Below are 57,671 nucleotides of genomic sequence, written 5' to 3' on the forward strand. Positions count from 1 at the left end.
CGCGCGCCCGGGTTCGGCTTGATCATGGTCTGATCGGACTCAAAGCCTGCAAACGGATCGTCGCTCGTCATGGCGGTCACTGGCGAATCGCCCAGAATTCCAGTTCGATCCCGGGAAACTCACCGGCGATATACATCGCCAGGTTGCCCGTCTGTTCGAGTTCCTTCCACAGATCGCAGCCGCGATCGAGCTCGAAATAGCTGAAGCCCGCGTGAAACGGAATTTGCCGGGGCGCCACTGGCATCGCCCGCAGGCCGATGCCGGGCATCGCGAGATTGACGAGATCGCGAAGACGGTCGGCGGGCGCGAGCTTGGCCTGGGTCGGGAAGCGCACGCGCAGCGCTTCTCCCGGCATCTGCGCGTTGACCGCGAGCACGAAGCCGGCTTTCTTCACGAGTTCGAGATCGTTGATGGTCGCCACGCGCACGCCGGACTTGTGCAGCTGCAACTCGATCGCGATGGCGTCCGGTTCGGGCACCTGCGAAAGAAGCTGCCGCAATTCCCGCATCACCGGCTCGAACGACGCTTCGAGATCGTCATGGCGATACGGCGGGAAAGCGAGCGCGCGGCGGCGTTCGTCGAAGGTGGCGAGGTCGCCCGCGAGCGCGAGGCAGAGCTGATAGGCCCGCTCGGGGTGCAGCAGCGGCACGTTCAGCAGGTGTGCGAACTGCGGTTCGAAGCGGTTCAAGGTTTGCAGCAGCAGGAAGCCGGCGACTTCGGCGACGCCGCCGCGTCCCGGCTTGGACAGACGCGCGGCGAGCCGCTCGGCATGCTGATGCACGAGGCCCGTGAGTTCCTGCACGTAGCCGAGCAGGCGCGGCTGTGCGAGCGCATGGAGCATCGGCGGAATGTAGCGGGCGTCGAGCAGCACGTGATTATCCGCGCGCCGTTCGGCGACGCGGGCGATGCCGATCGTGGCATAGGCATCGGTGGCCTCGTGCGCGAGCATGAGACGCAGATTCGGCATGCCGACGCGCATCTCGGCGACGCGGTCGGTGCTCGTGGTGATGTCGACCGCGGTGGTATCGGCTGCCACATAGCGCAGGCCGTCGGCGGGACCGCCTTCCACGTCGACTTCCTTCGCGCCGTTGCGCGCGAGCGGCAACGCGAGCAGCACCACTTCGTCGCGCGTGCTGGCGGGGATATCGAGCGACGGCGGCGCGGGCGCTTCGTCGGGAAACGAGAACGACGTGCCGTCGGGCAGCACGCCGAACGCCGATGTCAACGCAATTTTGCCGAGACTTAGCGCGACTTCGTCGAGCGCGTAGGCGACCCAGCCCCACGACCACGCTTCGGTCGCCCGGCCATGCGAGCGGACCAGATGTTCGACGAAGCGGTCGTGCTGCTGAAAATGCTGGGGTTCGAGGAACAACCCCTCGGACCAGATCATTCGTTGGTGCCAGGTCATGATGGCTCGTAGTGGCAGGCAACGCCTCGCACGGCGCGCCCATCCTTAAAAACGATTGATCCGCACGAAATTTGCAAGCGCGCGTGCTGCGCGGTCCGCCAGCCGCTGCCCTTGATGGCCCTTGATGGTGCCGCTCGATGGCGCCGCCTGATGGTACTCAAGGCGGCCCGATCACTACGTCAGCGGCGCCGACCTTAACGGCGAACGGCGTCGTCCGGTTCAGCGGCACCACAGCAGTGGCGCGCCAGCGCGTGCGTTCAATGTCGCGATACGCCGCGACGACCCCAATGAATTTCGTGCCTTGCTGGACGGTCAGTTCGACGCTCCGGCTTTCACCGGGGCGCAGCAGGAACTCGTTCCTGGCGTTCAGATCGGCGCCGAGCGTCGCCTGATCCTTGCCGTACAGCGTGAAGAAATCGGCGCTGTCGAATGCGGCAGTCGATTTCAGTTCATAGACTCGCACCAGAACCGGTGACGGACGTCCGCTGCTATCGGGATTCGCGGAGGCATGCACGACGACGCTGATCTTGACGATGGTTGGCGGCGGCGGCGACGGGGACTTGCACGCCACGCTCAGCATGAGCATCAGCATGAGCATCGGCGTCAGCGCGAAGAGGCGCGATGTTCGTGCACGGCGGCCGGCAGTCGAATCAACACTTGGCATGGCGTTTTCCGTCCCGGTCAGATCCGCCAATACGCGGTCGATGTTCAGGGACATTTGGCGGACCTCGAACATCTCAGACACGCAGGGCCACGAGCTTCGAGTCGTTCGTATACGTCGTGACAGGTTTGGCTAGGAGACGAATCGGTGGACGGGATTTTTAAATTTGGCCAACTGATTCGTCTATCGGAACAGCAGCACGGTCGAATCCGGGCGGCTGGGAAATACGGTGTCTCGTGGCCGGGCGGCATGCGCATGTCCGACGGCTGTCGTTCCACTATTTCCGACGGAAATGCTCGTGAGTCCTTTCCAGCTTGTCCGGGTGGCTCGACGCTGTTCCCCTGCCGCCATCCTGCATTCATGCACGTCGACGACGGGGTGCACGATGGTCGCGAGTTTGCGCGTGATCGTCGGCGTGCTTGCTGCGCTCGCCATTGTCCCAGTCGCGTGGTCCCAGGATGTGCCGCTTACGCCCGCTGCAAGAGAGGCGGAAGCCAGGGCGCGCGACGCCGAAACGATCCAGTCACTATCGAAGGAAGGTCGCCTGCTGCTCGAACGAGATCAGGTCAAGCTCGACGGCTACGCCTATTGCAGCATGGCGGTTGCGGCCGCGGAACGCGGCGAATTCAGGGCAAGCATCGAGGCGGCGTCACGTGCATTGCTGGTCGCGCAACGCACCGACAACGTGGATCTGCTCGCACTGTCGAAGCGCGACCTTGCGATCGCCTACAGCTACGCGGGCGATCTCGACGATGCGCAACGCTATGCGAACGAAGCGCTCGCGGTCGGAGTGAACAATCCCGTGCAGGTCCTCGCGCCCGTGCACAAAGTGCTGGGCGACATCGCCGCGCGCAAGTCGGATTCCGCCACGGCGATCAGCGAATATCGCGCCGCGCTCGCCACGGCGTCGCCGCGTTATCGCCCCCTCGTGCTGCTGTCGCTGACCAACGCGCAGATCGAAGCCAACGACCCCGCAGCCGCGCGAGCCACCTTCGAGCAAGCGAACGAGGCGCGCGATTCCGTGCTTGCGCCGTTCTATCGGCGTATCGAGGGCAATCTTCTGCTCGCCGAGGGCAAGCCGCAGGAGGCGCTCGCCGCGTTCGCAGCCGGGCTCACCAAGAGCGAAGGCGGCGACGCGAGCTACGAGAACCTCTGGGCGCACGAGGGCATGGGCCGCGCCTATCTCGCGCTCGGCGAGCGTGCGCAGGCACGCGCGGCCTGGATGCAGGCGCTCGACGACTCCGAGACGATCCGCGCGCGCTTTCGCAGCGACGAGTTCAAGACGGGACTGTTTGCCGATACGCAGACCGTGTTCGAGGAAACCATCGCCCTCGTGGTCGAAGACGGCGATTACGCGACCGCGTGGGCCTTATCCGAACGCAGTCGCGCACGTGCGCTGCTCGACGTGGTGCGCAATCGTCTCGCTGTCGGCGTCGATGCGCAGCAGTTGAACGGTCGTGTGGTATTGCTCGACGAAGTGCGCGCGACGCTGCGGCAGGACGAGGCGATCGTCGAATTCCACATCCTGCCGCGCGAGATGATCGTGTGGGTCGTGCGCGCAGATGGTCTGAAAGGCATGACCCTGCCGATCTCCCGCAACGACATGGCGCTGGCGGTCAGCGATTTCCGCAACGCGATCATTCGCGGACGTCCCCAGGCGCTTACCTACGGAACACGGCTCGACACGCTGCTGATCGAGCCGCTCGGCTTGCGGCCGAACGAGCGGCTCATCATCGTCCCCAACGGGGCGCTGCACTACATGCCGTTTCAGGCATTGCGCAACGACCAGGGTTTCCTGATCGAGCGGCATCCGATTGCGCTTGCGCCTTCCGCGAGCGTGGCCGTGCAACTCGTGCACCGGCAGCAAAGCGTGGCGAGCAATCTCGTCGCGTTCGGCAATCCGCGTATCGCACCCGAGTTCGACCTGCCCGGCGCCGAGGCCGAAGTGCGCAGCATCGCACCGCTGTTCGGCAAGGAAGAGACGTTTTTGCGCAGCGCGGTGACCCGTACCGCTTTCAGCGACAACGCGCCGACCGGCCGCGTCGTGCACGTCGCGACGCATGCGGAAGCCGACACCATCGATCCGCTGCATTCGCGCATTCTGCTGGCGCCCGCGTCACAACCCGCCGACGGTCCCGACTCCCTGCTCGCCGAGGATATCTATAACCTCAAGTTCGACGCCGTCGCACTGGTCACGCTGTCGGCTTGCGAGACGGCGCTCGGGCGGGTCGAACGCGGCGACGAAATCATGGGCTTCACGCGGGCGTTTTTCTATGCGGGCGCATCGGCGCTGATCGTGTCGATGTGGCCGGTATCGGACGAATCGACGGCGCTCACCATGCACACTTTTTATGCGTCGCTGACACGCGGGGACGAAGCGATCGACGCGATGCGCAAAGCGCAGCTTGCCGTGCTCGCCGACAAGAGGTTCTCGCACCCGTTCTACTGGGCCCCCTTCGACCTGATGGGTGGCTGGCGCCTCTCCGTCGCGCACTGAGAACGCTGCCGTGAACCAGCCCCAGCCCCTCAAGCCCCGTTCGATCGGGCGTCGGCGCGTTGCGCGAGGTCGAGCGCTGACGTGCGCGGCACGATGCCTGCCGATTACGCTGGCGACACTGGCCTGCGCGACGGGCACCGCGGCCTGGGCGCAACAGCCGCCCGGCGTCGGCACGCAACAATTCCCGAATGCCGGAACGCTGCTCAATCAGCAGGCGCGACCGGAACCGTCCGCGCCACCGACCGGAGCCGCGGGAGCGCTTCCGGCGCCGCCCGCCGCGGCGCCGCCGATTCCCGACGGCAAGACCTTCGAACTGCATAGCATCCATCTGACGGGCAACGATACGCTGTCATCCGAGATCCTGTTGCCGCTCGTGAGCGGCAAGATCGGCCAGCAAGTTTCGCTCAATGACCTGAACGCGTTGGCGGCGCGTCTCGCGCAGGCCTATCACGAGCGTGGATATGCACTCGCGCAGGTCGTGATTCCGCCGCAGGACGTGACCAGCGGCGACGTGACCTTCACCGTGCTCGAAGGCCGGATCGGCCGCGTAAACCTCGAGATGGCGCCGGGCACGCCGATCCGCGAGGACCTCGTGCGTGCGCGGCTTGCAGCGATCCAACCGGGCAAGCCGCTGCTTCAGCGCGACCTCGAACGCACGATGCTGCTGCTGTCGGACCTGCCCGGCGTGCATGTGACTTCGTCGCTCGAAGCGGGCAGCGTGCCCGGCACTGTCGATCTGACCATCAACCTCTCGCCAGAAAGACGCTGGGAACTCGGCGTCGCGGCGGACAACTATGGCGCTCCGCCAGCCGGCACCGGACGCGTCGGTCTGGTCGGGCGGCTCGCGTCGCCACTGATGCGCGGCGATAACCTTGACGCGAACCTGCTTGCCGCCGAACGCGCCGACACGGTGTACGGCCGCATTGGATATGACATGCCGATCGACAGCAACGGTACCCGCGCGGGCGTTGCGTATTCGCATCTGTACTACTACCTCGGTCAGGAGTTCGCGGCGCTCAATGCGCAAGGCATCGCCGATGTCGTCACCGCGTCGATCTCGCATCCGCTGATCCGCTCGCGCAGCGAGAACCTGCTGCTGCGCGGTGCACTCGAATATCGCTCGCTCAACGACAAGATCGGCATCGCCAGCTTCGAGAATCCGCAGAAGCTTTCGCTCGCGAGTATCGGGCTGTCCTATGAAAGTCGCGATGCGTTTCTCGGCGGGGGCTTCAACAGTGCGGACGTGGAGCTCTCGGTCGCGCATCTGAATATCGATTCGGAACTTGGCCGCGCGCTCGACGAAGGGCCAGGCGGGCGCAACACGCAAGGCAACAGCGTGCGCATGACGATGCTCGCGAACCGGTTGAACGCAGTGACAGAGAAGTCGAGCGTGTTTATCGGCATTTCGGGGCAGTGGGCCAACCGGAATCTCGACAGTTCGTCGCGCATCGCCCTCGGCGGTCCGCATGCGGTGCGCGCTTACTCGCCGTCGGAAGCGATCGTCGACGAAGGATTGATCGGCACGGTGTCGTATCGCTACGCCGTGATTCCCGCGCTCACGCTGTCGATGTTCTTCGATATCGGGGTGGGGCGTCCCAACGCGGACTACATTTCGGGCCAGGGCGCCAAAACCGTCACGCGCAGCGGGCCCGGCCTCGGACTCTACTGGGTCGGACCGGCCGGCGTCACCATCGACGCGAGCCTCGCCTGGCGCACGACGCGACCCGACACGACGGGCGACGACAAGCTGCCACGCCTCTATGTGCAGTTGTCGAAGGCGTTCTGAAGGAGCTGACATGAACGACACCTCCTGCGTCCCGGGCCGGCTTCGTCGCCGGGCCGAGGAACGTGCGCGTCGCAAAGAGGCGCGGCGGGCCCGGCGTGACGGCAGCGCGGCGCGCGAGTCGTTCGTGCGGCCGCTCATGCCACTTGTGCCGCTGATGATCCTGCTGGTCGCGCCCGGGGCGATCGCCCTGCCGGTGGGCGGGCAGGTCGTCAACGGCAGCGTCGCGATCGGCCCGTCGGCCAACAACACGCTGCCGATCACGCAGACCACGGGCCAGGCGATCGTCAACTGGCAATCGTTTTCGATTGGCGGCAACGAGACGGTCAATATCCAGCAACCGAACGCAAGTGCGGTGATGCTTAATCGGGTGATGGGCGTCGGCGGGAGCGACATCGCGGGTCATCTGAACGCAAACGGCAAGGTGTTTCTTGTCAATACGGCGGGCGTGGTGTTTTCGCCGGGGGCATCGGTCAATGTCGGATCGCTGGTGGTGTCCACGCTGAACATTGCTGACGCGGATTTTCTCGCGGGTAACTATCACTTCGTCGGGCAGACGGGCGCGCTGGGGGGCAGTATCGCCAACCAGGGTTCGATTCAGGCGGGGACGGGCGGCATCGTGGCGATGCTGGGCGGACGAGTCGGCAACAGCGGCACGGTCAGCGCGAAACTCGGCACGGTCGCGTTGGGAGCCGGCAGCGATATCACGCTCGATTTCGCTGGCGACGGCCTCACGGTGCTGAAGATCAACAGTCCGGCGGGACGGGCGCTGGTCGAGAACACCGGCACGCTTTCGGCCGACGGCGGGCAGGTGCTGATGTCGGTGCAGAACGCGGGAGATCTCGCGACCACCGTGCTCAACCAGGAAGGGGTGGTGCGGGCGCAGAGTATCGCGGAGCGCAATGGGCGGATCGTGCTGGACGGTGGCTCGACCGGCGTGACGCAGGTGTCGGGCAGCGTGGATGCGACGGGTGGCGCGGGGCTCGCTGGCGGCCAGATCGACGTGACCGGGACAAACGTTGCGCTGCTGAGCGGCGCGCTGCTCGACGCTAGCGGCGCGACGGGCGGCGGCCGGGTGCGCTTCGGTGGCGGCCCGGCAGGCGCGGATGGGGACATTCGCAATGCCCAGGCGATCTGGATGGACCCGTCCGCGCAGATGAGGGCGGATGCGCTCGTGAGCGGGCCGGGCGGACAGCTCGCCGCGTATGGCACGAACACGGCACGGATTTACGGCACGCTCTCGGCGCTGGGCGGCCCGCAGGGCGGCAATGGCGGGACGATCGATACGTCGGGGAATTTCCTCGATGTGACAAACGCGCGGATCAATGCGTCGGCGCCGATGGGGGTGGCGGGGACGTGGAAGGTCGATCCGTTCGACATCCAGATTGTCAACGCCACGGGCCCGATCGATACGTCATCCACTGACATGTTCATTGCGGCGACCGGGCCGACGCAGATCGCGGCCGGCACCATCGACAGCGTGCTCAACCAGGGGGGCAACGTCACGATCTCGACCTTGCAGAGCGTGGCGAGTGGAACCGATGCTGGCAACATAACGCTGAGCGCGCCGATCGAGAAGACGACGGGGAGCGCCCCGGTTACGCTCACGTTGCAGGCGAGCGGATCGATCGTCATGAACTCGACCGCCAATGGGATTCCTTCGATCACGGATCAGCCGATTGGGGCGCAGACGCCCGGTCCGCTGAACATCGTTCTGCAGGCAAGAGGTGATCAAACGCAGCCATCCGCCGGTATCGACCTGACGGGATTCAGCAGCAACCAGCTCCTCGACCTGTGGACCAATGGTGGCAACATCGAAATCGGGACACCGATCAGCGCGGGACAAATCAGTCCCTACGTCGCGCTCACAGGAGTCGAGCTCGATGCGCGTAGGCGCACGCCGGGGCCTGCGACCGGCAATCTCGACGTGCTGCCAATTTCGACCGCCAGCGACACAGCTACGAGCGGCTCCGTGACGATTCAGGGCGTGGCATTGACGAGTCCGAATTCGGATCATTTCGCTATTCGTGACGGAGTCAGTGTTCTCGGCTCCAGGATCAAGACAACGAACGGTGCAATCAGCATCACCGGGTCAGGCCCGGTGGTGAGCGACGCCACAGAGGTGTTAGGCGACGGCGTGCTCGTCGCCAGTACGACGCTCCCCCCAGACCCCACGACCATTAACTCGAGCATCGCCTCGATGACAGGACCGATCACGATCCAGGGCACCTCGGCCACCTCGACCGGGGCCACGGCGCGCCCGACCAATCTGGTGCAGGGCGAGGGCATTGCGATCCTGGATGCGTCGATCACTTCGAGTACGGGCCCGATGAGCCTGCTGGGCACGTCCAGCTCATCGAAGGGCACGTCCACGGTACCTGTGGGGAGCGTCACCGGTGACGCTGTGATCATCGAGCAGGCGACGATCCAGAGCACTTCGGGCGCGATTACGATTCAGGGCTCGGGCGCGACTTCCACGACCCGCGTCCAGACGCTTGATACGAGCGGCGCCCTTATCGACGGGACGACGATAACTTCGGCGGCGGGCCCGATCACCGTCCAAGGCTCCGCTGGGGCAGCGACCGGCGCGGTCGGCCAGTCTTTTTTGGGCGACGGCGTCGACATTGGCGTAGAAAGCCCAGTGTCCATTACCGGCACCCAGGTCAGCATCATGGGCTCCGCACCGTCCGGCAATGCTTTAGGCACAGGGGTGGCGATATTCGGTCCGGTCACCATTGCCGCGACCCAGGGTAGCGCCCAGATCTTTGGCAGCGGCAACGGCTATGAGGGCGTGTCGATTCGTGCGGATTCCCCAGGACAGGTCAGCGTGTCGGCGCACAACGGTATCGTCGACATACGCGGCGTCACGACAGGTGTCGGAGTATCGGGTTCGAGCGCCGATCAGATCCAGTTTTATCCCGGCGTCTTGCTCGACAACGCGCGAATTTCCGCGACCGGTACCCCGAGCGGCGTCTCCATCACGGGCTCGACGCCTTCGACGGCGCCCGGGTTTGAACTGATCGGCACGGCCGTCTCGACGGACCCCGGCGGCACCGTCATCCTGCGGGCGGCGAGCGGCAGCACGAACTCGTCGTCAATTTCGATCGATCCCACCTCGTCGATCAATGCACCGGGCGGCGTGGTGGTCTTCGCACCGGCCTCGGTCGAGACGAACTTCACCGTAACGCCTCAAGACAACGTGCCGATTACGCTATTCGGACCCACCACCACCGCGGGGCTCAATATCGACCCGGCGACCTACGAGACGATCGCTCCGACGCTGAACACGCTCGTGCTCGGCTCTTCGACGCAGACCGGTCACATCACGGTCGAGGGCACCTGTGCCGGCAATGCCGCCACGTGTGCGCAGCCGCAACGCCCGACGGTCCTGAGCAACCTGACGCTCGAGAATCCGGGGGCAGGCAGCCAGGGCGACGCGTTGCCATTCGGTGCCTCGATGCCGGGACACACGTTGACGATCTCGTCGGCCGGCCCTGTGACCGACCCGAACGGCATCGACGCAGCCGGCCTGCTGCTCGCCGGCAATACGAGCTACACGCTGACCGATCCGGGCAACAACGTCGGCAGACTCGCGATAGTCGGTGCGCAGGACGTGACCTTCACGAATCCGGGCAGCTTCGACATCGGCCCCTTGATCGCGCAAACCTACGATTCGGCAACTGGAACCGTGACGACCATCGATGGCACGAACTCGTCACTGAGCGGGAGTCTCCTGGCGAGATCGACGATTGGCGGAATATCGCTCGGCATTCCGGGCACGCCAACGAGCATCAATGCAGGCCGCACGATCGACCTCCTGGCGGAAAACAGCGAGTTCGACAACGCGGGCGGCGGCAAGCTCACCGCGGGCAACGCCTGGCATATCTGGGAAGCAAGCTGGCAGGGCGAGACGCGCGGCGGCCTCGATCCGGGTGGTACGCAGCCGAATTTCTATGGCTGCGTCTTTCCCGGCACCTGTAGCTGGGGCGGCAGCGTCACGCTCGGCAGCAACCATTTCGTTTATGCCGCGCAGCCGACGCTGACGGTCACCATCAGTAACGGTAGCCGCTTCTTTGGCGCCGCGAATCCCCCATTCACGTTTACGGTGACGGGCCTGATCAACGGCGACACGGCGAGCGGGGCCGTCCTGGTCGGTCAGCTCACTACACCGGCCAACGCGACCTCGCCGGTCGGTCAGTATCCGATTACGGGCACGTTCACTTCTCTGGTCGGCTACAAGGTCACGGAAGTGCCCGGCACGCTGACGGTCACACCGCTGCCACTCGACAACGGCCAGGTCTTCGATCGCACCGGCTTGCAGCCGCTCTTTACCGCGCAGGAGCAGAGCTTCGTCTATGAAAGCAATCTGGGCGGCATCCATGTTTGCGTCGGCTCCGACCAACCGATTCTGGCGCTCCAGCAACCCGAAGGCGCCGCCGACAAGCTCGCAGTCGAATGGAAGCGGGTGCGCACGCGGCCGAATCTGAACAGTTGCGTCATCGTCAACGGCCAGCACGGCTGCGACGAATTCTAGCGGCGGAGATGGTCGATGCTCGACGTGGAACCCTTGCTCGCCGAAACCAGGTCGATGCCGCCGTGCGGCGTCGATCTGGAATACGACGCCGAATTCCTCGAACTCGAAGCACTCGCGAGCGACAAGCCGAAGCGGCTGTTCGAGGGGGCGGACGAGGAACCGCCGTGGGGCGACATCATGCAGCGCGCCGCCGCGCTGCTCGACCGGTCGAAAGATCTGCGCATTGCGCTCATCTACACGCGGGCCGCCTCGCGGGTGATCGGACTCGGCGGCTTTCACGCAGGGCTGCGCGTGCTACTCGGCATGCACGAACGCTACTGGGAGAATCTGTATCCGCCACTCGACGCGGAAGATGCCGACCACCCCACCGTCTTGCGTGGGACCGCGCTCGCGGCGCTGGGCGATCCCTTTACACCGTTCGACGATCACTCGACGCTGCTGCACGATCTGCGCGTCGCCGAAGTCTGCCGTGTACCGGGCGAGCGGCTCACGGTACGCGACATTTTGATCGCGACGGGCAAGCTGGACGCACCCGAAGGTGAGTCGAAACTGACGCCTCAGACTGTGCAGAGCGTGCTGGCCAAGGCGGTCAAGGACGAACCGGCGGCGCTCGAGGACGCATTGGCCTTACCCGAAACCGTCGAAAAACTGGCCAACCGGATGAGCGCATGCTTCGGCGCCCAGGACGCACCGAGCATCACCATGATGATGGGTGCGGCGCAGAACATCGCGAGCGCGTGCCGTTCTGTGGCGGCGGAGCACGCCGTGGCGGCGCAACCCGACGCGTTCACGCAGCCCGCCGCGGCCCTTGCCACAGCTAGCGCAGCGGTGGCCCGGGTGGGGCAGCCAGTGGACGCCCAGGGCCCGACCCGGCTTGCGACTCGCGCCGACGCCATCGCGATGCTCGATGCTGTCTGTGCCTTTCTCGAACGCACCGAGCCGACCAATCCGGCGCCCCTGCTGATCCGCCGCGCGCGGACGCTGATGGAGATGGATTTCATCGCGATCATGCAGGATCTTGCGCCGGACAGCCTTGCGCAGATCCAGCAGATTCTCGGCAAGGAGCCCAAATGAGGTGCGCTGAAGAAGGTCCGTGCAGTGTGGTTTTTCAATCGATCGCTGTCCGATCGTCTTAGAAAGAGGTGCGTCTCGAACACGCAGGGAGGGGTTATGGCAACGAGCAGTCAGAAGTTCATCGGCCGCAACCGGGCGCCGCGCGTACAGATCGAATACGACGTCGAGACGTACGGCAGCGAACGCAAGATCCAGCTTCCGTTCGTGATGGCGGTGCTGGCCGATCTATCGGGCAAACCCGCCGACCCGTTGCCGCCGGTCGGCGAGCGAAAATTCCAGGAAATCGACATCGACAATTTCGACAGCCGGATGAAGGCGATGAACCCGCGCGTCGCTTTCCAGGTGCCGAACACGTTGACCGGCGAGGGCAATCTCAGCGTCGACATCACCTTCGAGAACATGGACGATTTTTCGCCCGGCGCCGTCGCCAGAAAGGTCGACGCGCTGAACAAGCTGCTCGAAGCGCGCACGCAGCTCGCCAATCTCGTCACCTATATGGACGGCAAGACGGGAGCGGAAGAGCTGATCGCGCGTGTGCTCGAAGACCCGGCACTGCTCCAGACGCTCGCTAGCACTCCGCAAAAACCGGCAACCGAGGCCGAATGAGCCCCAACTATGCCGGCGGCGTCCCACTAAAGGGAAACGACCATGTCTGACATTCCGAAGTCCACTGAAACGCCGGCTGAGCAGCAGGGCGCGGCACTCGAAAGCAGCGATCTCGCCGCACTCCTGAACAAGGAATTTCGTCCGAAGAGCGATGAGGCGATGAACGCCGTGCAGACGGCGGTGCAGACGCTCGCACAGCAGGCGCTGTCGAAAACCCAGCTCATTTCCGGCGATGCGATCCGCACGATCCAGAGCCTGATTGCGGAAATCGACGCGAAGCTCACGGGACAGGTCAATGAGATCCTGCATCATCCTGATTTCCAGAAACTCGAAGGCTCATGGCGTGGTTTGCACTACCTGATCAACAACACCGAAACGGACGAGATGCTCAAGGTCCGCGTGATGAATATTTCAAAGAAGGATCTGGGCAAGACGCTCAAGCGTTTCAAGGGCGTCGCGTGGGACCAGAGCCCGCTCTTCAAGCGCGTGTACGAAGAGGAATACGGCCAGTTCGGCGGCGAACCGATTGGCGTGATGGTCGGTGACTTTTACTTCAACCAGGGTCCACCGGATGTCGAACTGCTCGGTGAAATGTCCAAGATCGCCGCGGCGGCGCACGCGCCGTTCATTGCCGCTGCCGACCCGAGCCTTCTGCAGATGGACTCATGGCAGGAACTGGCCAATCCGCGCGATCTGACCAAGATCTTCGGCACACCGGAATATGCGAGCTGGCGTTCGCTGCGCGAATCGGAAGACGCGCGCTACCTTGGCCTTGCGATGCCGCGCTTTCTCGCGCGGGTACCCTATGGCGCGCGCACGGCGCCCGTGGATGAATTCGATTTCGAGGAAGAGACCGGTCTGGCCGACCACAGCAAGTACGCGTGGGCCAATTCTGCGTATGCGATGGCGGTCAACATCAACCGCTCGTTCAAACTCTACGGCTGGTGCTCGCGGATTCGCGGGGTGGAGTCGGGCGGTTCGGTCGAAGGGTTGCCGGTGCACACGTTTCCGACCGACGACGGCGGCGTCGACATGAAATGCCCGACCGAGATCGCGATTTCCGACCGTCGCGAGGCCGAGCTTGCGAAGAACGGCTTCATGCCGCTGATTCACCGCAAGAATTCGGATTTCGCGGCCTTTATCGGTGCGCAATCGCTGCAAAAACCCTTCATATACGAAGACCCCGACGCCACGGCGAACGCGGCGCTCGCCGCACGCCTGCCGTATCTGTTCGCCTGCAACCGTTTTGCGCACTACCTGAAGTGCATCGTGCGCGACAAGATCGGGACGTTCAAGGAACGCGACGACATGGAGAACTGGCTGAACCGATGGATCACGCAATACGTCGATGGCGATCCGGCCAACTCGTCCGAGATCACCAAGTCGCAAAAGCCGCTCGCGGCGGCCGAAGTCAAGGTGCAGGAAGTGGAGGGGGCGCCGGGATACTACACGTCGACCTTCTATCTGCGCCCTCACTATCAGCTCGAAGGGCTGACGGTATCGTTGCGGCTCGTGTCGCGATTGCCGTCGGCGAAGGCGGCTGCCTGACGCGCGGCCTCCGTTTGCGTCAGCGACCCGCGGTCCTGCGCCGGCGCGCTAGCGCTTGTGCAGGACCGTCGTCTGTTGCGGTTCGCCGATCCACACCGCCGTTGCGGTGAAGTTGTCCTGTCCTGACCGGGCGTTGTCCCGGACCCGTGCAGCGAGCCGTTCGAGCCATGCCGACGGCGACGCCGCGTGACTGATCGCGTCGATCATCGTCGCTTCGTCCACGTACTCCCAGAAACCGTCCGTGCAAAGAAGGAACGCATCGCCGTCGGCGAGCGGAAAAGGTTCGCCCGACGTCGCGATCGGAAATTCATCGGTGGTACCCAGCGCTGAGAACAGCACGTTGCGGCGCGGGTGATGACGCACGTCCTGGTTCTCCAGCAGATTCGCATCGAGCATGCTTTGCACGAGACTATGGTCCTGCGTCTGGACCAGGGTTGCGCCGTTGCGAAAGCAATAGAGACGGGTATCGCCGCAATGTGCCCAGGCGGCCGATTGCGAGAGTTCATCGATGGCGAGCAGCACCGCCGTCGAACGCATGTGCTCGAGTGTGCCGCCGGCTTCCTGCGCGTCGATGATTGCGTCGTTCGCGCGCAGCAGGATCCGCATCAGGTTCGGTGCACTCAGCGCGATATCCGCGGCGGCCACCCGCTCGAGTTCGGCACGGACCGTGTCGACGACGATGCGCGACGCCGTATCGCCGCCGCCATGCCCGCCTGCGCCATCGGCGACGACGCAGCCGAGCAGGTGAGCCCGCCGCCATTCACCGTAGGCGTCCTCGTTGCGGCTTCGACCACCCACATCGCTCACGCTTGCGGTTTGTAGTTGCACGATGTCCTCCAGCGAGCGCAGTGTTTCTGGATGCGAATCGGGTTCAGGGCGTGCCTTGCTTCAGGCGGTCGATCTGCGCCTCGTATGCCGCCACGAAGGCCTTGCCGAAAAGCGCGTGGAAGTCGTCGGCGGCTTCGCGCGAAAGCTGGTCGTACAGTTCGTTGAACAGATCCCAGCAGCGTGCGCGACGGTTCAACTGCGGCAGCAGCGTGTCGAGCAGCGAGTGCTGCGTGAGGCGCGCTTCGATTTTCGCGGGCTCGAAGCGCTCGAACACGCCGTCGAGTGCGGCGCGCATGCCCGCGACAAAGCCGACCTGATGCGCGCGCAGGTCGGCGTAGGCGTCCGACAAGGCCTCGGTGCCCGGCATGAAGCCTCGGGACGGTGGATTCAGCAGATGGGCTAGCGCGCTTTCAACGTCTGGCGAGAACTTGAGCGGGTTGTTGCCGGTGGCGACGATCAGCGTCGCGTCGGTGCGCATTTCGCGCTTCATCGTCGCACGCGCGCCCAGCAGGTCGAGCGTGCCTTGCGTCGCTTCGCGCAACAGCGCGCCGACCAGTTGCATGACGGGCGGCGTGAGCGCGTCGAGGCGCACACCTGGCGCATCGAGTCCGCGCAGGAAGGCGTCGAGCAGCGCGCGCTCGTCTGCGGGACGTGGCGCGGACGGCGCGACGGTCGCGGGCGGCGCATCAGGCGGCGGACACGGCTCATCCCGCTGTGCTTCCGGCGGCTGCGCTCGCATGCGCGGCAACGGAAACGCGCTGTGCAGTTCGGAGCCCTGATCGGGCTGCGTGGGCGGCGGCGCAACGGGCCGCGCCGGCGAGGTCAGGCTCGCGAACGGATCGCTCGACTGAGCGGTGTTCGGCGCGCTGAGCGGGTCGTCGATCGGCGACTCACCGAAGGGCGGCGAGCGTCGCGGATCGGCACGTTCTCCAGTTGGCAGATCGGCAGCGGGACCTAGGTCGAACAGTTCATCGATCGAGCGGTTCGCAGCGGGATCGTCGAGGCCCAGATCGAAGTCGTCGGGCAAACCGGAGCGCGTCTCGCGGGGCTGGGCGGACGGCTCGCCGCGCGCGCTCGCCGGCCGCAGCAGGTCGTCCAGGCCGCCCGATTCGGGCCCGCCGCGCGGGCCCGGCGACGGCGTGCCGAAGATGTCCGCGAAAGGATCGTTGCCGGGATCCGGCGGCGCGGTGGGCGTGGTGGGTACGGTCGGCGGATCATCGTCCTTGACCGCGCAGCGCAACTGATAGCCGCCGATCTGCACTTCGTCGCCATCCCGGACGATGATTTCCTGACCGGGCTCCAGCGGCATGCCGTTGACGAGCGCCGGATTGCTGCCACGATCGATCAGTCGATAGAGTCCATCGCGCCAGACGATCTGCGCATGCACGCGCGATACCGTGCGCTCCGGGTCTTCGAGCACGAGGTGGTTGGAGTCCGCCCGGCCGATCGTGCCGCCCGACGTATCGAAGGTGGCGCAGGGAGGTTGCGCACGGGGCTGGCCGTTGAAGGTGGTCACGGTGAGCGTCAGCATCGGATGAACTCCCGTCCGGCCCCGTTTCAGTCGAACTGGTAGTGGAAGTCGCCCGCCGTGGTCGACAAACGAATGCGTGCGAGCGTCCGGCCCTCGGTCAGCCTCGTCAGATATTCCGTGGAGATGCGCGGCAGCACCGTGTTGGTGAGCAGCGCGTCGATCACGCGGCCGCCCGATTCGGCTTCGGTGCAGCGCGACACGATAAGCTTGACCGCCTCATCGTCGAACTCGAACGGCACGCCGTGATTGTCCGCGATGCGGCGGCGAATGCGCTCCAGTTGCAGGCGCACGATGTTCGCCATCATGGTGTCGGACAGCGGGTAATAGGGCACGGTGACGACGCGGCCGAGAAGCGCGGCCGGGAACACCTGGAGCAGCGGCTCGCGCAAGGCGGCGGCGAGCGCCGTGGGCTCGGGAGGGCTGGCCGGGTCGCGGCACATGCGCATGATGACTTCCGAGCCGACATTCGACGTGAGCAGGATGATCGTGTTCTTGAAGTCGATATAGCGGCCTTCGCCGTCCTCCATCCAGCCTTTGTCGAAGACCTGAAAGAAGATCTCGTGCACGTCGGGGTGAGCCTTTTCGACCTCATCGAGCAAGACGACGCTATACGGGCGGCGCCGCACGGCCTCGGTCAGCACACCACCTTCTCCGTAACCGACATAGCCCGGCGGCGCTCCCTTGAGGGTCGAGACGGTATGCGCCTCCTGAAACTCGCTCATGTTGATCGTGATGACGTTTTGCTCGCCGCCGTAGAGCGCCTCGGCGAGCGCGAGCGCAGTCTCGGTTTTGCCCACGCCCGATGTGCCGCACAACATGAAGACGCCGATCGGCTTGTCCGGATTGTCGAGGCGTGCACGCGAAGTCTGAATCCGCTTCGCGATCATGTCGAGCGCATGGCGCTGGCCGATCACGCGCCGATCGAGCGCGTCGGCGAGATTCAGGATCGCCGCCATTTCGTTCCTGACCATGCGGCCGACGGGAATGCCGGTCCAGTCGGCGACCACCGAAGCGACGACCGAGGCATCGACGCCTGGCATGATCAGTGGGGCTTCTCCCTGCAAGTCGGCGAGACGGGTTTGCAGCTCGCCGAGTCGGGCAAGGAGTGAGGCGCGGTCGTTGGCGTGCGGGGTAATGGTTTCGGTCGCGTCGGCTTCGATCGTTTCGGCGGCGCGCGCAGTGCTGGTGCTTTCGCTACGCTCGGCGCCCGTGCCGACGGCGCTCGCGGCCGAGTCGACCGGCTCGCCACCCGCGCGCAGCGCGGCGCGCACCGACAGCAAAGCGTCGACCACGGCCTTTTCTTCGTTCCAGCGCGCTTCCAGTCCTGCGAGCGCCTGATGCTCGCGCGCGAGACTGTCGGCGACGTCCGTCGCCCGCGAGCCGGTCTCGATGCCCATGCTCGCTTCGCGCGCGACGATGGCCGCTTCGATGTCGAGCGCGTCGATCCGGCGGCGGCAGTCGTCGAGTTGCGGCGGCGTGGCGTGCTGGCTGACCGCGACGCGTGCGCAAGCGGTATCCAGCAGACTGACGGCCTTATCTGGCAATTGCCGCGCGGGAATGTAGCGGTGCGAGAGCCGTACGGCCGCTTCGATCGCTTCGTCGAGCAATAGCACCCGGTGATGCGATTCCAGAGCGGATGCGACGCCGCGCAGCATGCGCACGGCCTTCGCCTCGTCTGGTTCATGCACTTGCACGACCTGAAAGCGCCGCGTGAGCGCCGGGTCCTTCTCGACGTATTTCTTGTACTCGGCCCAGGTCGTTGCGCCGATCGTGCGCAGGTCGCCGCGTGCGAGCGCTGGCTTGAGCAGATTGGCCGCGTCGCCGGTGCCCGCCGCACCGCCTGCTCCGATCAGCGTGTGAATCTCGTCGATGAACAGGATGATCGGTGAAGCACTGGCCTGCACTTCTTCGACGACCTGCCGCAGCCGCTGTTCGAACTCGCCCTTCATGCTCGCGCCGGCCTGCAACAGGCCGAGATCGAGCGACCACAACGCGACGCCTCGCAGCAAGGGCGGAACGTCGCCGCGCACGAGACGCTGGGCGAAGCCTTCGACCACCGCCGTCTTGCCGACGCCTGCCTCGCCGGTCAGCAGTGGATTGTTTTGCCGACGCCGCATCAGGATATCGACGATCTGGCGGATCTCGTCATCGCGTCCGCTGACCGGGTCGAGCTTGCCGGTGCGCGCACGTTCGGTGAGATCCGTCGCGTACTTACTGAGCGCCTCCTGCTTGCCCAGCGCCGCGGGCGCTGGAGCGTGCGGCGTGCTGGACTGCGGGTCGCCGGCGCTGGTCTGGTCCGGCGCGTTTTCCGCGGAGGACGCGAGGATGCTCGAGAAGTTGTCCGAAAGATCGTCGAGCTTGATGCGCTCGAACTGGCGGGAGATGGCGAGAAGGATGTTGCGCAGCCGGGGTGTCTTGAGGATGCCGACCATCAGGTGGCCGGTGCGAACTTTCGTCGCGCCGAACATCAGCGTGCCGTAGACCCAGCCGCGTTCGATCGCGTCGGTGATGTGCTCGGAGATATCGGAGATCGAGGTTGCGCCGCGCGGTAGACGATCGATCGACGCGGTCATGTCGCGGGCCAGCACGGCAGTATCGATGTGGTAGTGGGCAATCAGCCGTTGCAGGTCGGAGCCGGGCGTCTCCACGATCTGCATCAGCCAGTGTTCCAGCTCAACATACGGATTGCCGCGCAATTTGCACAGCACGGTGGCGCTTTCAACGGACTTGTACCCGAGCGGGTCGAGCTTGCCGAACAAGGCGACACGACTGATTTCCGCCATCGTGAAAGCTCCTTTGAGCAAGGGACGAGCGCTGCCGTGACGCGCCGTCGTCTAATAAGACGGCTTTGCGAGCGGTATTTTTGAAAGCGGGGGTTAATCGCGACTTCAAAGCGGCACGTGCGTATCCGCGTCGAGCGCGAGGTCGGCTGCATCGTGCCGCCGATCGCGCTGCGCGAGCCATGCGCAGTAGCCGAGACGTCCGTAGCGGCCGAGCCTCGATACCGGCACTTCCTCCGCTCGCAGGATCAGTTTTGCGTCCCATGCCAGTTCGCGGTTCAGATGCTGCCGCACGATGGCGACGAGTGGTGCGAGCGCGCCGCCGCCGGGTAGTAGCGCCTCATATTGTGCGAGCGATAGCGGGCCGATAGCGAGACGAAACTTGTGCTGCCGGTCCCAGACCTGTGCGCCGAGCACCGCGCCGCCGCCAAGGCGCGCAATGTTCGAGCGTGCCCGGCTTGGCGCCGCATGCGTGCCGCGCGTCCGTAAGACGGTGCGTTCGGCACGCTCGAGGGTCATCCAGTGTCCGCAAAACGGCTCGACCCGCACCGTCACGCGCAGTACGGCACCGGCGATTGCTTCCAGCGCCTCGAACGGGCGCGTCTGCATGTTGACCAGTCCCGCAAAATGAAGCCTCGCGAAATCTGACGCCGAGTCGCGCCGACGGCTCGCCTCGTCCGCAAAGCCGATCAGGGAGCCGACATAGAACGCGAAGCGGTCGTCAGGACGATCCAGGTTGCTGGCGGGACGCCCCAGCGAAGAGGCGCGGTAGAACAGCAGCAGGAAGCGGTGCAGGAGCATGTCGAGCATGTGCGCGAACGCGGCATCGCCGTGATGCATGATGCGCTCGCGGGCGAAGTCGGTCAGATGCAGCGGCAATGGACCGTTTGGCCCGAGCAGGCCGAAAAAGCGCTGTGACAGTCGTGGCGCGTTGGTTCGACCCCGTTCGTCCGCGCGGGTCAGCGCGGCTAGCGCGGCGGGGGCGAAGGCGAGGGAGACGTCCTGCGCGAGCCGGATGGGTTCTTCGGCGGGGCGTGAAGCTGTGCCAAGGCGCGGCAAATGCGCGGCGAGCGCCTCGATCTGGCGCATCAACTGAAAAAAGTCGTACTGGTGCGGCGCGGCGGCGACTTGCTCGAAAAGCACATCGAGCGCGTGCAGCCGCCCGGCTGTGTCGTCGGCGGCGGCAGGGGAGGAGGGCGGCGCGTCGGCGGCCGCGCTCAAAAGATCGGCCGGATTCCGCATCGCGGGGGCAGGTGCAGGATTTCGCCGCGGGTCGTCGTGCGCAGGACCGTTTGGACGAACGTGTTGATCGAGACATAGCGCGCGAAAAAGCGGTCCAGCACGCAGCCGAGCAGGTAAGCGCTGCCGCCCTGGAACGCCATCTCCTCGACGTCCACTTCGATCTGTAGACCACGCCCGAACGCGATGGGCCCCGGCATCGGCAAGCGCCGTACCACGGGCGTCGCGCGCACCGAGAGAACACCCGCTATCTGCCGATGGCTGGCTTCGTCGTTGCCGCGCACGTGCAGCGTCAACAGCGCGCGCAACGCTGCCGCGCCTGCCTGCGCGTCGCCATCGTAGAGCGACAGGTAGTGCAGCGATAGCTGGTCCACGAGCCGCCAGCCGTGACCGAAATCCAGACCTGGCGCGGCGGGCGGCGAGGGCCGCGTGATACAGCGAACCGACGCTACAGGCGCCGCAATGTCGAGTGCGAAGTCGCTTTGGGTGCCGCCATACGGCATGAACAGCGGCAAGTCGCGGTTCGTGCAAAGGGTGTCGAACGACAGTTGCCGCAGATCGCCACGAAAGGGCGCCTCGCGCGGATCGACGATCGACACGAACACCTCGCTGCCCACGTATTCAGTGCGATAGCCGCTGCGCTTGCGTTCGGCGGGCACGACGCGCGGCTCGCGGCGCGCAGTGAAATAAGCCGCGTCCTCGGGGCGGTCGGCGAGAAAGTCTGCGTAGAACGGATGAAACGCCTGCTCGCGGTCGTCGCCCGCGCTGTAGCCCGACACGGCCGTGACTGTATGCACTTCGTAGTCGAGCGGACGCGTGCGGTCCGGCACCACATGAAACTCCGCGACGCTATCCGACACGAATGCGCGGTCCGCATGTTTCGAAAACAGGTTGATCGCGGGCACGCAGTCGAGCAGGAGATGCTCGCGCGAGACCACGCGTTCGAGCGCCGCGTCGCCGTTCGCGAGCAGGATGGTCAGCTGGATTTCACGCGACGCGAACGAGGGCAGCACGGCGGACAGGCCATCGATGACCGCGAAGCGAAAGCGTTCGGCAAACGCGAAATATTCGTGCAACAGCCGGTATCCCTGGAACGCGTTTGGCGTGACGGGCAGCAGCGCTTCGGCGTCGTCAAAGCCCGCGCTGCCGACAAAGTCACCGGCTAGCGTCTCGACTTGCGAGACGGGCCGCTGCGGAGTCGAGACCACGACCGCGAGTGCGCTGCCGGTGACGAATTCGAAGAGCTTCCACGCGGTATCGTCGCTGCCCGCAAAGTAGAGGCGCAAGCTGTCGAGACTGAGCATGTTGAAGCTCAATCCCTCCGCCACCGATAGGCGCAGGCGCAGCGCGCCCTTCACGCTCCGCGCGAGCGAACGCGTTTCCGGCAGTGTCATGAGCGGCAGATCGGTGACCTGCGCCAGATATCTCGCGTCGGTCAGTTCGAGCGGCCAGAGGGTCAGGTCGGCGCTCGTTCTGAACTGGCACGGCACGGCGTCGCCTGAAGCGTGACTGGCAATCAGCGTCGTGTGGCGCGGCACTGTGAAACCCGTGACGAGATTGGGATTGGCGAGATCGGGTGCGAGCCGCGCGATCAGCATCGACGGTGTCGGACACGCCGATTGTGGCAACACGACCTGGGTCAGATGCTGGGTGAAGCGCGGAAATTCTTCTTCGAGTTTCAGTTGCACGCGGGCAGCCAGAAATGCGCATCCTTCTAGCAGCCGCTCGACATAGGGATCCGCGACCTCGAAGCTGTTCATGCCGAGGCGCGCCGCAATCTTCGGGAACTGCTGCGCGAATTCCGCGCCCATTTCGCGCAGGTGCGTCAGTTCGGTGTTGTAGTGCTTGAGCAGACGGGGGTCCATGGCGGGTGTATGGAGCAATCAGCGGGGCAGTTCGGTCACCGTGATGCCGCCCTCTTCGAGGTCGATCTCGGTTTGCAGCGCGAATTCCAGCGGCGCGGGCTGTGCCCACAGCAGTCCCCGGATCACGAGTGAAATCTGGTTGTGCATGTCGAGCACCGGGCGGTCGAGCACGGGCTCGATTTCGATCGACTCGGGCGCGATGCGTGGCTCGAAGCGCACGATTGCCTCGCGAATCGCCTGTTCGAGCGCGACCGCATCGACCGTCGACGCAAAGCCGCCGGACAGGCTGGGCAAGCCGAAGTTCAGCACGGACGTGTACGCGGCCGGATAGTGTTCGGCCGAAATCTCGTTGGAGAGATTGGTCGTGTTGAACAGCCAGGAGAGGTCCCGCAGAACGCCGGCGCGCAAAGTCCGCCTGGTCAGGAAGCGCGCTTCGTCCACCCCGGCGAGGCTTTGCGGGTTGTCGTCGATCAGCCGGTCGAGCAGCGACGGTTGCAGATGATCAGTGGCTTTCGGTTCGGCCATGAGCGCTCCTCGAATACGCCGCGCCGGGCCCGGTCACGTCACCCGCCGTGCGGCGACGTCGAGCGTGTATTTCACTTCAGCGCCGCGGCTGCCGGTCTTCGTTTGCGGTGCGCAGGTCATGGTCAGCGTGCGGGCCGAGATCTCGAATATTTCGCACGCTCGCATCAGGCGGGGACTCGTGTAGACATGGTAGTTGCGGATATACGCGTCCTCAAGCTTCATCGACAGGAATTCGATCTGCACGCCGTCGTCGGGTCCGCCGGACTTGAAGCACTTGATATGCGCGAGCGCGAGCGACTCGGCCTGCGCGCACAGCTTCGCGATAGCGGGCGAAGCTGCATCGACCACCTTGATCACGGAGAGATCGGTCACGCGCATGTCGTTCGCGTTGAGCGCCTGGCCAGGAGGGCAAGCGTCGTAGCCCTGGGCCCAGCGCCAGCCATGAATCTGCATCGGCGTGTCCCAGTCTCCGCGCGGCGGGGCTTCGCCCTTCAGCGGCGTGTTGCTGCGCTTTGGGATGATCTGGAGAAACATGTCGTCAGACGCGACGAGCGCGAGCGAGTCGAACTGGTGCAGATATTCCAGCGTCAGACGGCTCGCGGCCTGCTTCGGCAAAGCATCGGAGTTCGGCATCGCCAAGGCCCTCGACGTGGGGTGGTCACTTGCGTGGCCGCTCGACCGGTATCGAAGCAAAGACGGTCGAGCGCATACGTTTTTGAATACCTGCCGTTTCAAAAATGCGTCGGACGTTTCGTTTACCTAGCAGCGTCGCCACGGAACCTCAGGTCGTCGGCGTATCACCGGGAGCGAGCCATGCGGACACACGATAGTTTTTTGAAGCTAAAAAACATCAAGGGCCAATCGAAACACAAGAAAGCCGAAGACCAGATCGAACTGGTGGGCTGGCGGTGGGGTGTTCAGAACGCGAGTAGTTCATCGACGGCGGCAGGCCTGTCGGTCGGCAAGGCGGTGCCCGACGAACTGACCTTCGTCCACGACTACGACACGGCGTCAACGGCGCTGATGATGGCGTGCGCAAAAGGAACCCACATTGACGATGGCAAGCTGACGGTCTTCGTAGCCGGCGAGGGGCAACAGGAATACCTCACCGTTACCTTGAAGGGGGTGATGGTGACGTCGGTGAAGCACAGCACGACGGAAGAAGGACTCCTGCAGGAGACCGTGACGCTTGCGTTCCACGACATCGAATTCGAGCACAAGGCGCTGGACGACAAGGGCAAGCCGCAAGCATCGAGCAAGTGTGGCTGGAACGTCAAGAGCACGGAAGTCCGTTGAGCGCGGCACAGGTGCGCCGCCGGAGACACCGATCATGGCCCAGCCTGGGCTCGTCACGATCGACACGCCGCTTGGCGACGATCTGCTGTTCCTGAGCATGCGCGCCACGGCGGAACTGGGGCGCATGTTCAGTTGCGAACTGACGCTGCTGTCGAAGCGCCCGGACATCGATTTCCGGCGCATCCTCGGAAAGCGCGTCACGGTGTCGCTGCATGTGCCGAAGCTCAAGCCGCGGATTTTCCCGGGTTATGTCGTCGCATTCAGGCAGACTGGCATGCGCGGCCGCATGCATGTGTATGAGGCCGCGGTCAGGCCGTGGCTCTGGTTGCTCACGCGGCGCAGTAATTGCCGGATCTTCCAGAACAAGAGCGTCGAGGATATCGTCAAGGCCATTTTCGCGGACCCGGTCTACAAGGGCGTGGACTTCGGCGAGATCAAATGGAAGGCGAACTCGCGCAAGCATCCCGCGCGCGAGTATTGCGTGCAGTATCGCGAGTCCGACTTCAATTTCGTGAGCCGACTACTGGAGGATGAAGGGATCTATTACTGGTATCAGGATCGCGACGGCAAGGAGTCGCTGCTCCTCACCGACACGCTCGCAACCCATGAAAGCGTGCCGGGTTGCGAGTCGCTTCCCTACGGCGCGGTACTCGGCGCAGCGCCGGGCGCCGAATATGTGAGCGAGTGGCAGACCCGTCGCGAGATCGAGACACATCACTGGGTCGTGACCGACTACGACTTCAAGCATCCTTCGCGGCCGCTGCAGAAAAAGGCGGTCAAGAACATGCCAGGCTTCGATGCGTTCGGGGATCTCGAGCACTACGACTATCCCGGTGGATATGTCGATCCCGATCATGGCGAAAGCCGGGCAAGGACGCGCGCCGAGGAGTGGTGGGCCGAGCCCTCATCGCCGGGCGAGGCCGAGGGGATCAACTGGCACCAGGTGGACGCGCGCACCAACAGCATGAGCGTGCGCGTTGGGAGCCTGTTGAAGCTGGAGCGCCATCCGCGCTCCGATCAGAACACCCAGTATCTGGTAACGCGCACGCGTTACGAAATCGACCTGGCCGATTACGAAGCGTTCGAAGGCAGCCAGTCAAATCGATGCGAATGCTGGTTTTCGGCGATCGACGCGAAACAGCCGTTCGCGCCGGCGCGAACCACGCGCAAACCGTTCGTGCAGGGGCCGCAGACCGCGGCCGTGGTCGGACCTGGCGGCGATGAGATATACACCGACAGCTATGGCCGCGTGAAAGTGCAGTTCTTCTGGGACCGCCTCGGCAAGCGCGACGAGAACAGTTCGTGCTGGATACGCGTGTCGCACCTTTGGGCGGGCAAGGGCTGGGGCGCCGTCGCGATCCCACGGATCGGACAGGAAGTGATCGTCGATTTTCTGGAGGGTGATCCCGACCGGCCGATCATTACCGGGCGGGTCTACAACGCTGAGCAGATGCCGCCTTATGAACTGCCCGCGAATATGACGCAATCGGGCATTAAGAGCCGCTCGAGCAAGGGCGGCAGCGGCGCGAACTGCAACGAACTGCGTTTCGAGGACAAGAAGGGCGCCGAGCAGGTGTTGCTCCATGCTGAGAAGAATCAGGACATGGAAGTGGAGCACGACGAGACGCATTGGGTCGGGCACGATCGCAAGAGAACCGTGGATCACGACGAGACCACCCAGGTGAAGCATGACTGCTCGAGGACAGTGGGGAACAACGAAACGACTTCGATTGGCGTCAACCGCACTGAGACGGTTGGGGCCAATGAAAAAATCACGATCATGGCTAACCGCACGAAGACAGTCGAGGCCAGCGAGACTTCAACCGTCGCGTTGCAACGGACCCATACCGTGGGAGTCAACGAAACCATTACCGTGGGCGGCGCGCGACAGGTATCGGTGGGGATATTTCAGGCGTTGACTGTCGGCACGTATCTGGTGGAGACCATTGGGGCACATCACATCATGACGGTAGGGACTAGTCAGACGACGAATGTCGGCGGAGATCAGAAGTTCGTCACCGGCGGGAATCAGTCGACTAGCGTTGCGGGCGATCGGTCGATCGATGTCGCCGGAGGTCAAACCACGACCGTGGCGGCCGACGCGAGCGAAGCCATTAGCGGCGCCCAGACGAGCACGGTCAGCAAAGGACGCACCACTTCGGTGAGTGAGGATGATGGCCTTAAGGTCGGCAAGAACATCACCATGGATGCGGGCGAATCGTTCACGATTACCACCGGCAGCGCCAGCATCAGCATGAAGAAGGATGGGACGATCGTGATCAAGGGCAAGGACATTACCGTCGATGGCAGCGGCAAGATCAACGCCAAGGCGAGCAGCGATATCGTGATGAAAGGATCGAAGATCTTGCAGAATTGACGAGACTACGCTGATGGAGGGTTGCAATGAGTGGTCGAGACCGGATGGAGTATGACGAGTTAGCGCCAGCTAACGAGCGTCGCGAAGACTCTGTACGCAGCACGCGGACACGGCCGACCCGCAAACCCCGCTCGTCCGGCGCGTTTGCCAAGCTGGTGATCGGCGAACTCCTGGCCATCGCCGAAGAGGGACATACGCCGCTGGTTCGTCATGCCGCTCAGGAAGGAACGGCCGCGCTCGCGGCGCAGACGCTCGTTGATCTGCATGAACCGCATATCGGATGCCGGGTCGCGCTGATGTTCGAGGACGCGGATCCTCAGCGGCCGGTGATCATCGGCGTGTTGCACGAAGGTGGGGTTGCGCCGTCCAGTACCGCAGTGGGAAACGTTGAAGTCGATGTAGACGGCGAGCGATTGATCGTGAGCGCACGCGAACAGCTGGTGCTTCGTTGCGGTAGCGCTTCGATCACGCTCACCAAGGCGGGGAAAGTGCTGATCAAGGGTACGTATGTGTCGAGTCGTTCGTCTGGAGCGAATCGCATTACGGGCGGCTCGGTGCAGCTGAACTGAGGTCCGCGGCCAGTCGGTAGGTGTGCTTCGAGGACGCTTCCAGAGGAGCCTCGAGTACTGTTAGCTCAACCGCCAAGGCTGCGAGCCTCGGCCGTTGCGAAGGCGGACCGACGAGATGGGCAAGGCAATCATCGATGACGAACTGTGGGCGTTGATCGAGCCGCTTCTACCGGCGGCCAAACCTAGGCGCTTCCGGTACCCTGGTCGGAAACCCGTGGGGGATCGGGCCGCGCTGACCGGGATTCTGTTCGTGCTGAAGAGCGGCATTCGCTGGAGCGATCTGCCCGCCGAAATGGGTTGTGGATCGGGTATCAGTTGCTGGCGACGCTTGCGCGAATGGCAACGGGCCGGAGTGTGGGGTCCGCTGCACGGGATCCTGCTCGTGAAGTTGCGTGCGGCTGACCGGATCGATTTTTCTCGCGTGGCTGTCGATGCTATTCCTGTTCGCTCGGTGGCGCCGAGAAAGCTGGGGCGGAAGTCGCGGGTTGCTCACGGGCCGGATGGGCCTGGTGAGCCGGCGAGGGCACCGCCTGCGCGCCGCGCGCGGTCGTGCTGATGGCGTGAGGCGCGGCGGGATCGTGTAATGGTTTTCGATTTCTAATCTGGCGGGGAAGGTTGACGATGACAACGCCGATCCTCCCGATCGTGTCGAGGCACGTCGAGGACGCGGCGGACCTATGGAGCACGCGCTCGATGCTGGTGCGAGCGCCTCATGTGAAGATCCGCCATATAGGCCGTTTCGATGAACGGATCGCCGCGCACCTCGACGGCATTGCGGTGGCAGGCGAGGTGGGTTGGAAACTATGCGAGGAAGCCTTGGCGACGGCGAGCGCGGGCGCGATATTCACGGCTACTGTGCGCGCTATCGAGGATGCGAACGAGCCTGCGGTCGAAAAGCTCTTGTCGATCGCTGAGGCGCTTCCTGCTGCCCGGAATGGTTTGATTGCCGCTTTTGGATGGGTCAGCGGCCAGCGACTGGTCGGTCTCGTGAGCCGGATGTTGCGATCCTCCAACCCGTTCCGGCGCATGGTGGGCATGGCTGCTTGCGCGATGCATCGTGTCGATCCAGGCAAGTCTCTCGAAACGGCGATCGTCGACCCTGAGCCGGTCGTTCGTGCGAAGGCATTGCAAGTGGCGGGCGACTTGGGGCGGGACGATCTTCTGCCGTTCTGTGTGAGCTCGCTTGACGATGCCGATGCGCGATGCCGTTTTTGGGCGGCGTGGTCAGGCGTGCTGCTCGGTGACCGTCATGTCGCGCTGGCGAAGCTCGTCGAGTCGAATGAGGAGCCGGTATCGCTTACCCGCAGTCCTCTGCAACTCGCGCTGATGGCTATGGACCTTCGTGCTGCGCAGGCTTTGCTTGCCAGGATTGCGAAGGAACGTGGCCATGGACGTGACCTGATACGGTGCGTCGCGGCAGCCTGTGACCCCAGCTATGTGCCCTGGCTGATCGGCTTGATGTCGGACTTGCGGTTGACGCGCCTCGCGGGCGAGGCGTTCAGCTGGATTACCGGAGCCGACCTTGCTTGGCTCGATCTTGAGCGGAAGCCTTCAGAGAACGTTGAAGTAGGTCCGAGTGATGATCCTCAGGACAATCTTGTTGCGCTTGACGAGGATTCTGGGCTGCCGTGGCCGGACTCTGAGAAAGTGGCGAGATGGTGGCGCGAGAATGCGCAACAGACAGCTCCAGTACGCCGTGGCGATTCGCTGCCGTTGATATCCATCTTGCAGGCGCGACGACCTACGGGACAGCAAGTCCGGGCAAACATGCGTTCTTGCGTGAACGCCGCCTGAATCATGCAATCGACTACACCCGTGGCGACTGGAGAGCGGAACTCATGCGGTTGACCTCTGGCACTGGAGTCGAATTGATCATCGGCTCCAACGACGGTTCATGGGGCCTTGTCGAGCCAGCGCTTCTGTCGCCAAGCCGGCGCCGAGGTCGGAAACAACCCGGTGCCCGGTTGCAACAATGAAAGAAACAACGCCGCCGCCATCCGCCGGCGTTGGTTGCCCTGGAGTAATACCTTTTGGCAATGCCCGATGCTGACATGCTCGCCCGCGAAATAGCGGACACCAAGCTGAAAGCGATGTTTTTCAGCGTGCCACCATGCTTCTATCGCTTTAGGCTTAGGCCATGGGAGGTCGGCATCGAGATCGATACCTGGAACGTCTACGTCGAGGTCGTGGCTCGGGCTGGATTCCATCCCTTGGGGCGGTGCACCGTCCAAGTGATGCGTTATAAGGTCGGACCCGGTGATCAGACTGAATGATTCGCCGGCGAGCCGTGCAACCGCGGGTACTGACATTCGCTCGATGAGCCATGGGATGTATGACGGATCGCCCACGATTCCGATGCTCCGAACGAGTTCCCTGAGGCACGCTGAATCACTGGCAAGTGCACGAAGCATTTTATGGCCTTCGGCCAACGAGGCCGCCCGCAATACGAGTGCCAGCGCTGCATCGCGAAGCGGACCGGAGCATCGGGAAAATTCCTTGAGAAACGCGAAGGCGTGCTGTCGCTCGCCCAGCAACACCGCCGACCATGCGCCCCAGAACTCAGAGTGCTCATCTTTCTTAGCATCGAAGGCGAGGTTTGCTGCGTCTATATCTCCGAATTCACCGGCAAGGCGTGCCAAATCAGAGCTGAGGAGCGACCCCGCCGCTGTCAATTCCTTGATAAGTGGCTCGCCCGGGTGCACTCGGTGAGCTGCGCAGGCGGTGAAGCCAACGAGACGGTGAAACAGAGACGGCGAAGCGAGGAGAAACTTGACGACTCCGTAGAGTACTCTGCCAGATACCCAGCCGAATGCGGCATGGAGTCCGGCCCTCGTTTCCGTAATCGCCTCGGCAACGGCGCAGAGCTTTTTGATTTTGTCGTTGTCCCGCGCCTCGAGAGCGAACACCGTCGCCACGAACATCTCTCCCGAGCTGTCGAGGGCTAGCCCGCTCTCAAATCGCGCCCATGCGCCTGCGCCCCCCGCGAGCAATGCGTCGAGGTACGCCTCCATGCGATCGTCGAGTTCGGTCAGGTCAGCAAGCCCGTAGCGAACCGAAATGGCAGCCATGGTGCGACGATTCCAGAGTTCCGGGATTGCCGCGCTCAGCTGATCGACGACTGCTGGAACGAAGGCCGGATTCATATCCATGTCATCCTCGGTGCTCCCGCCTTTTCTTTACGGCGAGTCACGGCCTAACCACGCGGAGGACCCACCAGGCATGCGCCGCGAAGACCTTCTTCGGAAGAGCACTCGCACATGCCCCATTGAGCCGGCGCATACCCTCGAGAGATTCCGGTCGCCGCTAGGACTAGGGCGAGCGCGCCTGTCGCGGCCCCCACGTCGCCTGCCGAGGCAGTGAAATACCATGATGGAAGGTGGGCTCGCCATGTTCGGTAGAATCGGGCTTGAACGAATAACGCTTCCCATACACGATACCGATCCCCGTTCATGTCGCTGACACGGAAGCCGACGATCGACTCGGGCATCCGCGCCTCTTCCAGGGCACTGGAAAGCGCTGCTTCCAACCCACGTCCTTGTGAGTATTTCGAGCTCAGTACCGAGTGAGGTTCAAAGGAAAGACCGATCCCGTAAATTCGGGCCAAGGGACGCTCGGTCTGTCCAGGAGTGCCCACGAGGACAGCCGCGGCCGCTTCCCCTGGGATCACCCCGTTCGGATTCCCCCGGTCATAAAGACGCTCGGCCCCAGCTAGCCTTTGAACATCGGACCGATTGAGGAGGGAGTCAACGCCGCAAAGAATGCAGACATCTATCCTGCCTTTAGATATCGACCCTGCCGCGAGCCTCACGCCACTGAGCACTCCCGCATGCCCCTCGCGAATGAAACACAAAGGGTGGCCGCGTCGATGGTGCCAGTCCTCTTTCAGTAGCGTGGCAAGGCTACCCTGTATGCCGTCGGCCAAGGCCGGATGCGCTCGATATTCCTCCGGAATGTTGATGATGATTCCCACCCGGTTCGCCTGGTTGCCTGGGACCAGGCATTCGGAAATGGCCCTGCTGGCAAGGTTGGTCAGCCACTCGGCTTCGTTGCACCTAGCGTTCCGCGACGCAGCTACCTTCGCGCCGCGAACTGGCTCTTGGGGGGGTAATCGGGGAAAGGCATCGCTAAAGGCTGCGATCTTCGCTCGGACCGCTGCGCAGGTCTGGGCCGAATCGAGGCCGACTGCGGTGACGGCACCGCAAGCAAAGATGTCAAGCGGAAGGTTCAAAGCCAACCTCGGCTCGCAGGGTTGACGCCGCCCGTGCCCGCGAAATCCAGATATTGCTTGCCCAAGGGGTAGGCCCTGAGCCAACCGCCGCTCATGTCGCCAATCACGATCTCTTTGAGCGCAGGACGGTCTCGGCGCACCGGAATGCGAAGACGGTGCGAGAGCATTACCTTGCGGTCATCCGGCTCCAATATGACGGTATCCACCCGCAGGACCGGTCGCTCTACGTGGTCGCTAAAAAAAAGCCGTACCGGTACGTTCACTCTGGGGAGTTTTAGGTGCCAATCACCTTGAGGCAGCATGTTCCGCAGCAAAACGTCTTCTCCACCGACGATCTGCCGGCTCTGCTGGTCGACTGGTGCGGCTTGATAGTGCAGAGACTGGAAGTCCTTCGGCAAGAGTGGCCATTGCTGTGCCAACCATTTTTCGTCATAGGTTCCGGCGAGTTGGAGTCGGGGACTCCATCCGCGACCACAGGTGCCAAACCCTGCCGGTATGCCAAATTCAGGACCGACAGGTCCGTCAGCAAACTCAATGTTGGGAAATTCCGTTGCTATCGACGGATCGGAGGCGCGCACGTTTCTAAACCCGAGCCCCACCGGATTTTGTGGATAGAGCCTGTGCCTGGCTGGATCGGCGTCGTGTCGGTCGTATCCGCCATAGGCTCTCTCATACGTAATCGGCATCTGAATAAACGGCTCCGGCTTCGAAGGACGACCTCCGAGTCGGCGCATTCGATCACCATAGACGACGAGCAGCTTATGTATATCACCCACTTGCAACTCCACTGGCACCGAGCTTACAGGCCGCCCGCCAGGCGAGTAGGCAGTGCCATTGACGATGACGTCGACGTTCTGCTTTTCGAGTGCCACGTCGGCTTCGAAGCGCACGCTGGTACACGTGGGATCACCGTAGTGCTCATCTGCCACGCGAACTGGCGGCTGAGGAGAGACAACGATCATACGTTGTTCGCGATCGCAGACGAAAGTCGCAGCAAGGACGAACAGCAACACTTCCTGGCCGTCAAGGTCGGGAAACGAGAAAAGCTCTGCAGCAAACGGAGACCTATTGTTGATCGAAACCATGATGTCCCCGCTTGCGCGAATGAACTAAACCCAGTTTCCGTTCTCATCCAAACCTATCGGCCAATAAGGCATTCCGGTGACGACCGAGAGCTCACGATCCATCCTTCTGTCGACTAGCCACGCGATCAGAAAGATCTGTGGAGGGACGCGCGGATGAAAGAGCTCGTTCATTTCGTCGCAGGCCAACCAGTAGTGGCGGATGACCGCGACCACCGAGGGGTGCGACGCCGGACCGGCCGGTCTTATGCCATATAGACCTCGCACAGCCTGTGAGGTCGATGCGCCGCGACTTTCAGCTTTTAACAACATGCCAGCCCACCATTCTTCTGCTTTAGCAACCGCCGCGGTCAACTCCGCGCAGTATTCGCCGAAGATCTGGCGATGTTCGACCGATGCGGCACCGATTTCGACCCGCTCCCGCAGTTGATGTCGATGAGGCAGATCAAGAGGCATCGACAACAGCCGCTTGACTCCGGCATCTACGTTGTGAAGGGTGGGAAGCATCGGCGCGTTTTCTCCGCAGCTTCAAACGACGCGCCCGGACGCGTCGTGGCCAATGGGAATGAAGACAAAGAAACGCATAAAACGGCCCAGCTCCTCGTCAGCGGATATCAGATGCTCGATCAATAGTTGGCGCGGTTCGGACGGCAGAGACTCGTTCGTGTTGTCGTCCTCGACTCCCCAATCCGATTCGCTACACGGCTCCTTTCCCAACGTAGCAACTGGCGGCTCGAGCGCTTCACACTCGAGAAAGTACTGGCGAAATACTGCAACGACGCGCGGGAAAGAAACAGGTCCGCAGGGCCAACGCTGTTTGAGATTGCATTCGACGGTGGCTGCGTCGCCGGTTATTGCCAACTCGCGGTTGGCAAGCTGTTGCCACCACTCGAGCGCGTCTTCCCGCGCGTCGCGCATGTCTCGCACATATCGCTCGAAAAGCTGTGCATAAGGATCCATAGGAACGGCTATGGCCACGCCATCATCATCGTCTTCAGGAAGCTGTTGCATTCTGCATTGCTCATGGTACCGCCCTGGTGCGGGGAGCAAGTCGAACAGTGCGGTAGCACACTGTCCCGGTGGGTCACGTAATCGTAGAAATCGTCTGGCTGGTGACAGCCTCCCATATCCCACAGTGCCCCTTGGGGCGGCTGGTGGTCAGGGGTATATCTCATAGGGTCTTTGCGGCCTGAAACTCCACTCGGGTTGGGGCAAGACCAGCACGGACCGCCGCGAACTCTCGCGTATTGTTCCTCGGTAGGAGGCTTGTATTTCCGCGCCGGCTTGTCCGGACACGGCTTGCCGATGTTTTCGGGCTTGAGCCAGCTAAGCACTCGTGTCACTGCCGAAGGATCAACACAGCCAACGGTACTGCTACCGGAGTTCTGTCCCATAGTGTCGCTGTGCCGACAGACGCCCTTGCCTTCGACTTTTACGGTCTCCGACCAGCTCTTGAAATAGCCCTTGCCCTTTGTCTTGTGCGTGACAACATTGCCTCCTTGCGTGCCGCCTTCGTCACCCGTGCTGGTCGAGATGTAGGAACTGTCTTCCAATGCCGTCGGTTCGCCGTCGATCTTCACTGTCTTGCTGCCATTGGAAAGATCCGAAGCCGACAGCGAGTTTACGTAAGGGATGGGTGCTGGCCCTGTCGGCGGGGGCGGTGGACTTAAACAGGTGTCACCGGGCGCGACGCCTGTACCGCCACTGCCTTTATGGAAGAAACCGAGGCCTTCAGCGTAAACAGTTAATCCCATTCAATGCTCCTTCAGCGACTCCTCAAGGCGCCAGCCTTCAGTTGATTTCCACGATACCGCCCTTGACCAAATTGGCGCCGGACGATCGGCTGACGACGTGAGTGCCGCGAATCAACACCTTGCCGGCGCGGGTAAGGGTAAGGCTTGCCTTGCCGCACCGAAGCATGATCTCGTCCTTCGCAGAAACGACCAGCGAACGCCCGTCGGCATCGATTTCAACTTGTCGAATCTCCGTGCCGATCGGCCGGGCTCGATCGTCAACGAGGCAGCCCATGATGATTGGTTGATCCAGCGACCCGTCGGCGAAAGACAGGACAACCGCCTTGCCAATGTCCTTCGCTGAAAGACTCGGAATGGTCCTCGCGCGGATGGCTGCCGTGCCCGGCTGACCGGGGAAGACCACCAGCGGGACAAAGTTATCCTGAATCGCCACTAATTCACCGATGCGCACACCGTCGCTGCGCTCTGCCAACGTCGCCGACGGCGGTTGTGGAAGTGGTTTCGTTCCGCGTGCCTCAGCTTCGGCAAAGGATGAGACGTTGCTATCAAAAGCCTTCATTCCACTCTTCCCTGTCCGGTTTTGCCTGTCTAGTTGTCGCTAACGGAGCAGTTTGTCAATTTGACGTCTCGCGAGACCTAGAATTAATCTTGCCGTCGCCCTCGGCCTTGCCCTCTTGTCTCCTATGGTCGTCCGGGTTCGTGATCGTGATGGCGAGATTGCTAACCACGGTTGTCATTTCGTCGCCGGCATTGACGACCGGCTACTTGTCGACCATCAGGGAATCATCGCATCGAGAGTAGCACTCTCACTGGCTGTTAAGGTTAGGAGGTTCAAACGTTCTTTTCAAGGCCCGGGAGTCCGCCATGGACCTGCCCTCGACGCTCTGATTGCGCATTCGGCGCCGACGATTGGCACGAGACATTGTTCGATGCGTACCTTGAACACCTATGCAAAGCAATTGGACACGGTGATCGTCATACCGGTCTGGTGGGCTATTGCCCGGGGTTGATGCTCCCGATTTCGCGTTAAAGTGTCGAGCCGCTGGCAGCCCATCTCGAGTCGCATCGCATGAGTGCGCCGCGCCAGTCGCTACATCACTTCGTTTCAAAGTCCGAATGGTCGGACGCCGCCTTAATTGAACAGGTTCGGTGCTGGGTATTACCACACATGGATCCGTCCAACGGGCTGTACTGGATCATTGACGACGCGGGCTTTCCGAGGAAGGGAAAGCATTCGTTGGGCGTGGTGCGGCAATATTGCGGGAAGTTGGGTCAGCAGGATAATTGCCAGGTAGCCGTGAGCCTGTCGGTAGCCACCACGGAAGCGAGGCTGCCCGTCGCTTTTCACTTTACTTGCCACCGGAGTGGGCGACCGATCCGGCAAGACGGCTGTTGGACGGGTGCCCGAGGAATTTGGGTTTGCAACCAAGCCGCAGATCGCTATCGCCCAGCTGCCTGAGGAAAGGCAAGGTGGTGCTCCAAACGGAGTGATGCTGGCTGATGCGGATTGTGGAAACGATACCGCGTTTCACGACGGCGTTTGTGAACTCGGACTGCGATACGCGGTGGGCATCCAGTCGAGCACCCGCGTCTGGCCACCGGGCCTTATCACGCTCATATACATCGAGTTGACACATCGCATCCGCAAAGGCCAATTCAATCTCGCGAAGCTCGACCTCAAAGATGCCACCGCGCCTGCTGTCTGGACTGCTGTCGTGCCTGATTGACAAGAAATCCTTTACAAATCACCCATGTTTTGCAGCCCGCCTATCTACACCACAGCCGCAATCCATCCGCGAAGGTGATGGCACTTAAACGGTTGGCGACCTAGACGGCAGTCGATTTTTTACCGACGACACCCCCTCAATCCAACCCACCCACCAACCCCGTCGACTCCCTAACCATCAACACCGGCTGCACAACACCCGACTCCAAGCTCTCCTTCCCATCAAGCACATCAAGCAGATACTGCGCCGCACACCGCCCGATTTCCGCAGTATCGACATACATCGTCGTGAGCGACGGATGAATCTGCTGCGCGATGGCGACATCATCGAAACCCGTCACCGACAACTGCTGCGGCACCTCGATCCCCAACTCAGCCGCTTCCAGCAATACGCCAATCGCCAGCTGATCGTTACCGCAAATAATCGCGGTAGGGCGCTTGTCCACACCCTGCCAGATCGCCCGCAAGCTCTGACGCCCGAACGCAATCGTCGCCGGCCCTTCATGCATATGCGAAGGGCGCACCGCGATCCCATGCCGCGCCAGCGCTTCCCGAACACCGGCCACCCGCGCCTGAACGCGATCGTTGTCACGCGACGGTTGAAAGACGGCGGCAAACGTTCGATGCCCCAGCTCGATCAGATGCTCGGCGATCTCGACGAACGCCGCCCGATTGTCGAAGCCGATGCAGTGATGCGGACTGTCCTCGCGATACGCGTAAGTGATCGCATACGGTACGCGTGCCTGTCTGAGCGCATCGAAGAGTTCAGGCGGATGCGCTTCGCCGACGATCGCAATCACTTCGACGCCGCGCGCCAGCATCGCCCGCACCTGGGTCAAAGCCTGCGCCGGATCGTAGTTCGAGCAGCCGAGAAACAGCGTGATGCCACGCTCGGCCAACACCGCCTGCATGCCGGAGACTTGCGAGGCAAAGACCTGATCGTCGAGTGTCGGAATGATCGCGCCGGCGATATGCGTGCGCGTCGATGCGAGCGCGCGGCCCGCCGCATTCGGAATCCAGTTGAGTGTGGTGGCTGCCGCCAGCACGCGTTCGCGCACGCTGGGCGAGACCTTGTCGGGCTCGTTATAGACCCGCGATACGGTGGCGGTCGACACATCCGCAAGCCGCGCCACGTCGCTGAGAACCGCGCGCCCGCTCTTGCGGCGCGTGCGGACGGCGGCCGTCTCGGGGGGCGCGGAAGAGTGTGAACTGCTCATGATCGTTGCGTGTGCCGTGGATGAAATGCTGCGCGAGGCGTGGGTCGCCGCCATCTTACCAGGCGATGAGACCGGGCGTTTACCCTTGGCCTTCATCATCCTGCTTGCAATTTTCGCGCAATTCGATCGAAAATGTAAGCGCTAACACGATGCATCAACGGCATCTGTGGCCGGAAGCCTGCATGAATTTCGCTGCAATATCGGTATCGAAATGAAGGCATGTCGTAATGTCTGCGCTAAATGTAAGCGCTAACACTCACGCCGTGAACAGCGTGCGCAATAACCGCCCGTCAATGGAAAACATCGCATCAACCATGAGTTCATCTGCCGCCGCACCTCTCGTCGTCGTTGTTGGAAGCGCCAACATGGATCTCGTGGTCCACGCGCCGCGTCTGCCGTCGCCAGGCGAGACACTGCTCGGTGACCGCTTCGAGACGGTCAACGGCGGCAAGGGCGCGAACCAGGCCGTCGCGGCGGCGCGGCTCGGCGCGAACGTCGCGAACGTTGCGATGGTCGGCTGTGTCGGAACCGATGCGTTCGGCGCATCGCTGTACGACGCGTTGTCCTGCGAGCGCATCGACCTTGCTCACGTGCATAGGATCGCGGACCAGCCGAGCGGCATCGCCTCGATCACGGTGGGCAGCGATGGCGCGAACAGCATCGTCGTTGCACCGGGTGCGAATGCTCAGTTGAGCACGGCACATGTCGACGCAGCGGCTGAGCTGATCGCGCGCGCCGACATGCTGATCTGCCAGCTGGAGGTGCCGCTGGCGAGCGTCGAGCGCGCGATCGGCATCGCCGCGCGCAACGGCACGCCGGTCCTGCTCAATCCCGCGCCCGCGCAGCCCCTGGACGACGCGCTATACCGACAGATCGATTATTTGCTCGTCAACGAAACGGAAGCCGCGCTGCTGACCGGAATTCCCGTGAACAGCGTGCCGTGCGCCCGCTCCGCCGCGGAAGCCTTGCTCGCCAAAGGCGTGCGCAACGTGCTCGTGACGCTCGGCGCGCAAGGTGTCATCTGGGCTGGCGCGCACGGCAGCGGGCAGATGGCGGCGCCGAGCGTGCGCGTCGTCGATACCACAGCGGCAGGCGACACCTTTGCCGGCGGCTTTACGGTCGAACGCGCAAGCGGCGCATCGATGCAGCAATCTATCGCTTTCGGTCAGCGCGCGGCGGCGTTGAGCGTGACCCGCGCTGGAGCGCAGAGCTCCATTCCGTTTCGCACGGAGCTGGAAGCAACGAGCGTCAGCCTGGCCTGATGCGCGGCTGCGAAGCCCGAGCGTCGAACGAGTGATGAAAGGGCATTGCAACAGGCAGTCAACCACCACAGCATTCATACAACAGACGGAGACAGCAAACGTGGACACGACTTCGGAACGCCCGAGCGCACCACCGCGCATTCGACGCGCGCAGACCATCGCACTGACGCTGCTGATGGCCAGCGGGATCGTCAACTATCTGGACCGCGGCACGCTCGCGGTCGCGAATCAGCTGATCCGCGAAGACCTCGGTCTCTCGCTGGGGCAGATGGGACTGTTGCTGTCCGCCTTCTCGTGGAGCTATGCGCTGTGTCAGTTGCCGGTGGGCGCCCTCGTCGACCGGATCGGGCCGCGCCGCCTGCTCGGCGCCGGGCTGATCATTTGGTCGCTCGCGCAGATCGCGGGCGGCCTCGTCGCGACGTTCGGCTTCTTCGTGCTCGCGCGCATCGTGCTGGGTATCGGCGAGGCGCCGCAGTTTCCGTCGGCGGCGCGCGTCGTGAGCAACTGGTTTCCGCTGAAGTCGCGTGGCACGCCGACGGGCATCTTCAACTCGGCATCGCCGCTCGGCAGCGCGCTGGCGCCGCTGTGCCTGTCGGTGCTGATCGTCTCGTTCAGCTGGCGCTGGGCGTTCATCGTGACGGGCGCGCTCGGGCTCGTGATGGCCGTCGTCTGGTTCGCGCTCTATCGCGACCCGGACCGGCAGGCGTTGAGCCGCGAAGAACGCGACTATCTCGAAGCCGATGCCGAACCGGCGGTCGGCCCCGCGCCGAAGCTCACGTTCGCCGAATGGCGCGCGCTGTTTTCCTATGGCACGACGTGGGGCATGCTGATCGGCTTCTTCGGTTCCGTGTACCTGAACTGGGTTTATCTGACCTGGCTGCCCGGCTATCTGACGATGGAGCGCCATATGAGCCTCTCGCGCACGGGCATCGCCGCGTCGGTGCCGTTCCTGTGCGGCTTCGTCGGTGCGCTGCTCGCGGGCTGGTTCTCCGATCTGATCACGAGGCGCAGCAATTCACCCGTCGTGAGCCGCCGCAATGCCGTCGTGATTGCGATGCTCGGCATGGTCGCGTTCACGATTCCCGCCGCGCTCGTAGAAAGCAATACGATCGCGATCGCGTGCATCTCCGTGGTGATCTTTCTGGCGAATGCCGCGTCCGCCGCGTCGTGGGCGTTGGCGACGGCAGCCGCACCGCCCAGCCGGATCGCATCGCTCGGCGCGCTGCAGAACTTCGGCGGCTTTCTGGGTGGTGCGCTCGCGCCGATCGTGACGGGCTTCATCGCGCAGGCGACCTCGTTCGTCCCGGCGCTACTGACGGCGGCGGGCATTGCGTTCGTCGGCGCGATGGCCTATCTGCTGCTGGTCAAGAAACCCATTCCCGAGCATGACACGTCGAGCGTGCCTGCCCAGCTTCCCGTCTGACGGATCTCGGGCGAGCGCGCCCGTGCCGTGCAGAGATGCGTATTCAAGGAGAACTCAATGACCGACAAAGCGAAAACGACCGGCCCGATCGAGGGCATCGTGCCCGTGATGCTGACCCCGTTCCATGACGACGGCTCGATCGATTATGCGGGCCTCGAAAGACTGATCGAGTGGTATCTGGCGAAAGGCTCGGACGCGCTGTTCGCCGTCGCGCAGTCGAGTGAGATGCAGTTTCTGAGTCTCGCCGAGCGCGGCGCGCTGGCGCGCTTCGTGGTCGAGAAGGTGGCGGGGCGTGTGCCCGTCGTCGCATCCGGTCATATCAGTGACGACCTCGATGCGCAGGCCGAAGAGCTGCGTGTTGCGGCGGATTCAGGCGCGCAGGGCGTCGTGCTGGTGACGAATCACCTCGACCCTCGGCGCGAAGGCTCGCAGACGTTTCTCGAGAATCTGCATCGGCTGTTGTCGAAGCTGCCGTCGGATCTGCCGCTGGGCTTGTATGAATGCCCCGCGCCGTATCGGCGCCTGCTCAGCGACGACGAGCTGAAGGCCTGCATCGATACCGGCCGCTTCGTGATGCTCAAGGACGTGAGCTGCGATCTCGCGACCGTGAAGCGCCGTGTCGCGCTGGCTCAAGGCTCGCCGCTGAAAATTCTGAACGCGAACGCGGCGATCGCATGGGATGCGATGAAAGCGGGCTCGGCGGGCTTCAACGGTGTGTTCACGAATTTTCACCCCGATCTGTATCAGTGGCTGCGCAGCCGTAGCGCGGAAGATCCGGTGTTGGCCGAGGAACTGTCGACGTTTCTCGTCGTCGCGGCCGTGTCCGAAGCGCTCGGCTATCCGGCGCTCGCGAAGATGTACCACCAGCGTATCGGCACCTTCGATTCGATTCGCTGCCGCGCGATCGACTATGACGTGCGCGAACGGTTCTGGGCGCTCGATGCCGTGCTGGACAAGATCGTGGCGGGAACCGAGCGGTTCCGGGAGCGGATCGCGGCGCTTTGAGACTGGCGGACGCTCCAGCATGACGGCCGACTAAATTCATCCCTTGCCCGGGACGGATTGGCTAAGATGTTGCAGGGTTGCGCGCGCCTCTGATCTTTTCAAAGCCTTGCCCCGAAAACAGCCCACGTCGTCGCGCGCCCGCCAGGAGGTCATTCATGACTATCGGCGTATATGCCACGCTGGTCGCGACATCGCTCGTGCTGCTGCTAGGCGAAAAGCTCGTGCAATGGATCGGCGTGCTGCGGACCTATTCGATTCCCGCGCCGGTGGCGGGCGGGCTCATCGTCGCGATCGTCGTGCTGATCACGCGCCTCACCCTGCACGTTCAGATCAGGTTCGACTCGACGATGCAGGCGCCGCTGATGCTCGCGTTCTTCTCGACGATCGGTCTGAACGCGCATCTGTCGAGCCTGAAGGCGGGCGGCCCGGTGCTGGTGCGCTTTCTCGCGCTGGTCAGCGGGCTGCTGATCCTGCAGAACGTGCTCGGCCTGGCGCTCGCGTTCGCGCTTGGCGTCGATCCGCTGCTCGGCATTCTCGGCGGCTCGGTCACGATGTCGGGCGGTCACGGCACGGGCGCCGCGTGGAGCCAGGTCTTCACCGAGCGTCACGGGCTGGAGTCGGCGACCGAGATCGCGATCGGCTGCGCGACGTTCGGGCTCGTGATAGGTGGCGTGCTCGGCGGCCCGCTGGCACGGCTGCTGATGCGGCGAATCAGCGCCGACGAATTGCGCCGCGTCGAGCAGCGCGACGATGAAACGCTGGTCTTCGAAGAACCCAAAGCGCAGCAAGCGACCACGCCCGCCGCGATCATCACGACGCTCGCGCTGATTTCGATCTGCCTCGCAGGCGGCGAACTGTTCGCCGACTGGATCGCGAACACCCCGTTCGAGTTGCCGACTTTCGTTTGCGTGCTGTTCATCGGCGTAATCCTGAACAACGTGCTCTCGCTCGTGCGTGTGCAAATCGACCAGCACGCGGTCGCGCTCGTCGGCAACGTCGCGCTCGCGCTGTTTCTCGCCATGGCGCTGATGCGTCTCGATCTATGGGAGCTGGCCGCGCTCGCGGTGCCGATCATCTCGATCCTCATCGGGCAGACCATACTGACGGTGCTCTTCGTGAGCTTCATCACGTTCCCGGTGATGGGCCGCAGCTACGACGCGGTCGTGTTGTGCGCGGCACAATGCGGCCTCGGCATGGGCGCCACACCGACCGCGATCGCGAACATGCAGGCGATCACGAACCGCTTCGGCCACTCCCATATCGCGTTCCTGATCGTCCCAATGACGGGCGCGTTTTTCATGGACATCGTCAACGCGGTGGTCATCAAGCTGTTTCTTGCGCTACCGTTCTTTCATTGAGCGCCACTGAACGAACAGGATTGAGACAGACATGAACGAACCCCGACAGGCCGCACCCGACAGCACCGCCGCGCGCGTCGCGTTATGGCGTGCGCTGCACGTGCAGGCCGACCCGCCGCCTCACGTGCTCGAAGACGAAGTCGGCTTGCAGTTGCTGGCCCCCGCCGAAGACTGGCGCAGCCGCGGCGACATGGATCTGCAATTCACGCGGCCGTTTCGCGCATCGATCGTCGCGCGCGCACGCTTTATCGAGGATCTGGTCGTCGAGCAGGCCGGGCGCGGGGTGGCTCAATACGTGATTCTCGGCGCGGGTCTCGACAGCTTCGCGCAACGCCGGCCCGACCTCGCGTCGCGGCTCACGGTGTTCGAGGTCGATCCGCCGGAGCCCCAGGCGTGGAAGCGTCAACGGCTCGGCGAGCTCGGTTTCGGCGTGCCGGACTGGCTGCGGTTCGTGCCGGTCGACTTCGAAGCGGGCGATAGCTGGCGGCAGCGTCTCGTCGCCGAAGGTTTCGATGAAAGCAGGCCGGCCGTCGTCGTCTCGACCGGCGTCAGCATGTATCTGACGAAGGACGCGAACGCGGCGACGCTGCGCGAAGTCGCCGGGCTTGCGCGTGCCTCGACGTTCGCAATGACATTTCTGTTGCCGCTGGAGATGGCGGACCCGGCCGTGCGCCCCGGCCTCGAAATGGCGCAGAAGGGCGCGCGTGCGAGTGGCACGCCGTTCATCAGTTTCTTCACGCCACAGCAGATGATCGCCATGGCGCACGAAGCGGGATTCGACGACGCGCGGCAGGTGTCGGCGGCCGATCTGACGCAGCGTTACTTCGCGGGGAGGACGGATGGGCTGCGTCCGCCGGGCAATGCGGAGGAATTGCTGGTGGCGAACACATAGTGGTTGTGAAGGTGTCGTCGTGAACGCGCGAGCGCTGCTCCCACACGGCTATAATCGCGCTCGAACATGGCCTCCGAAGTCCACTCATGAAAAAGATCGCTGCCGTTGCACTCGTCGCCTGCGCACTCGCTGCCTGCTCGTCCCCGGAAAAGCAGGAGCAGCGCGCCCAGCAGGACATCCTCCATAGCGAACCGAACCTCCTCGCCGCGCAACGCGGTGCGGTGATCGATTGCACGCCGGCGAATTGCGATGCCGCGTGGGCGGCGACGAAGCGCTATATCGAGCAGCATTCCGAGACCCATGTGATCCGCGCCGATGCGATCGCGATCGACACCGACGTGCCCGACGATACGGGCAAGGCCGCTTTTTCAGCGACCCGCGCGAACAAGAGCACCGGCGGCGCGACGCTCACGCTGTTCGCGCAGTGCCGCGGCATGTACGGGCCAGACAGCGAGAAAGGCTCGGACTATGACGAGTGTGCCGACAAGATCCTGAAGACGCAGAACGGCTACGTGCCGTATCTGCGCTCGCACGCTTCGGCGCAGTAGAGGCGAGGCTACCCGAACCGCTGCAACCCAGGCGCGGTTCTGACGCCGCGCCCCCGCTGAATCATCGCCACGCCGCGACGGGAGGCGCTATGCTGATGCGTCTTCGCCTCGCGGAACCTTCTCATGCATGCTCCTGGCGCAACCGTACCGATCTCGCTCGTCAATGGTTTCCTCGGCAGCGTCGGGACGCAGCCGGAGATCGTCGACCGGCACCTGGCGGGCGCGAACATCCCTCGCGTGCTGCTGGACCGACCCGGCGCGCGCGTCACCGAGGAGCAATTCTCGACGCTCTACCGCTCGCTCGCGATCGAACTCGACGATGAAATGCCCGGAGTTTTCTCGCGCCCGCTGCGCAGCGGCGCGCTGAAGTTTCTCTGCCTGAGCCTGCTCGATGCGCCGAATCTCGAAACCGCGATGCACCGGTTCGGCCAGTTCTTCCATCTCGTGCTGGACGATTTTCGCTTCGAGTCGCGCCGCAGCGACCTCGTCGCGAGTCTGGTGGTGCGCCCGGGAAGCGCGGGCGCCTATCCCGGCGTATTGGGCCAGGAACTGATGCTGAAACTGGCGCACGGGATTGCGTCCTGGCTCATCGGCCAGCGAATTCCGTTGTTGCAGGTGCAGTTCGCGTTTCCGCGTCCGGCTCACGCGCTCGAGTATCTCTATCTGTTTCCCGGTCCGGCGAAGTTCGGCTGCGCTCAGACCTCGATGCAGTTCAGCAGTGCCTATTTCGACATGCCGGTTCGTCAGCGCAAAGCGAACCTGCGCAGGTTTCTCGCGCGCGCGCCGGAAGACTGGATCTTCGTGTCGTTCAACGAGCAGCTTTTCAGCCATCGTGTGCGGGAATATCTCGCGTCGAGGTTGCCCGACGTCCCGACCATCGAAGAGTCGGCGGAAGGCTTGCACTGCTCGGTCAGAACGCTGTGCCGTCATCTTGCCGCCGAGAGCACCACGTTCCAGGTGCTCAAGGACGAACTGCGCCGTGACATCGCGATCCAGCGCCTGACAGGCTCGCGCGAACCCATCGCCATCATCGCGGGCGATGTCGGCTTCGGCGACCCCACCGCCTTCCACAGAGCGTTCCGTCACTGGACCGGCAGCACCCCCGCGGCCTATCGCCGGGGTGGCTAAACTCGTCATCCTGAAGCGTTGACTACACAGGCCGATGCCGCTGCGACGCGGCATCCGGCCGCAGGGGCATGGCCAGGGATGTCAATAGATCGTCCGGTTTGGACAACCGGGCAGGGCCTGTCCGGCGCTACGATTCAGCCATACGTTACCCGGGCCGCAGCGCCGCCAGATGGGTGACATTCCCTACGGACTATCTGATCGGAAGAATGGCAATGAGCTACGTCGCGCCTCTCAAGGACATGTTGTTTGCAATCACGGAACTGGCCGGTATCGACCGCCTGTCGGCCCTGCCCGGCTGCGAGGACGCGACCGCCGATACGGCGCGCGCCGTGCTCGAAGAGGCCGCGCGGCTGCACGAGGGCGTGCTTGCGCCGTTGAACTTCGACGGCGATCGCAACCCGAGCACCTGGAAGGACGGCGTCGTCACTGCGACGCCCGGTTTCAAGGACGCGTTCCGCCAGTTCGCCGAAGGCGGCTGGCAGGGTCTGCAACATCCGGCCGACTACGGCGGCCAGGACCTGCCGAAGCTGCTGTCCACTCCTTCCATCGAAATGCTCAATGCCGCGAACCTGTCGCTGGGGCTGTGCCCGCTGCTGACCGACGGCGCGATCGAAGCGCTCCTGACCGCGGGTAGCGAAGAGCTGAAACAACGTTACGTGCCGAAGCTGATCTCCGGTGAATGGACCGGCACGATGAATCTGACCGAGCCGCAAGCGGGCTCCGATCTCGCACTCGTGCGCACCCGCGCCGAAGCGCAGGCCGACGGCTCGCACCGGATCTTCGGCACGAAGATCTTCATCACCTGGGGCGAGCACGACATGACCGAGAACATCGTGCATCTGGTGCTCGCACGCACGCCGAACGCGCCTGAAGGCGTGAAAGGCATTTCGCTGTTCGTCGTGCCGAAGTTCCTCGTCAACGAAGACGGTTCGCTCGGCGAGCGTAACGACGTGCATTGCGTGTCCATCGAACACAAGCTCGGCATCAAGGCGAGCCCGACCGCCGTGCTGCAGTTCGGCGATCACGGCGGCGCGATTGGTCAGCTCGTCGGCGAGGAGAACCGCGGCCTCGAGTACATGTTCATCATGATGAACGCCGCGCGCTTCGCCGTGGGCGTACAGGGCGTCGCGATCTCGGATCGCGCCTACCAGCACGCCGTCGCCTATGCGAAGGAGCGGGTGCAAAGCCGTCCTGTCGATGGCTCGGCGAAGCAGTCGGTCACGATCATCCAGCATCCCGACGTACGGCGCATGCTCTCGACCATGCGCGCGCTGACCGAAGGCGCACGCGCGCTGAGCTATGTGGCGGCCTCGCATTGCGACCTCGCGCATCGTCATCCGGACGAGGCGACGCGTGCCCAGCATCAGGCCATCTACGAATACCTGGTGCCGATCGTGAAGGGCTGGAGCACCGAGATGTCGCTGGAGGTGACGAGTCTCGGCGTGCAGGTGCATGGCGGCATGGGCTTCATCGAGGAAACCGGCGCCGCGCAATACTACCGCGACGCGCGCATTCTGCCGATCTACGAAGGCACGACCGCGATCCAGTCGAACGACCTCGTCGGCCGCAAGACCATGCGCGACAACGGCGAAGTGGCTGTGATGATGCTCACGCAAATCGACGCGACCCTGGCCGCGCTGCGCTCGCACGCGTCGTATCGGACGAGCCCGGCTTTTCAGGCGATGGTCCGGCATCTTTCGGCCGGCCGCGACTCGCTCTACAGCGCGGTGCGCTACGTCGTCGAGCGGGTCAAAAGCGATCCGAATGCGGTGTTCGCGGGCAGTGTTTCCTATCTGATGCTTGCCGGAATCGTGCTCTCGGGTTGGCAACTCGCACGCTCGCTGGTGCTCGCAACCGACAAGCGCGACGAAGATCCGGCGTTCTTCGACGCGAAGATCGCGACCGCGCACAGCTACGCGACCCAGGTGCTGCCTCGCGCAGTCGCGCTCGAAGCGGCGATTCGCGGCGCTTGCGATGGCGAAGGCGCGCTGGCGCTGCGCGAAGACCAGTTTTGATGCAATCAATCAACGTGACATGTGATTCGAAACGATAGGGCGCGGCCTTATCGGTGCGGGAAGGAGAGTGTTGTGAGAGTTCTTGTAGCAGTGAAGCGGGTGGTCGACTACAACGTGAAGGTACGTGCGAAGTCGGACGGCACGGGCGTCGATATCGCCAACGTGAAGATGTCGATGAACCCGTTCGACGAGATCGCGGTTGAAGAAGCCGTGCGTTTGAAGGAAGCGGGTGTCGTAACCGAAGTGATCGCCGTGTCGGCGGGTGTGGCGCAGGCGCAGGAAACGCTGCGCACCGCGCTGGCGATCGGCGCGGATCGCGCGATCCTGATCGAATCGGGTGAAGACCTGCAGCCGCTGGCTGTGGCGAAGCTGCTGAAAGCGCTGGTCGACAAGGAACAGCCGCAGTTGGTGATCCTCGGCAAGCAGGCCATCGACGACGACTCCAATCAGACCGGCCAGATGCTCGCCGCTTTGGCTAACCTGCCGCAGGCGACGTTCGCGTCGAAGGTCGTTGTTGCTGACGGCAAGGCGACGGTGTCGCGTGAAGTGGACGGCGGCGCGGAAACGCTGTCGCTGACGCTGCCGGCTGTCGTCACGACCGATCTGCGCCTCAATGAGCCGCGCTATGTGACGCTGCCGAACATCATGAAGGCCAAGAAAAAGCCGCTGGAAACGATCAAGCCCGAAGACCTCGGCGTCGATGTCACGCCGCGTCTGAAGACGCTGAAAGTGGTCGAGCCGCCGAAGCGCTCCGCCGGTGTGAAGGTACCGGACGTGAAGACGCTGGTCGAGAAGCTGAAGACCGAAGCCAAGGTGCTGTGAGGAGACTGAAGAAATGACGAACCTGGTTAATCTGGTATTGGCAGAACACGATAACGCCTCGATCAAGGCCGCGACGCTGAACACGATCGCAGCGGCACAGAAGATCGGCGGTGACATTCACGTGCTGGTCGCGGGGCACAACGCGCAGGCCGCGGCCGATGCCGCAGCGAAGATCGCAGGCGTGAGTAAGGTGCTGCTCGCCGACGCGCCGCAACTCGAAGCGGGCCTCGCGGAAAACGTCGAAGCGACGGTGCTGACGCTTGTGCAAGATGCGGCGAAGAACTACACGCACATCCTCGCGCCGGCGACCGCCTACGGCAAGAACATCGCGCCGCGTATCGCCGCGAAGCTCGACGTCGCGCAGATCAGCGACATCACCGCAGTGGACAGCGCCGACACATTCGAGCGCCCGATCTACGCGGGCAACGCGATCGCGACGGTTCAATCTCAAGATCCGATCAAGGTCATCACGGTGCGCTCGACAGGCTTCGACGCAGTCGCAGCCGAAGGCGGCAGCGCAGCGGTCGAAAAGATCGAAGCTGCAGCCGATGCCGGCATCTCGCAGTTCGTGAGCCGCGAAGTGACGAAACTGGACCGTCCGGAACTGACGAGCGCGAAGGTCATCGTCTCGGGTGGCCGTGGTCTCGGCAATGGCGAAAACTACACGAAGGTGCTCGAGCCTTTGGCGGACAAGCTCGGCGCGGCGCTGGGCGCATCGCGCGCAGCCGTCGACGCGGGCTTCGTGCCGAACGACTATCAGGTCGGCCAGACCGGCAAGATCGTCGCACCGCAACTATATGTCGCGGTCGGCATTTCCGGCGCGATCCAGCACCTCGCCGGCATGAAGGACTCGAAGGTCATCGTCGCGATCAACAAGGATCCGGAAGCGCCGATTTTCAGCGTGGCGGATTACGGCCTCGTCGGTGATCTGTTCACCGTCGTGCCGGAACTCGAACAGGCGCTGGGCTAACCGCATCGAGCGGTTCGCACCCCTCCCGGCGCATAGTGGGCAGCCAGCCCAGGGCAAACGCTGCCTACCAAGTGGAACAATCATGAATGAGCTTAACGGATACGATTTCGAAGACCTGCGACTGGGCATGAACGCCCAGTTCGCCAAGACCATCACGGAGGCGGACATTCTGCTGTTCGCGGGTGCGTCGGGAGACATGAACGCAGTCCATATCAACGAGCAATTTGCACAAACGACTCCGTTCAAGGGGCGCATCGCTCACGGGATGCTCAGCGCGAGCATCATCTCCGCGGCAATCGCGGGGCGGCTGCCCGGGCCGGGCACGATCTACCTCGGCCAGAACCTGCGCTTCAAGGCGCCGGTTCGACCCGGCGACACGGTGCAAGCCGAAGTGACGGTCAAGGAACTGATTCACGAAAAGCGCCGCGTGGTGCTGTCCACCGTCTGCACGGTGAATGGCAAAGTGGTGATCGACGGCGACGCAGTCGTCATGCCGACATCGTCCGCGAATCGTGTCGCCGCCGACGCGGATTGCGCGGTCAGCAACGCATGATAGCGAGCCACGCCATGAAAATGCCATTCAGCATGCCGCACGAGTTTTCCACCGGCTGGATCAAAGCCGGCTTCGATTTCTGGAGTACTTCGCCCGTCATGGGTGGACTCGCCGCAGCGGAGTCCGACGCTGACGGCACGGACGTCGATGCCTTCGCGCCTTCCCCGCGACGCAGCCTGACGCACGCGGGCGCCCAGTACCTGCAACAGCAGACGCAACTGTGGGGCGACACCGTAGCCGGCCTGATCGGCGCGCAGCCGGGGTCGAAGCCGGTCGCCGAGCCCGGGCAGGGAGACCGCCGCTTTCACGCGGCGGACTGGTCCAGCAACGGCTGGTACAGCCTTCTGAAACAGAGCTATCTGATCAATGCGCGGGCGCTCGAAGAGCTCGTCGAGGCGAGCACGCTCGATGAAAAAGACAAGCACAAGCTGCGCTTTTACATGCGTCAGTTCATCGACTTCGCCAGCCCCGCGAATTTCGCCGTGACGAATCCCGAGGTCATCCGGACCGCGGTGGAATCGGGCGGGTCGAGTCTGCTCAGCGGCTTCACGCAACTGCTCGACGATCTGGGCAGCGGCTCGATTTCGATCACCGATCAAAGCGCGTTCGAAGTGGGCAAAAGCGTCGCTACATCGAGCGGCGCGGTGGTCTTCGAAAACGATCTGCTTCAGCTGATCCAGTACACGCCGCTCACGCCGAAGGTCGCCGCGCGACCGCTCGTGATCGTTCCGCCGTGTATCAACAAGTTCTACATTCTCGATCTTCAGCCCGAGAATTCGTTCGTGCGCTTCGCCTGCGAACAGGGCCTGACGGTGTTCGTCGTGTCGTGGCGCAATCCGCAGCAGGACATGGCGCAAACGACCTGGGACGCTTACCTCCAACAGGGCGTCATGGAGGCGCTCAGCGTCGCGCGTACGATCAGCCGGGCCGACAAGGTCAATGCGTTGGGCTGGTGCGTGGGCGGCACGATGCTTTCGTCGGCGCTCGCGGTCATGCGGGCGAACGGCGACGAGTCCGTGGCGAGCCTGACGCTGTTGACGGCCTTGCTCGACTTCAGCGACCCGGGCGATCTCGGCGTGTTCATCGACGAGCAGGGTGTGCAGATGCGCGAGCAAACGATCGGTCGCGGCGGGCTCTATCCCGGACGCGAACTCGGTTTCGTGTTCCAGGCGCTGCGGGCCAACGACCTGATCTGGCCGTATGTCGTGAACAACTACCTGAAAGGCAAGACGCCGGCCGCGTTCGACCTGCTGTACTGGAACGCGGACACGACCAATCTGCCCGGCCCGATGTACAGCTTCTATCTGCGCAACATGTACCTCGAGAACAGTCTGTGCGTGCCGAACAAGCTGACGTTCTGCGAGACGCCCGTCGATCTCGGCAACATCGATATCCCGAGCTATCTGATGGCGGCCGAAGAGGATCACATCGTGCCGTGGCAATCCGCCTATCGATCGACGCAGTTACTGGGCGGACAAACCGAGTTCGTGCTGGGCGCGAGCGGCCATATCGCCGGCGTGATCAATCCTGCGTCGAAGAACAAGCGCAGCTACCGGACCAACGACGCTTGCGACGAGAACGCCGAAGACTGGCTCGCTACGTCGGTTCAGCAGCGCGGCAGCTGGTGGAATCACTGGATCGAGTGGGTCAAGCAGCATTCCGGCGAACAGGTCGCGGCGCGCACGAAACTCGGCAATAAAAAGTACAAGGAAATCGAGAGCGCCCCGGGCCGGTACGTGCAGGTTCGCGCCGAATAAGCGCAGAGCGGAGAGCGGTTACCGCATAAACGGAGGGTGATGTTCAGAGCATCACCCTCCGTTTTTTTTTCGTCTTCAATGCCGCCGCACCCATCACTTCGAATGGTTCGCTCGCCAGTCGCGCGGGGTCATGTGAAATCGCGACACGAACCAGTTCGTGAACGATCCCTGTTGCGCGTAGCCGAGCAGCGCCGAGACGCGCCCGATCGGATAGGTGGGGTTGCTCATGTAGCGCACGGCGAGTTCGCCGCGGACTTCCTCGACCTGATCCGAGAAGCTGGTGCCGGCTGACTTCAACTGGCGTTGCATCGTGCGCATGCTCAGATGCAAATGACGCGCAACCAGCTCGGCGTTCGCCCGTTCGAGCGGCAGCAACAGGTAGATTGCCTTGCGCACTTCCAGCGTGGCGGATTCCTCTGCGGTCGCGTTCAGCGGAGAGGCGAGGCTTTCCGCGTAGCGCACGAGCTCAGGGTCGGCCAGCGGATTCGGGTAGTCGAGATCGGCGCTCGCGCAGACGAACCCGTTGAAGTCGCTGCCGAACTCCAGCGGACAGTTGAAGAAGCGTCGATGAAACGTCGGGTCCGGAGGCGCCGGATGGGTGAAGTGGATCTCGCGCGGTTTCCAGAACTTGCCGAGCAGCGCGCTGGAGTGCCGCGCGAGAACTCCGAGCGCGAGTTCGATGGCCTGCCTCGTCGGGGTCCCCGGTGCGACGACGAGTTCCTCCCGGATGGTGACCGTCTGGTCCGCGTCCTCGACGTAGATCGCGAGCGCCTCGTTGAGCAGATGACGGTATTCGGCCGCGGCCAGCAGCACTTCGCGCAGCGTGCGTTTGTGCGCGAGCAGGACATTGACCACGCCGCTGCCGAAGGTCTGCCGCGTTTCCGCCATTTGCAGCGCGAAGGTCGGGCACGACGCTTTTACCGCCGCCATTTCCAGTAGCCGGCAGCAGGCGGCGGCCGGGACGCGATCGTCCGGATTGGCGAGCGCGCCGGCGTCGATGCCGGCCTGCTTCGCGAGTTCGACCGGATTCAGTCCGAGGCGTCGCGCAACGTCGAAATAGCCGCTCATGGCTACCGACGTCAGCATCGTTTCCATCGTAGTTTCTCCGGACGAATCAATACGCAGGCTAATTTTTTACTCATTAAACGCTTGCTTCCCGCAATTATTGGTGTTAACGCGCAGTGGCACGAATGACTAAAACGATGGCGCCCAATCATAAAAGTGTAGCGCGTGATTGCCGTATCGTGAGCACACTGACGTTAGAAATGTTCCAGAAAGGTTTCCACGCGATTGCGCGAGATCGGAACAGCGTCACCCCAATGTGATGGAGGCAGACAAATGCAGTTTCTCGACGATTCGTTGCACCCTGAGAACCAGGACAAGGTAGTCATCACCACCGCACCGTACGGCCCGGAATGGATGCCCGAGGACTTCCCGGAAGACATCCCCGTGACCATGGACGAGCAGATCCAGAAGGCCGTCGATTGCTACAACGCCGGCGCGACGGTGCTGCACCTGCACGTGCGCGAACTGGACGGCAAGGGCTCGAAGCGCCTGTCGAAGTTCAATGAACTGATCGCCGGTGTGCGCGCGGCAGTGCCCGACATGATCATCCAGGTCGGCGGCTCGATTTCGTTCGCCCCGGAAAATGATGGACAGGCTGCGAAGTGGCTGTCCGACGACACGCGCCATATGCTGGCCGATCTCGATCCGAAGCCCGATCAGGTGACGGTCGCGATCAACACCACGCAGATGAACATCATGGAGTTGCTCTATCCGGAGTATCTGGCCGGCACCTCTTTGTCCAACCCTGCGTTCATGGCCGCCTATAGTGAAATGACGGTTCCGGCCGGTCCCGCGTGGGTCGAGGAGCACCTGCGCCGCCTGCAGGCTTCGGGCATCCAGCCGCACTTCCAGCTCACGGGCATTCACGCGCTCGAAACGCTCGAGCGCCTCGTGCGCAAGGGCGTCTACAAGGGACCGCTGAATCTGACGTGGATCGGCATCGGTGGCGGCTTCGACGGCCCGAATCCGTTCAACTTCTTCAACTTCGTGCATCGCGCGCCGGATGGCTGCACGCTCACCGCCGAGTCGCTGCTGAAGAACGTGCTGCCGTTCAACATGATGGCGATGTCGATGGGTTTGCATCCGCGCTGCGGCATCGAGGACACGATCATCGACCAGCACGGCCAGCGCTTCACGTCGGTGCAACAGATCGAGCAGTGCGTGCGCGTCGCGCGTGAACTGGGGCGCGACATTGCCACCGGCAAGGAAGCGCGCGAGATCTATCGCATTGGTGTGCAGTACGAGACGGTCGACGAGACGCTCGTCGCCAACGGCATGGCGCCGAATCGCCAGGCCGGCGTCAGGAATCTGCCGCTGCGCGCGGCGTGATCGCCAGGAGCCCGGTCGACGCGTCAGCCGAGGCCGGGCTTCACGGATCGAGCGACTCGCCGCATATCGGGGAGAGGGAAGCGGAATCCATAACAGGTCGTTGGCCCAGACGGGCAGGACGGCCGCCAGGAATGAGAATGGAAGGAGACAAAACAATGCTCGTACAACATGCTGGGCCCGCGACGGGCGATGTGACGGCAACTCAGACGGACATACGCGCTTATGCGTGGGTGGTGTTTGCGCTGACGGTCGGATTGCTGCTTTCCGACTATATGTCGCGGCAGGTGTTGAATGCCGTGTTTCCGCCGCTGAAGGCCGCATGGCATCTGTCGGACGCGCAACTGGGTTCGCTCAGCAGCGTGGTCGCGCTGATGGTCGGTGTGCTCACGTTTCCGCTGTCGGTGCTGGCCGATCGCTGGGGCCGCGTGAAGAGCATCGTGCTGATGGCGGCGATGTGGAGTCTCGCAACGGCGGGCTGCGCGATCTCGACGAAGTATGGCGAGATGCTGCTTGCGCGTGCCTTCGTCGGGATCGGCGAAGCGGCCTACGGCAGTGTCGGCATCGCGGTCGTTCTGAGCATCTTTCCGGTGCGGCTGCGCTCCACGCTGACCGGCACGTTCATGGCGGGCGGCGCGTTCGGCTCGGTGCTGGGCATGGCGTTCGGCGGCGCGGTGGCGGCTCACCTCGGCTGGCGTTCGGCATTCGGCGCGATGGCGGTGATGGGGATCGTGCTGGTCGTGATCTACCGTCTCGTCGTCACCGAAAAGCGTCTTGCGTCGTTGCAGCCGGCGGGCGTGGCGAAGCAATCGCGCGGCATGCGCATGAGCTTGCGCGCGCTGATGAAGGGACTGTTCTCGACGAAGTCGGTGGTGTGCGCCTATGTGGGCAGCGGCCTGCATCTGATGGTTCCCGCGGCAGTGTGGGCGTGGATGCCGAGCTTCCTGAATCGCTACTACGGCATGCCCACCGGCAAGGCCGCGATGTGCGCGGCGCTGTTCGTGCTGGTGACGGGCGTGGGCATGGTGGTGTGCGGAAACCTCGCCGACCGGCTCAGCAAGAACGCGCGGGAACGCAAGTGGAGTGCTGCGATCGGTTTCTGCCTCGCCTGCTTCGTTCTGCTCGGGATTGGCTTCCAGATGCCCGCGGGGCCGTGGCAGCTGGTCGTGATCGGCGTGGGCATGTTCTTCTGCGCCGGCGCGAGTGGCCCGTCGGGTGCGATGGTGGCGAACCTCACCCCGCCGTCGATTCACGCCTCGGCGTTTGCGACCCTCACACTCGCGAACAACCTGCTGGGCCTCGCGCCGGCGGCTGTTCTCACGGGCATCATCGCCGACCGGATCGGGCTCTCGGGCGCGCTGCAACTCGTGCCGCTCGCACCGCTCGTCGCGGCTGCCGCATTCACGATCGGCAAACGTAACTACTCGGGCGATCTGGATCGTCTGAACACCCTGCGTGAGCAGGCCGCAGGCTGAGATCGCGCCGCGCCGTGCCAACGGCGCGGAACACGGAACCTGTAATTGATTGCGCCGCGGGCGCAACGAATTCTGCAACGCGCAGATTCAGTAAAGAATTGGAGATTCGACATGGCAAAGGCAGTTCGCTTTCATGAAACCGGTGGTCCTGAAGTCTTGCGCTACGAAGACGTCGAAGTGGGCAACCCCGGCCCCGGCCAGGTGCGCTTGCGCCACGAGGCTGTCGGCCTGAATTTCGCCGACACCTACTTTCGCAGTGGCCTGTACCCGGTTCCGCTGCCCGCGGGGATGGGCGTGGAGGCCGCGGGCGTGGTCGAAGCCGTCGGCCCGGACGTGACGAACGTCGCGGTGGGCGATCGGGTGACCTACACGGGCTTCATCAACACGCTCGGCGCCTACAGCACCGAACGTCTGATTCCGGCCGCGCCGCTGATCCGCCTGCCCGATGCGATCGACTGCGAAACGGCCGCCGGCATGACGATGCGCGGCCTGACCTCCGCGTATCTGATGCGCCGCATTCACGACTTCAAGGCGGGCGACACGATCCTGCTGCATGCCGCCGCCGGCGGTGTGGGCCTGATCGTTTCGCAATGGGCGAAGCTGCTGGGTCTGACCGTGATCGGCACCGTCTCGAACGAGGCCAAGGCCGAGGTGGCGCGCGCGCACGGCTGCGACCACATCATCAACTACAGCCGCGAAGACGTCGCGAAGCGCGTGCGTGAATTGACCGATGGCGTCGGCGTGAACGTGGTGTTCGACAGCGTCGGCAAGGATACCTTCGAGGCCTCGCTCGATTCGCTGAAGCGCCGCGGTCTGATGGTTTGCGTCGGCACGGCCTCCGGCCCGATTCCGCCGTTCAATCCGCAGTTGCTGGCGATGAAGGGCTCGCTGTATATGACCCGCCCGGCGCTCGCCGACTACATCGCCGACCCGGCCGAGAAGAACGAACTGGCCGGCGAGATCTTCGGGCATATCGCGGCGGGACGCATCAAGATCGAGCTCAATCAGCGTTATGCGCTCGAGGATGCGGCGCAGGCCCATCGCGATCTGGAGTCGCGCAAGACGACGGGTTCGTCGGTCTTCGTCATCTAAGGAGACAGCCATGCAAATCGAACAATTGACCTACTCGATCGGCGCCGAACTGACGGGCGTGAATCTCGCTCACGCGATCCACGACGACGGCCTGTTCGCCGAGATCCGCTCGGCGCTGCTGAAGCACCGGGTTCTGTTCCTGCGCGACCAGGACATCACGCGCGCCGAGCACGTGGCGTTCGCGCGCCGCTTCGGTGAACTCGAAGACCATCCGGTCGCGGGCAGCGACCCGGAGAATCCGGGCCTCGTGCGCATCTACAAGACGCCGGATCAGCCGAACGACCGCTACGAAAACGCCTGGCACGCCGACGCCACCTGGCGCGAAGCGCCGCAGTTCGGCGCCGTGCTGCGCTGCGTGGAATGTCCGCCGGTCGGCGGCGACACGATGTGGGCGAACATGGTGCTCGCCTACGAAAATCTGCCGGCGCACGTGAAGACGCAGATCGCGGATCTGCGCGCGCGCCACAGCATCGAGGCGAGCTTCGGTGCCGTGATGCCGATCGAAAAGCGTCTGGCGCTGAAGGCGCAGTTTCCGGACGCCGAGCATCCGGTCGTGCGCACGCATCCGGAGACGGGCGAAAAGGTGCTGTTCGTGAGTGCCTTTGCGACGCACTTCACCAACTATCACACGCCGGAGCGCGTGCGGTTCGGGCAGGACGCGAATCCGGGCGCGGGCGATCTGCTGCGTTATCTGATCAGCCAGGCGTACATCCCCGAGTACCAGGTGCGTTGGCGCTGGAAGAAAAACAGCATCGCGATCTGGGACAACCGCAGCACGCAGCACTATGCGGTGATGGACTACCCGCCGTGCCATCGCAAGATGGAACGCGCCGGGATTATCGGCGACAAGCCGTACTGATCTAGCAAGTAGCTTCCGATGAACTACGAATTGAAACCGACCATTCTGATGGTCCCGGGTCTGCGCGACCATGTCGCGGAGCATTGGCAAACCCTGTTGCAGCAACGGCTGCCGAACGCGCGCTCGGTTGCGCCGCTCGAGCACGACAAGCTCAGCTGCGCGGCACGGGTTGCGGCACTCGACGCCGCCCTCGCGCAAATCGACGGCCCGGTCATTCTGGTCGCGCACAGCGCGGGCGTGATGATCACCATGCATTGGGCGGCGCAGCACCAGCGCCAGATTCACGGTGCGCTGCTGGCGGCGCCCGCCGACCTCGAAACGCCGATGCCGGCGGGCTATCCGGAGCTGGCGACGCTCGAGGCAAACGGCTGGCTGCCGATTCCGCGCAAGCCGCTGCCGTTTCCGAGCATCGTCGGCGCGAGCCGCAACGATCCGCTCGCGCGCTTCGAGCGGGTGCAGGAGATGGCTCAGGACTGGGGCGGCAGCTTCGTCGATCTCGGCGAAGTGGGGCACCTCAACCCTGCAGCGGGCTTTGGCGAATGGCCGATGGCCGAGACGCTGATTCGCCGCCTGGTACTGATGTGACGCAGCAAGCGCAGGATCGCGAGGAGACCGGGATGTCGCGTGAGGTCGTGGTGGGTGTCGCCGGTGAGCTGGCGCCTGGCCAGCGCAAGCTGGCCTTCATCGATGGCCGCAGCATCGTGCTGTTCAACCTCGACGGCACGCTCCACGCGATCGATAACGCGTGTCCGCACAACGGGTCCGCGCTCGCGAGCGGTCAGCTGGAAGGCTGCCTGCTGCGCTGCCCGGCGCACGGTCTGCGTTTCGACGTGCGTACGGGCTGCATGCCGGGAACAGCTGGATTGAAAGTGACGACCTTTCCGGTCGGCATAGTGGATTCAAAGGTGGTGGTGAGTCTCGATGAGCCGCACGCGCCGACGCAGGCCGAGGCACGAGACGCCGCCACCAATCAGGAGATGGAAAGATGCAAGG

47 protein-coding genes and 3 pseudogenes (3 of these 50 running past the window's edge) are annotated in these 57,671 nt (G+C 63.6%); 32 read left to right on the plus strand and 18 right to left on the minus strand.

All coding sequences use genetic code 11. The features are described 5' to 3' along the window. The 3 genes from CI15_RS29790 to tssJ form a co-directional block, all read right to left on the minus strand. On the minus strand, positions 1-26 hold the 5' end (the start) of the coding sequence (locus CI15_RS29790; protein WP_241495982.1) for a DotU family type VI secretion system protein. 1,255 nt of this gene lie to the left of the window's left edge; only the first 26 of its 1,281 coding nucleotides appear in the window; its start codon is at positions 24-26; the stop codon falls past the left edge of the window. Positions 27-76: 50 nt separating this feature from the next. Further along, entirely contained in the window at positions 77-1,408 is a 1,332-nt protein-coding gene (tssK, locus tag CI15_RS29795) for a type VI secretion system baseplate subunit TssK (RefSeq protein WP_062135507.1), read from the minus strand. A gap of 157 nt (positions 1,409-1,565) precedes the next feature. Then, the gene (gene tssJ / locus CI15_RS29800; RefSeq protein WP_241495983.1) at positions 1,566-2,126 is read right to left on the minus strand and encodes a type VI secretion system lipoprotein TssJ; all 561 of its coding nucleotides are present in this window, start codon (positions 2,124-2,126) and stop codon (positions 1,566-1,568) included. Positions 2,127-2,454: 328 nt separating this feature from the next. Here tssJ and CI15_RS29805 point away from each other — a divergent pair, with 328 nt between their 5' ends. The 6 genes from CI15_RS29805 (at position 2,455) to tssC (ending at position 14,111) form a co-directional block, all read left to right on the plus strand. Continuing rightward, on the plus strand, positions 2,455-4,566 hold the full coding sequence (locus tag CI15_RS29805; protein WP_062135509.1) for a CHAT domain-containing protein: 2,112 nt from the start codon (positions 2,455-2,457) through the stop codon (positions 4,564-4,566). Positions 4,567-4,576: 10 nt separating this feature from the next. Then, positions 4,577-6,352, plus strand: a complete 1,776-nt coding sequence (locus CI15_RS29810; protein ID WP_241495984.1) for a ShlB/FhaC/HecB family hemolysin secretion/activation protein — start codon at positions 4,577-4,579, stop codon at positions 6,350-6,352. Between the two features lie 10 nt (positions 6,353-6,362). After that, positions 6,363-10,883 (plus strand): beta strand repeat-containing protein, encoded by a 4,521-nt coding sequence (locus tag CI15_RS29815; RefSeq protein WP_062135511.1) that lies wholly within the window; start codon positions 6,363-6,365, stop codon positions 10,881-10,883. Between the two features lie 15 nt (positions 10,884-10,898). After that, positions 10,899-11,957 carry a type VI secretion system protein TssA gene (gene tssA / locus CI15_RS29820; protein WP_062135514.1) on the plus strand — a complete coding sequence of 353 codons (1,059 nt, stop codon included), beginning with the start codon at positions 10,899-10,901 and terminating at the stop codon, positions 11,955-11,957. A gap of 96 nt (positions 11,958-12,053) precedes the next feature. Beyond that, positions 12,054-12,563, plus strand: coding sequence for a type VI secretion system contractile sheath small subunit (tssB, locus tag CI15_RS29825; protein ID WP_062135517.1), 510 nt, complete (start codon positions 12,054-12,056; stop codon positions 12,561-12,563). 42 nt (positions 12,564-12,605) lie between these two features. Continuing rightward, complete coding sequence (tssC, locus tag CI15_RS29830) at positions 12,606-14,111, plus strand: type VI secretion system contractile sheath large subunit (RefSeq protein WP_062135519.1); 1,506 nt, start codon at positions 12,606-12,608, stop codon at positions 14,109-14,111. Positions 14,112-14,159: 48 nt separating this feature from the next. Here tssC and CI15_RS29835 read toward each other — a convergent pair whose 3' ends face one another. From CI15_RS29835 to CI15_RS29865, 7 genes are all read right to left on the minus strand, one after another. After that, positions 14,160-14,939, minus strand: coding sequence for a PP2C family protein-serine/threonine phosphatase (locus CI15_RS29835; protein WP_062135522.1), 780 nt, complete (start codon positions 14,937-14,939; stop codon positions 14,160-14,162). Between the two features lie 43 nt (positions 14,940-14,982). Then, complete coding sequence (gene tagH, locus CI15_RS29840) at positions 14,983-16,470, minus strand: type VI secretion system-associated FHA domain protein TagH (protein WP_062135525.1); 1,488 nt, start codon at positions 16,468-16,470, stop codon at positions 14,983-14,985. Positions 16,471-16,496: 26 nt separating this feature from the next. Next, a complete protein-coding gene (tssH, locus tag CI15_RS29845; RefSeq protein ID WP_062135528.1) occupies positions 16,497-19,253 on the minus strand; it encodes a type VI secretion system ATPase TssH in 2,757 nt (918 codons plus the stop codon). A 105-nt stretch (positions 19,254-19,358) separates the two neighbouring features. Further along, positions 19,359-20,492: a type VI secretion system baseplate subunit TssG gene (gene tssG, locus CI15_RS29850; protein ID WP_082814332.1), complete on the minus strand. Its 1,134-nt coding sequence runs from the start codon at positions 20,490-20,492 to the stop codon at positions 19,359-19,361. Next, on the minus strand, positions 20,468-22,354 hold the full coding sequence (tssF, locus tag CI15_RS29855; RefSeq protein WP_062135532.1) for a type VI secretion system baseplate subunit TssF: 1,887 nt from the start codon (positions 22,352-22,354) through the stop codon (positions 20,468-20,470). The genes tssG and tssF overlap by 25 nt, the downstream gene beginning before the upstream one ends. A gap of 18 nt (positions 22,355-22,372) precedes the next feature. After that, the gene (gene tssE / locus CI15_RS29860) at positions 22,373-22,879 is read right to left on the minus strand and encodes a type VI secretion system baseplate subunit TssE (RefSeq protein ID WP_062135534.1); all 507 of its coding nucleotides are present in this window, start codon (positions 22,877-22,879) and stop codon (positions 22,373-22,375) included. A gap of 33 nt (positions 22,880-22,912) precedes the next feature. Continuing rightward, positions 22,913-23,512: a type VI secretion system tube protein Hcp gene (locus CI15_RS29865; protein ID WP_062135537.1), complete on the minus strand. Its 600-nt coding sequence runs from the start codon at positions 23,510-23,512 to the stop codon at positions 22,913-22,915. 180 nt (positions 23,513-23,692) lie between these two features. Between CI15_RS29865 and CI15_RS29870 the strand changes: the two genes are divergently transcribed. The 5 genes and pseudogenes from CI15_RS29870 to CI15_RS29885 all read left to right on the plus strand — a co-directional run bounded on the left by CI15_RS29870 (position 23,693) and on the right by CI15_RS29885 (position 28,915). Next, entirely contained in the window at positions 23,693-24,175 is a 483-nt protein-coding gene (locus CI15_RS29870; protein WP_062135541.1) for an Hcp family type VI secretion system effector, read from the plus strand. Between the two features lie 34 nt (positions 24,176-24,209). Then, positions 24,210-26,552, plus strand: coding sequence for a type VI secretion system Vgr family protein (locus CI15_RS29875; protein WP_062135544.1), 2,343 nt, complete (start codon positions 24,210-24,212; stop codon positions 26,550-26,552). 44 nt (positions 26,553-26,596) lie between these two features. Beyond that, entirely contained in the window at positions 26,597-27,121 is a 525-nt protein-coding gene (locus CI15_RS29880; RefSeq protein WP_241495985.1) for a DUF6484 domain-containing protein, read from the plus strand. Positions 27,122-27,236: 115 nt separating this feature from the next. Further along, positions 27,237-27,662, plus strand: a pseudogene (locus CI15_RS35865) (transposase); the annotation flags it as partial. An 80-nt stretch (positions 27,663-27,742) separates the two neighbouring features. After that, positions 27,743-28,915 (plus strand): TIGR02270 family protein, encoded by a 1,173-nt coding sequence (locus CI15_RS29885; RefSeq protein ID WP_153041226.1) that lies wholly within the window; start codon positions 27,743-27,745, stop codon positions 28,913-28,915. 98 nt (positions 28,916-29,013) lie between these two features. On the opposite strand, the gene CI15_RS29890 is transcribed toward CI15_RS29885, so the two are convergent. From CI15_RS29890 to CI15_RS29910, 6 genes are all read right to left on the minus strand, one after another. Beyond that, positions 29,014-30,270 (minus strand): TIGR02270 family protein, encoded by a 1,257-nt coding sequence (locus CI15_RS29890; RefSeq protein WP_062135551.1) that lies wholly within the window; start codon positions 30,268-30,270, stop codon positions 29,014-29,016. Positions 30,271-31,345: 1,075 nt separating this feature from the next. Continuing rightward, positions 31,346-32,434: a DUF2169 family type VI secretion system accessory protein gene (locus CI15_RS29895; protein ID WP_062135554.1), complete on the minus strand. Its 1,089-nt coding sequence runs from the start codon at positions 32,432-32,434 to the stop codon at positions 31,346-31,348. A 24-nt stretch (positions 32,435-32,458) separates the two neighbouring features. Continuing rightward, positions 32,459-32,938 carry a hypothetical protein gene (locus CI15_RS29900; protein ID WP_062135557.1) on the minus strand — a complete coding sequence of 160 codons (480 nt, stop codon included), beginning with the start codon at positions 32,936-32,938 and terminating at the stop codon, positions 32,459-32,461. 21 nt (positions 32,939-32,959) lie between these two features. After that, on the minus strand, positions 32,960-33,442 hold the full coding sequence (locus CI15_RS29905; protein ID WP_062135560.1) for a hypothetical protein: 483 nt from the start codon (positions 33,440-33,442) through the stop codon (positions 32,960-32,962). After that, positions 33,400-34,185, minus strand: a complete 786-nt coding sequence (locus CI15_RS35870) for a DUF4150 domain-containing protein (RefSeq protein WP_075643804.1) — start codon at positions 34,183-34,185, stop codon at positions 33,400-33,402. The genes CI15_RS29905 and CI15_RS35870 overlap by 43 nt, the downstream gene beginning before the upstream one ends. A 37-nt stretch (positions 34,186-34,222) precedes the next feature. Then, positions 34,223-34,744 carry a DUF6484 domain-containing protein gene (locus tag CI15_RS29910; protein WP_241495986.1) on the minus strand — a complete coding sequence of 174 codons (522 nt, stop codon included), beginning with the start codon at positions 34,742-34,744 and terminating at the stop codon, positions 34,223-34,225. Positions 34,745-35,107: 363 nt separating this feature from the next. On the opposite strand from CI15_RS29910, the pseudogene CI15_RS29915 reads away from it, so the two are divergent. Both CI15_RS29915 and CI15_RS38320 read left to right on the plus strand, forming a co-directional pair. Next, positions 35,108-35,801, plus strand: a pseudogene (locus CI15_RS29915) (IS701 family transposase); the annotation flags it as partial. A gap of 9 nt (positions 35,802-35,810) precedes the next feature. Then, positions 35,811-35,912 (plus strand): annotated as a pseudogene (locus CI15_RS38320) (IS6 family transposase); the annotation flags it as partial. A 136-nt stretch (positions 35,913-36,048) separates the two neighbouring features. Here CI15_RS38320 and CI15_RS29920 read toward each other — a convergent pair. Further along, complete coding sequence (locus tag CI15_RS29920) at positions 36,049-37,128, minus strand: LacI family DNA-binding transcriptional regulator (RefSeq protein ID WP_153041237.1); 1,080 nt, start codon at positions 37,126-37,128, stop codon at positions 36,049-36,051. Between the two features lie 314 nt (positions 37,129-37,442). Between CI15_RS29920 and rbsK the strand changes: the two genes are divergently transcribed. From rbsK to CI15_RS29980, 12 genes are all read left to right on the plus strand, one after another. Next, positions 37,443-38,390, plus strand: coding sequence for a ribokinase (gene rbsK, locus CI15_RS29925; protein WP_075643805.1), 948 nt, complete (start codon positions 37,443-37,445; stop codon positions 38,388-38,390). Positions 38,391-38,490: 100 nt separating this feature from the next. Beyond that, on the plus strand, positions 38,491-39,813 hold the full coding sequence (locus tag CI15_RS29930; protein WP_062135568.1) for an MFS transporter: 1,323 nt from the start codon (positions 38,491-38,493) through the stop codon (positions 39,811-39,813). 57 nt (positions 39,814-39,870) lie between these two features. Then, entirely contained in the window at positions 39,871-40,818 is a 948-nt protein-coding gene (locus tag CI15_RS29935) for a dihydrodipicolinate synthase family protein (protein WP_062135571.1), read from the plus strand. Positions 40,819-40,973: 155 nt separating this feature from the next. Further along, positions 40,974-42,176, plus strand: coding sequence for a sodium/glutamate symporter (gene gltS, locus CI15_RS29940; protein ID WP_062135575.1), 1,203 nt, complete (start codon positions 40,974-40,976; stop codon positions 42,174-42,176). Positions 42,177-42,207: 31 nt separating this feature from the next. Beyond that, on the plus strand, positions 42,208-43,068 hold the full coding sequence (locus tag CI15_RS29945; protein ID WP_062135578.1) for a class I SAM-dependent methyltransferase: 861 nt from the start codon (positions 42,208-42,210) through the stop codon (positions 43,066-43,068). 86 nt (positions 43,069-43,154) lie between these two features. After that, on the plus strand, positions 43,155-43,616 hold the full coding sequence (locus CI15_RS29950) for a hypothetical protein (protein ID WP_062135581.1): 462 nt from the start codon (positions 43,155-43,157) through the stop codon (positions 43,614-43,616). A gap of 123 nt (positions 43,617-43,739) precedes the next feature. After that, complete coding sequence (locus tag CI15_RS29955; RefSeq protein ID WP_062135584.1) at positions 43,740-44,744, plus strand: AraC family transcriptional regulator; 1,005 nt, start codon at positions 43,740-43,742, stop codon at positions 44,742-44,744. A 212-nt stretch (positions 44,745-44,956) separates the two neighbouring features. Beyond that, positions 44,957-46,759: an acyl-CoA dehydrogenase gene (locus CI15_RS29960; RefSeq protein WP_062135587.1), complete on the plus strand. Its 1,803-nt coding sequence runs from the start codon at positions 44,957-44,959 to the stop codon at positions 46,757-46,759. Between the two features lie 72 nt (positions 46,760-46,831). After that, the gene (locus CI15_RS29965) at positions 46,832-47,581 is read left to right on the plus strand and encodes an electron transfer flavoprotein subunit beta/FixA family protein (RefSeq protein ID WP_062135590.1); all 750 of its coding nucleotides are present in this window, start codon (positions 46,832-46,834) and stop codon (positions 47,579-47,581) included. A gap of 22 nt (positions 47,582-47,603) precedes the next feature. Next, positions 47,604-48,551 (plus strand): electron transfer flavoprotein subunit alpha/FixB family protein, encoded by a 948-nt coding sequence (locus tag CI15_RS29970; RefSeq protein ID WP_062136272.1) that lies wholly within the window; start codon positions 47,604-47,606, stop codon positions 48,549-48,551. Positions 48,552-48,633: 82 nt separating this feature from the next. After that, on the plus strand, positions 48,634-49,104 hold the full coding sequence (locus CI15_RS29975; protein WP_062135593.1) for a MaoC family dehydratase: 471 nt from the start codon (positions 48,634-48,636) through the stop codon (positions 49,102-49,104). Positions 49,105-49,118: 14 nt separating this feature from the next. Further along, a complete protein-coding gene (locus CI15_RS29980; protein WP_062135596.1) occupies positions 49,119-50,861 on the plus strand; it encodes a PHA/PHB synthase family protein in 1,743 nt (580 codons plus the stop codon). A 93-nt stretch (positions 50,862-50,954) separates the two neighbouring features. Here the strand turns inward: CI15_RS29980 and CI15_RS29985 are convergent, their stop codons facing one another. Beyond that, positions 50,955-51,956, minus strand: a complete 1,002-nt coding sequence (locus CI15_RS29985) for an AraC family transcriptional regulator (protein WP_062135599.1) — start codon at positions 51,954-51,956, stop codon at positions 50,955-50,957. 243 nt (positions 51,957-52,199) lie between these two features. Between CI15_RS29985 and CI15_RS29990 the strand changes: the two genes are divergently transcribed. Next, the gene (locus CI15_RS29990; RefSeq protein WP_062135602.1) at positions 52,200-53,255 is read left to right on the plus strand and encodes a beta-keto acid cleavage family enzyme; all 1,056 of its coding nucleotides are present in this window, start codon (positions 52,200-52,202) and stop codon (positions 53,253-53,255) included. Positions 53,256-53,410: 155 nt separating this feature from the next. Further along, on the plus strand, positions 53,411-54,727 hold the full coding sequence (locus tag CI15_RS29995; protein ID WP_062135605.1) for an MFS transporter: 1,317 nt from the start codon (positions 53,411-53,413) through the stop codon (positions 54,725-54,727). 111 nt (positions 54,728-54,838) lie between these two features. Next, on the plus strand, positions 54,839-55,819 hold the full coding sequence (locus CI15_RS30000; RefSeq protein ID WP_062135608.1) for a quinone oxidoreductase family protein: 981 nt from the start codon (positions 54,839-54,841) through the stop codon (positions 55,817-55,819). A gap of 10 nt (positions 55,820-55,829) precedes the next feature. Then, positions 55,830-56,678, plus strand: a complete 849-nt coding sequence (locus CI15_RS30005; RefSeq protein ID WP_062135610.1) for a TauD/TfdA dioxygenase family protein — start codon at positions 55,830-55,832, stop codon at positions 56,676-56,678. Between the two features lie 18 nt (positions 56,679-56,696). Then, the gene (locus tag CI15_RS30010; RefSeq protein WP_062135614.1) at positions 56,697-57,263 is read left to right on the plus strand and encodes an RBBP9/YdeN family alpha/beta hydrolase; all 567 of its coding nucleotides are present in this window, start codon (positions 56,697-56,699) and stop codon (positions 57,261-57,263) included. A 32-nt stretch (positions 57,264-57,295) separates the two neighbouring features. Further along, positions 57,296-57,671, plus strand: partial view of a Rieske (2Fe-2S) protein gene (locus CI15_RS30015; protein WP_062136275.1) — the 5' portion only. 5 nt of this gene lie beyond the right edge of the window; the window shows 376 of its 381 coding nt (coding positions 1-376); the start codon lies at positions 57,296-57,298; its stop codon lies beyond the right edge, outside the window. Beyond that, on the plus strand, positions 57,664-57,671 hold the 5' end (the start) of the coding sequence (locus CI15_RS30020) for a 3-(methylthio)propionyl-CoA ligase (RefSeq protein ID WP_062135618.1). Its footprint extends 1,621 nt past the window's final position; 8 of the gene's 1,629 nt are visible here — the first part of the coding sequence; it begins with the start codon at positions 57,664-57,666; its stop codon lies off the right edge, out of view. Before CI15_RS30015 ends, CI15_RS30020 begins: the two co-directional genes overlap by 13 nt.

Source organism: Paraburkholderia monticola (assembly GCF_001580545.1).
Taxonomy (GTDB): domain Bacteria; phylum Pseudomonadota; class Gammaproteobacteria; order Burkholderiales; family Burkholderiaceae; genus Paraburkholderia; species Paraburkholderia monticola.

What these genes read in the sequence shown, in the direction of transcription:
- tssK (WP_062135507.1), bottom strand. Translation starts at nt 1,408, where the DNA reads ATGACCTGGCACCAACGAATGATCTGGTCCGAGGGGTTGTTCCTCGAA.
- tssJ (WP_241495983.1), bottom strand. Translation starts at nt 2,126, where the DNA reads ATGTCCCTGAACATCGACCGCGTATTGGCGGATCTGACCGGGACGGAA.
- CI15_RS29805 (WP_062135509.1), top strand. Translation starts at nt 2,455, where the DNA reads ATGGTCGCGAGTTTGCGCGTGATCGTCGGCGTGCTTGCTGCGCTCGCC.
- CI15_RS29815 (WP_062135511.1), top strand. Translation starts at nt 6,363, where the DNA reads ATGAACGACACCTCCTGCGTCCCGGGCCGGCTTCGTCGCCGGGCCGAG.
- tssA (WP_062135514.1), top strand. Translation starts at nt 10,899, where the DNA reads ATGCTCGACGTGGAACCCTTGCTCGCCGAAACCAGGTCGATGCCGCCG.
- tssB (WP_062135517.1), top strand. Translation starts at nt 12,054, where the DNA reads ATGGCAACGAGCAGTCAGAAGTTCATCGGCCGCAACCGGGCGCCGCGC.
- tssC (WP_062135519.1), top strand. Translation starts at nt 12,606, where the DNA reads ATGTCTGACATTCCGAAGTCCACTGAAACGCCGGCTGAGCAGCAGGGC.
- tagH (WP_062135525.1), bottom strand. Translation starts at nt 16,470, where the DNA reads ATGCTGACGCTCACCGTGACCACCTTCAACGGCCAGCCCCGTGCGCAA.
- tssH (WP_062135528.1), bottom strand. Translation starts at nt 19,253, where the DNA reads ATGGCGGAAATCAGTCGTGTCGCCTTGTTCGGCAAGCTCGACCCGCTC.
- tssG (WP_082814332.1), bottom strand. Translation starts at nt 20,492, where the DNA reads ATGCGGAATCCGGCCGATCTTTTGAGCGCGGCCGCCGACGCGCCGCCC.
- tssF (WP_062135532.1), bottom strand. Translation starts at nt 22,354, where the DNA reads ATGGACCCCCGTCTGCTCAAGCACTACAACACCGAACTGACGCACCTG.
- tssE (WP_062135534.1), bottom strand. Translation starts at nt 22,879, where the DNA reads ATGGCCGAACCGAAAGCCACTGATCATCTGCAACCGTCGCTGCTCGAC.
- CI15_RS29865 (WP_062135537.1), bottom strand. Translation starts at nt 23,512, where the DNA reads ATGCCGAACTCCGATGCTTTGCCGAAGCAGGCCGCGAGCCGTCTGACG.
- CI15_RS29870 (WP_062135541.1), top strand. Translation starts at nt 23,693, where the DNA reads ATGCGGACACACGATAGTTTTTTGAAGCTAAAAAACATCAAGGGCCAA.
- CI15_RS29875 (WP_062135544.1), top strand. Translation starts at nt 24,210, where the DNA reads ATGGCCCAGCCTGGGCTCGTCACGATCGACACGCCGCTTGGCGACGAT.
- CI15_RS29880 (WP_241495985.1), top strand. Translation starts at nt 26,597, where the DNA reads ATGGAGTATGACGAGTTAGCGCCAGCTAACGAGCGTCGCGAAGACTCT.
- CI15_RS29885 (WP_153041226.1), top strand. Translation starts at nt 27,743, where the DNA reads ATGACAACGCCGATCCTCCCGATCGTGTCGAGGCACGTCGAGGACGCG.
- CI15_RS29890 (WP_062135551.1), bottom strand. Translation starts at nt 30,270, where the DNA reads ATGGATATGAATCCGGCCTTCGTTCCAGCAGTCGTCGATCAGCTGAGC.
- CI15_RS29895 (WP_062135554.1), bottom strand. Translation starts at nt 32,434, where the DNA reads ATGGTTTCGATCAACAATAGGTCTCCGTTTGCTGCAGAGCTTTTCTCG.
- CI15_RS29900 (WP_062135557.1), bottom strand. Translation starts at nt 32,938, where the DNA reads ATGCTTCCCACCCTTCACAACGTAGATGCCGGAGTCAAGCGGCTGTTG.
- CI15_RS29905 (WP_062135560.1), bottom strand. Translation starts at nt 33,442, where the DNA reads ATGCAACAGCTTCCTGAAGACGATGATGATGGCGTGGCCATAGCCGTT.
- CI15_RS35870 (WP_075643804.1), bottom strand. Translation starts at nt 34,185, where the DNA reads ATGGGATTAACTGTTTACGCTGAAGGCCTCGGTTTCTTCCATAAAGGC.
- CI15_RS29910 (WP_241495986.1), bottom strand. Translation starts at nt 34,744, where the DNA reads ATGAAGGCTTTTGATAGCAACGTCTCATCCTTTGCCGAAGCTGAGGCA.
- CI15_RS29920 (WP_153041237.1), bottom strand. Translation starts at nt 37,128, where the DNA reads ATGAGCAGTTCACACTCTTCCGCGCCCCCCGAGACGGCCGCCGTCCGC.
- rbsK (WP_075643805.1), top strand. Translation starts at nt 37,443, where the DNA reads ATGAGTTCATCTGCCGCCGCACCTCTCGTCGTCGTTGTTGGAAGCGCC.
- CI15_RS29935 (WP_062135571.1), top strand. Translation starts at nt 39,871, where the DNA reads ATGACCGACAAAGCGAAAACGACCGGCCCGATCGAGGGCATCGTGCCC.
- gltS (WP_062135575.1), top strand. Translation starts at nt 40,974, where the DNA reads ATGACTATCGGCGTATATGCCACGCTGGTCGCGACATCGCTCGTGCTG.
- CI15_RS29945 (WP_062135578.1), top strand. Translation starts at nt 42,208, where the DNA reads ATGAACGAACCCCGACAGGCCGCACCCGACAGCACCGCCGCGCGCGTC.
- CI15_RS29950 (WP_062135581.1), top strand. Translation starts at nt 43,155, where the DNA reads ATGAAAAAGATCGCTGCCGTTGCACTCGTCGCCTGCGCACTCGCTGCC.
- CI15_RS29955 (WP_062135584.1), top strand. Translation starts at nt 43,740, where the DNA reads ATGCATGCTCCTGGCGCAACCGTACCGATCTCGCTCGTCAATGGTTTC.
- CI15_RS29960 (WP_062135587.1), top strand. Translation starts at nt 44,957, where the DNA reads ATGAGCTACGTCGCGCCTCTCAAGGACATGTTGTTTGCAATCACGGAA.
- CI15_RS29975 (WP_062135593.1), top strand. Translation starts at nt 48,634, where the DNA reads ATGAATGAGCTTAACGGATACGATTTCGAAGACCTGCGACTGGGCATG.
- CI15_RS29980 (WP_062135596.1), top strand. Translation starts at nt 49,119, where the DNA reads ATGAAAATGCCATTCAGCATGCCGCACGAGTTTTCCACCGGCTGGATC.
- CI15_RS29985 (WP_062135599.1), bottom strand. Translation starts at nt 51,956, where the DNA reads ATGGAAACGATGCTGACGTCGGTAGCCATGAGCGGCTATTTCGACGTT.
- CI15_RS29990 (WP_062135602.1), top strand. Translation starts at nt 52,200, where the DNA reads ATGCAGTTTCTCGACGATTCGTTGCACCCTGAGAACCAGGACAAGGTA.
- CI15_RS29995 (WP_062135605.1), top strand. Translation starts at nt 53,411, where the DNA reads ATGCTCGTACAACATGCTGGGCCCGCGACGGGCGATGTGACGGCAACT.
- CI15_RS30000 (WP_062135608.1), top strand. Translation starts at nt 54,839, where the DNA reads ATGGCAAAGGCAGTTCGCTTTCATGAAACCGGTGGTCCTGAAGTCTTG.
- CI15_RS30005 (WP_062135610.1), top strand. Translation starts at nt 55,830, where the DNA reads ATGCAAATCGAACAATTGACCTACTCGATCGGCGCCGAACTGACGGGC.
- CI15_RS30010 (WP_062135614.1), top strand. Translation starts at nt 56,697, where the DNA reads ATGAACTACGAATTGAAACCGACCATTCTGATGGTCCCGGGTCTGCGC.